This window comes from Paenibacillus sp. FSL L8-0435 (genome assembly GCF_037965655.1).
GTDB lineage: Bacteria > Bacillota > Bacilli > Paenibacillales > Paenibacillaceae > Paenibacillus.
In genome coordinates, this window is sequence record NZ_CP150185.1 from 3229600 (window position 1) to 3287270 (window position 57671).

The window sequence follows — 57671 nt, forward strand, 5'->3', positions numbered from 1 at the left end:
GCCAAACGGTAATGAACACGTATGATTATCAAAAACTGGATCATAATGCACTGGACGCAACAACAAAAGAGAAATGGACAGCCCGTGACGGCTCGAAATATTACGCGTTGGATGAAAAAATAACATCGATCTTTTATCTGCTTCCATCGATGCTGATCAAGAACCTTTCCGTTGATGCCAAAAATGGCTATGCTAATGGCACGCAAATTATGGATGCGAACAACGCAGAGAATATCGCCGAGATTCCTGTAATGAACGGAAGAGACGCGTTTGATCTGCAATTTTACACAAAGAATGGCGCCGAGATTTTGCTCCAGGATGGGCAGGAATACATTGCCGAGGATGCGATTACTCCAATCTTTGGTGGAAAAAAAGGAATTACGACTATTCCGGCAAACGGTCAAGCCCGGTGGTATGCGATCGACGCCCGATCGGGTAACAAATCCATCACGGTGGATTCTCCCAAGACCGGAGGTTATGCAGTGTATAATGATAAAGGGGAAATGATTGACTTCTCTGTAGCAACCAATCAGGAATCGACGAAGCTCCCGAAAAGTGGTTTTATCGTTTTTGGTGGGGATGCCGGTGATGTATTCCAGATTGAATTAAAGTAAAGTAGGGACTGCGTTACAAAATCACATTTGTAACTTGTCACATAAATAATGTCGTATTCAGAAAGTCGCCGTATGGCGGCTTTTTTTGATTTCAGTTTTAGAATAATTTAACAATCTGGTAACTATTTGGCCCCACCACGCGTTATGTTTATGTAGTTATATATCAGGCTAATTTTTCAACTGGAGGAATCACTATCTATGATCAATAGACATAAACGTCAAATGACTATGCAATGGAAAAAAAGAGCAGGAAGACCCATCATTGCAGGCCTTACTGCCGGAATGCTGATGGTTCACGGCGTTATCGGCGTGTTGCCATCGCAGGCACATGCTGAAGCATCGGATGTATCCATCCGTAACTGGTATTCGTATCAACGAATCACTGTACCTGAACTGAAACCTTCTTGGACAGCGAAAGTAGATAACTATCTGAATATGAACGAGACGTATGTTGGAGTTAATGCCATCGCAGAAGAAGGAAAAGTATTCACGTTTGCTGGATCAAAGCTGATTGCATTTGATGCGACAACAGGTAAACGGTTGTGGACTTACGGCAAAGAACTGACTCCTTATATTACCTATCAAAGCGGGATTCTCTACGGACTGACCATTGATCACAAGCCATATGCCTTGAATGCGAAGACAGGCAAAGCAAAATGGCAGTCAGGCACATCCACCTGGATTGATACGTATAACCGTACGGAAGCTCTGATTCCAACGGTAGATACCCTCTACGTGATTAAGGGGAGTACAACGTTTGCACTGGATATCCAGTCAGGCAAACTGCGCTGGGAAGCAGATGAACCATTAGGCGAAGGTCAAGGTACTGAGTATCTGAGAGAATCTAATGGTGTGGTGCTGAGAACCTTTTTTGTCCAAGGGGCACTTACATCCTTACAGCTTAATGCATATGACAAGAAAACGGGTAAGAAGTTATGGGGTCATTTTGGTCAGGGGGAAGCTATTCAGATCAAAGACGGTCTTGTATACTCAGCGGACTACTATTCTTCGATGTTGGAAAATGACGAGTCTTCACCAGAACGCAAATGGAAAGTTAATGCGTACAACTTGAAGACCGGTGTGTTGAAAGGAAGTCAGGAGTATAAGTGGACCATGCCGGGGGATCCACCGTATGTGAATGGGTATGGAGGGATATTTTCCAATAAAGACAAACTATACATTTTACAAGGGGATAAGATAGCGGAGTATTCGTTAACTTCAACCAAGCCGGGTCCCGCGCCACTTCGAACGTTTCAGCGCCCTTACGGAGAAAATATGTTGTGGCTTGGCATTACACTGGAAAGGTTGATCTTCAAAAACGACAACACGGGAGAACTCACAGGCATTAAGCTGGCTAATGGTCAGGAGGTTCAGTGGCATGGTGATGCTCCTGTTTCTCAGATCGATGTTTACGGTAAAGGAATGTATCGAGCGCAACGTAACGGCACCCTGCTTGCCCTCAACATGATGACGGGTCAGTCAGCTTTTCGAGTCGCTACCGGGGGAGATCTGCATAACACGACATTGAAGACAAACGGAATGATCATCATCCAAGCCGAAGGCAAACTTCTCGGCGTTAAGCTGCCAGCGTCGCTGAAATAAGTGATTCAGAATGAAAAATATGGGAGAAGACCGGATTACGTCATGGCTTGCTCATAATCCGGTCTTTTTTATTTTTGCGCATAAAACACTGCAAAGTCCAAGTATATGTACATGCAATCTGCCACGCGAAACCCCGCCTCCTCCAACCACATCAATTGATCCTCCAGCGTGGCATTGATATCCACCTTGCGTCTTTCGATCGAAGCCAAGATGGCTTCCTCAGACAAACCACTTTGTTGAATCGCTTCTAACCAGCGCTGGCGGTAATAGGTGTCCGTATCGGGGGTTCTTCCCTGAACCTGATCTGCGTTGATGAAGCATCCGCCTGGTTCTAACAGCTTATGTACAGAGTCAAACGCCTTTTTTTTGTCAGCGTGGGTCAGATGGTGAATAGACAGGGAGGAGATAATCATATCGTAGGAACTGGTGAAATCGTACTTGGAGTAATCCCCGACCACATACTGCACTTGTGTAGCATCAGCAAACCTTCGACGTGCCCCTTCGAGCATTTGATCACTAATATCGATCAGGGTTAATCGCGCGTTGGGATACTTTTGCAGGACCAATCCGGAGAGCAGTCCCGTTCCTGCACCCAGATCAAGAATACGTGGAGAATCGAGCGGGCTTTCCATTAGATTCAGAGCCATTCCATAAAAATCATCAAAACAAGGGATAAGCTGCTTTCGCTGCACATCATAATCTTGGGCTACCTTATCAAACAGCTGCTTTACTGAGAATTCCATGTGCTCATCACTCCTTGATGTTTTCTCCATATTTTACAAACTGGAAGGGATCAAGGGAAATACTGATTATGGATAAACTCATAGGTTGGACCTATGGGTTCCGAGTCTTTGCCATGGGTAATAACATGTAAGCGCAGAATATAGACAGGGAGGAATGAACCTGATGATTCAACCACGTTCTATTATGATGAGCATCTCGTTAATCGTTATAGTTCTAACACTTGCAGCTTGCTCTGGTAGTAATGAACCTTCGGCTATCCCGGAACCATCAATGCCAGTAGGTGGAACAGAAGAAGCGAATGAAACGAAGCGTCCACAGACCGAAAGTTTTGAAATGTTGACCGCAGATGGCAATCAATCACTAGAGGCGACCTTACAACAAGGAGGAGAATTTTCCTTGTACGTATTCGAGAAATTCACATTTGATGCTGCTCAAGGCCGTCTGTCACTGACTAGTAACGGTGACTATTATGTGGATATTGAACCACTGCCTTCGGATTATAATCTGGCAGAATTGGAGACAGCGGGTAAAGAAGAATTAGAAAAAACCGGTAAGGTATCCGATTATAGTGGAGAACTGGTAGAACACCCGCTTGGTTATGCCGAGCTCTATCTTCAGGCCTCAGGTGAAGAAGGAATTAGTGATTATATGGTCTGGAAATCAGAAGAAGGGAACGCGTTTTTATTCCGTCTTCATAATCCAAAAGGAGAAGAGGCCTCTGATTTCGCCAGCCCGGTCCTTGTTTCGTTATCCACCGTTCAGGGTGATTCGTAACTAGATGACCATAATATTTTCAACGAAAGTCGCCAACTGGCGGCTTTTTTACTTTTGCAGATTGCATGGAGAAGTTGCGAGATGAAATATTCACTTCCATTTGACTTAGAGCACACTCTAAGGTGTAGACTAACATCAGCAACGATCCCAAAGGAGATGAACAGAATGACACAGGAAAATAATACTAGAACTTTACAACATAAAATGGGCTCTGGCTTCAACTATAACAGTACAGCGGAGGATGTATTGAGAGATCTGGACTTGTCAGGACAGCTTGCTATTGTAACGGGTGGATATTCCGGCCTCGGGTTGGAGACGACACGTGCGCTTGTTAACGCGGGAGCCCGTGTAGTGGTGACTGCGCGTCGTCCAGCGGTTGCGAAGGAAGCACTTTCTGGTCTGGAAGGTGTTGAAATAGATGCATTGGACCTCGCTGATTTATCCAGCGTTCGTGCTTTTGCCGAGCGGTTTCTGGCGAGTGATCGGAACATTGACATGCTGATTCTTAATGCGGGCATCATGGCTTGCCCGGAGACGCGGGTTGGTCCTGGCTGGGAAGCTCAATTTGCAACCAATCATCTGGGCCATTTTGCCCTGACTAATCTGTTATGGCCAGCACTTGCAAGTCAGGGGGGAGCACGTGTTGTTTCCTTGGCATCAGCGGGACATCATTTCTCACCGATTCGTTGGGATGACATCCAATATGAACATGGCTATGAGAAATTCCCTGCCTATGGACAGTCCAAAACAGCAACGATTTTATTCAGCGTTGAGCTTGATCGTCGAGGTGCGGAGCACGGAGTACGGGCTTTCTCCGTTCATCCAGGCGGAATTATGACACCACTACAGCGTCATATGCCAAAAGAGGAAATGATTGCTCTGGGCTGGATTGATGAATCTGGACAAGTGGCCAACCCTGCGTTCAAAACACCTGAGCAGGGGGCAGCAACGCAAGTCTGGGCAGCAACTTCACCTCAGCTTGAGGGAAAAGGCGGTGTCTACTGCGAGGATTGTGACATCAGTGAAATGGCTCCAGAGGATGGAGGTTTCTACGGGGTCAAGAAGTATGCTATCGACCCTGAGCAAACTATTCGTTTATGGGAGCTATCGGCCAAGCTGACTCAAACAGACATAGAACTCTCATAATCATGTAGTTGCGGCAACAAAGCAACGGCTTGCTTCCATGCAGGAGCTCACGGAAAAGTTCAAAATCTAAAGAGAATACGATTAATTATAATGAAAACAACATAATTTCAAACAAAATCTCCTATTTAGCATATAATAAAGAAGGAGCATCTCATTTTCGCGATGGTGCAATCATTTCTTTATGAATTCAGGGAGAGAAAATCATGAATATTTTTGAGCATCAGATACCTTTGGAAAAAGTGAAATTCAATGAACCGTTAAAAAATCATACGTTTATTAAAATAGGTGGCAACGCAGATATTCTCATCCATCCAACAACGATAGACGAAATCACTAAAATCGTGGAAATTGCCAACTTACATCAGTTACCTCTGACGGTTATTGGGAAAGGCTCAAACGTCATTATTAAAGACGGGGGCATCCGGGGAGTAACGATTTCTCTTAGCCACTTCGATCAAATTAAAGTGAGTGAGGACAGCATGATTGCGCAGAGCGGCGTTGATATCATTGATGTCTCCAGGCTTGCTTTGGAGCATAGCTTGACCGGTTTGGAGTTTGCTTGCGGTATTCCCGGCAGCACGGGGGGCGCACTTTACATGAATGCCGGTGCTTATGGCGGTCAGATCGCCGATGTTGTTGAACGTGCGACTGTGATCACCAAAGACGGTACAGTGTTGGAGATCCCGCGAGAGGAGATGAAGTTTGGTTATCGAAATAGTCTCTTCAAAATGGATCACTATATCATACTGGAGGCCGAATTCGGGCTCAAAAAAGGAAACAAGGAAGATATTGCGAGCAAAATGAAGGAATTAACGTTCCTGAGAGAATCCAAGCAGCCGCTTGAATTCCCCTCTTGTGGAAGTGTATTTAAACGACCCGAGGGACATTTTGCAGGGAAACTGATTCAGGATTGCAACTTGCAGGGCACTCGCATTGGAGGTGCTGAAATCTCCATGAAGCATGCAGGTTTTATCGTAAATGTGGATCACGCTACTGCCCAGGATTATATGGATCTGATCCAATTTATTCAGAAGAAAGTATATGATACGTTCCAAGTTGAATTGGAAACCGAAGTAATCTTTCTGGGAGAGTAACTTCATTGGAATCATTAGGAGGTCGCCTTTGGCGGCCTTTTTTGCATGTGGGAGTGGTACTGAAACAAGTATCCACATGCTAATTATGGTAATATCAGAGTGATTGTATTTAATATTTCATCGTTATCATAAGGAGTGTACATGGAGATGTTCAAGCGTAACAGGAGAATACTGCTAATCACTGCAATGGTAATTTTACTATCGCCCCTGTCAATCTTGGCATATATGTATATGAATGAACGTGCTTGCGGCCTAGCCGATCAACGGATATCCAAGGTTTGGGGATTAAGTGAACCTATACATATTCCTATAGCGAACAGTCCTGAGAGGGCAGTTCAGGAATTTAGAGGTGAGTTTTATACCCCCCAATTCATTCATCAGGAGGCTGTGGACGGGGGCATGATTTTGTTTACGCACAAAAAGGGTCGGGAAAACAACAGTAATCTGCAGATGGAGTATACCCGCAAGAACATATTCGGATGGAAATGGGTATGGGGTGGAGGATATTCCATTAATGAATCAGTTGAATCCAAGTTTGCACTGCATTATATGAGCATACCGAAACTGGAGCAAGTCTCCACTCCTTTTCCCATGTTATTTGGTAATATTGAGGACTCTTCCATTAAACGTATATCCGTAGAGACACAGGAAAATGGAACAGTAATCGCGACCGAAGCGAAACTGATTGAGGTGAGTCCGGGACATCTAATTTGGTATGTTTTCCTTCCTCCGTCAGCGGCTATTCCATATGTAATTGAGGGATTTAACGAAGAAGGGAAACTCATTACCCATGAACAAATTAAAGATGCCAATGATAGCGGATCGTTCACTCTGGGGAAATGAGATATGGACTATTAAGGACATAATGTGAAAAGTAAACAACACCATAATCGCTTCAGAGGTCGCCTATGGCGGCTTTTTTTGTTGCCAAAGTAGTACCAACTATTCCGCCAGTGAATGAACCGATCCTGCAAACCCGCGTCACGCAAGCGATTGGCTCATGCTATGGCTGATTGAACGATTGTTGCTGACCCCGCTCTCCCTTAACATGTGAACAGAGGAGCCTGCTCGTCATTCACCATCATTCTGTCAAAGGGGGCCCGCGATCGTATGGCTGAGCTGTCGGAAACATCAACGTTGCAACCCAGGGTTACAGTCAACAAACCCGTCAAACCAAGTTATCTGCGTAACATTCGAAAACACTGGATGTTGTATGTCATGATCCTGCCCGGCATTTTGTTCTATATTATTTTCAAGTACATTCCACTTGGCGGAAGCGTGATTGCATTTCAGAACTTTCAGATTATGAAAGGCATATGGAGCAGCCCATGGGTTGGCCTGGATAACTTCAAGTTTATTTTTACGTATCAGGATTTCTATCATGTGCTTCGGAATACAGCTCTGATTGCCTTATACAAACTGGTGATCGGATTTCCTGCTCCCATTCTGCTAGCGCTATTGTTCAACGAAGTGAGAAAAATGCTTGCCAAACGCTTTTTGCAGAGTCTGTTTTATCTGCCTCATTTTCTCTCCTGGGTTGTTGTCGGGGGGATCGTGTTTGAGGTGCTAGCCTCGGGTGGTTTTGTAAATGCTGTCCGTGGATGGTTCGGGTTCGAGCCGATCCTGTATATGCAGCAGGAGCAATATTTCCGACCTATTGTTGTCCTGTCCTCCATCTGGAAAGAGGTAGGTTGGGGAACGATTATATACCTCGCTGCGGTAAGTGGCATTGACCCCACGCAATATGAAGCGGCTGTGATGGATGGAGCAAATCGCTGGAAGCAAACGATCTACATTACATTGCCTGCGTTGTTCCCGACGATCTTAACCCTGTTCCTGCTGAATATCGGCAATTTCCTGGAACTTGGCTTTGATCAGATCTACAACCTGCTGACACCGATGACCTACTCGGTAGGGGATATCATTGAAACGTATGTATACCGCTCTGGTGTCCTGCAAGGGCAATATAGCGTAACAACAGCGATTGGTCTATTTCAGTCGGTGATTGGCTTCATTCTGCTCTGGGTCTTCAATCGGCTTGCGAGAAAATCAGGAGAGGGGTTGTGGTAATGATCAAGCAGACGATTGGAGAAAAGCTGTTCCAAACCGCCAACTACATTTTCCTGACACTTGCGGCCTTTACGATGCTCCTTCCATTGCTACATCTGCTTGCGGTTTCCCTGAGTTCGCCGGTTGCGGCAGACTCCAAAGAAGTATTTCTGTGGCCCGTTGGCTTTACTTTTGCGTCATGGAAACACATTCTACAAAGCTCGGGCTTATGGCAATCGTTTGGTGTAACCGTATTCATTACGGTAGTAGGTACTGCGCTTAGTATGTTATTTTCAGTGTTGACCGCTTTTCCGTTATCGCGCAGAGAATTCATGATCCGCAAACAAGTGATGCTGGGCATCGTAATTACGATGATTTTCAATGCACCGATGATTCCGTTCTTTCTGACGGTGAGGGAGCTGGGCATGATGAATTCCATCTGGTCCCTGATTATTCCTGGTGTAATTGGCACATTTAATATGGTCATTCTGCGTACATTTTTCATGAGCTTGCCCAAAGAACTTGATGACACGGCCCGAATCGACGGTTGCCATGACTTCCGAATTCTGTTTCAGATTTATTTGCCGCTATCCAAGCCGGTTCTGGCTACGGTCAGTCTGTTCTATGCGGTGGGATACTGGAACACGTTCCAGCGGGCGGTACTGTTTCTACGTGATCCAGGGCTCTGGCCTTTGCAGATGAAGCTGCGAGCGTATTTAACCAGCCCGGAGGAACTGGCCCAGGTAAATATGTTTCTTGGGGATTACAACTTCAATACAACCACGTTAAAGGCAGCGACGATACTTTTTGCAAGCGTTCCCATTATTTTGGTGTATCCTTATCTACAGAAGTATTTTGTGAAAGGTTCATTGCTCGGATCACTGAAAGAATAAACCATGTTCAGGGGGATGATTCCATGAGAAAACAACTGAGTCGCAAGATGATGCCGCTAATGCTCAGTCTAGCCATGCTGTTGGTCGCTGGTTGTGGCTCTGCTACTACAAGTTCCGGAAATGACGTTGGTAACGGCGAAGGCAGTGGTGGAGCTGTAAAAGTCAAAGTATTCAAAAGCCATATGGGCGTTGGCAGCTTGCCAACTGCGGATAATCCGCATGTGAAATACATTGCTGAACAGACGGGGGTCCAGTATGAGCTCATTACAACGCCTCCCGGTTCGGAGCCATCCGAATACTTGAACCTGATGATTGCCTCCGATGAACTGCCAGATATCCTGCGTCCGATTGGAGGCATTGAGCAGACACTGATTCAGCAGGGAGGCGCGTTACCACTGGATGAACTCCTGCCTGAATATGCACCCCATGTGTGGGAGAGTATTCCTCAGGAAGCTTGGGATATCGTTCGCTCTGCTTCCCCTGATGGCAAAATCTATTATGTACCCAAGGTATTCCTTGTGCCTGAACGTGCACCGTTAATTCGTCAGGATTGGGTGGATAAGGTGGGCATGGAGATGCCAAAGACCACTGATGATTATGTCGAGCTGCTCACAGCTTTCCGTGACAAGGACCCGAATGGCAACGGCAAACCGGATGAACTGCCAACAAGCGGCAGGGAATTCGGCAGATGGATGGACCATTTGTTTGCGATGTACGGGGTAGCGATGTGGGAAGGTTATCCCGAATGGGATGAATACGATGGAAAGATCCAGTACGCAGGAACTACCGACAATATGCGGGAAGCAATCAAGTTCATTCGCATGTTATATGTGGAAAAACTGCTGGACAATGAAACCTTCCTGAACAAAGGGGAAGTGTGGCAGGCCAAAATCAATAATAACCTCGTAGGCAGCTGGTACCATTTGCCTGCAAATGTGCGAGATCGGTACAATGCGATGCTGACCCAGGCACCAGATGCCTTCATTGCAGCGATGCCGTTACCCAAAGCCGCAGGGTTTGAAGCTTTTGTCACCCAGAAGAGCATGGGTGAACCGGAATGGATGATCCCAGCCACCAAACAGGATAATGCGCCAAATGCGCTGAAGCTGCTGGACTTCTTCTATAATCCTGAAAATGATGAGTTCGGTCGCTTTGGTCTTGAAGGTGAGCAGCATGAAGTCAAGGATGGACGCAAAGTCATTCTCCCACCTGCTGACAACAAACCGCTTGCCTTGGGTATGAAGAATCTCACTACAGCAGAAGACATGAATAAGCGAATTGAAGAGACATATCCGGAAGATCAGCAGCAAATGGTCAAAGACATGTTCGAAGTCAGTACTGCCGATGCACGGCAAATTGCGGGTGACGGTCTGCCAGCCTCTGTGTATGAAGGTTTTCCTGATATCCAGTCTCACAAGTTGTTTCAAGAGGTATTGACCAAGATTGTCATCGGCGAGCTGCCAATCGAGGCTTATGATGAATATGTGAAGAAATGGAATGCTTCCGGGGGCGAAGTGGTCACCCAGCGTGTACAGGAATGGTATGAGAAGGTGAGAAAATGAAAAAGAGATATGCCCTATGTGGGGTCAGCGGCAGAGCATTGGGACAATTTGCAAAACCAATTCATGAGCTGTTCTCTCATAATTCAGAGGTTGTCGCCCTGCTGGATAGAGATCCTGCACGGTTTGAAGTCTATCGTACCCGTTTTCCTGAGCACACAGAAGTATCGGTATATGGCGCTTCGGATTTCGGGGTCATGGTCGATGAGACTCGGCCTGACTGTATCATCGTGGCTGGCAGGGACGATACTCATGCCCACTATATTGTTGCCGCGTTGGAGCGGGATCTCGATGTTATCACCGAAAAGCCGATGACGACTACAGGCGCTGATGCCAGACGCATTCTTGAAGCAGAAGCAAGGAGTAAGGGCAGCGTCATCGTAACGTTCAATTATCGGTACATGCCGATCCACATGCGCATCAAGGAATTGATTCAGGAGGGGAAACTCGGTCGCGTCACTTCCATCGATCTTAACTGGTATATCGATACCCATCACGGCTCCAGTTATTTTAAACGGTGGAACCGTGAACGGGCATTCTCGGGCGGTCTGTCGGTCCATAAAAGTACTCACCATTTTGATCTGGTCCAGTGGTGGATCAATCAAAAGCCAGTTGAAGTTTTTGCCTATGGAGCACTGAACTATTACGGGGCTGAAGGCGAATGGAATCCGGCACAGGAGGACGGAAGACATTGCCGTACATGCCATGTCTCAGAAGATTGCGCCTATTATTCCCGCTGGACGTCCCGGAGTCGTCAGATTCGGGTACCGGATGACCATCTGAACCAACTCGGTACAGCAAGCCAGCAGGAGTTTCCCTACACTTCATACCGTCCCGACCAGTGTATCTTCGATTCCACCATTGAGATTGAAGACACGTATGCCGCAACCGTGAAATATAGCGGCGGCGCGCTGATGAGTTATTCGGTCAATTTCTCACTTCCATACGAAGGGTACCGTTTGGCGGTAAATGGCACGAAGGGCAGGCTAGAAACATTGGAGTATCACATGCCGGCCCGGACGCCTTTTCCCACACCCGTCCAGACGATCGATTACTTTCCGCTCTTTGGTTCAAAAGAAACGATCCATGTTGTTCATCGTGAAGGCGGACATGGAGGAGGAGATCCACTGCTGCTGGAGGATATTTTCCTCGGCGAAGATAAGAGACGCCCTTACCGAATTCTGTCTGGCGCTGAAGACGGCGCTTATTCCGTTGCCGCTGGAGAAGCAGTGTGGCGATCTGTGGAAGAGCATCGGCCTATTTCCATAGACGAAGTGCTTGGTGGTTGGAACAGCAGAGTGCCCACGCACAAAGGGAGGGAGAAGTGACATGAGCAGAGCTGTGTATTTTGAACCGGAGGAGAGCATGGCTTATCACAGTGGTGAAGACGTTATGCACGCCCTGATGAGCATTGCGGGAAGATATATTGGAGCCAATCCTCCGCATCCCCCGGTCTACAGAGTGAGTAGGCCAGGACTTGTGCGCAAGTCCAATGATCACCGCTATGATTTTCCATTGGAGGATCTATTCCCCGACATGCAGAGAGGACAACAGGTCTATGCATGGGCCAAACTGTGGAGTGACAGTGATCAGGAATTTATTTTTCATATCACCTGCTTCGGACCTGTTAGGCTATATCATAATGGTGTGCTGATCTACGGTTCTGCACCTGAAGAGGAATATCCAGCTATACCTGTTCTGAAACTGAAATGTGGAATGGTCAGAGGCTGGAATCATTTCGTTCTTGAATTCAAATTAGGGGAAAAGGGGGTAGGTGGCCAGTTTGGCACTGGCTCCCGGAAGAACAAACCACTCCACTTCATTGTGCCTTCGCTCGAACGAGATGGGGAAGAAGGCTGGCTCTACAGCGAGCCGTTAGATTTTCCGTTGTCGGAAATTCCTTCTGGCCCCATGCGAGAGAAGGCCACTGGCGTTAACTGGTTGCCACGGGAGGAAGCCCCCGAGAAGGCATCGCCTTATGGACAGTTGGCACGGATGTATGGACTGACCCGTGGCATGTCTGCGTATGCATGGACGAAGATAAGTGGTACGAAATGTGGCAAGGAGACTGTGCTAATCTCTGGTGAGGCTTACAGCCCGATTGAATTCTCGGTGGAGGGTAAGGTGGTATTCCACCAAGAGCAGGCCGGACGCTTTTGCTTGGAACTGCCATTGTCTGCTGCCGCGCAAGATCTGACAGCGAACTGTGTATGTGGAGACCGGGATTGGGGATTCCGTATGGATGCAACTACAGATGAGATGTTGACACCCGCACTGGATGTGAAAGGGCACAGAGGCAAGTGGCTGTACCTGGGTTCTTTTCAAGCGGAACAGGAGATTGATCTGGCTTCCTGCCAGAAGATGAAGCGGACTGCTCGTAGCGGAACAGGTGAAGATGTATACTGGCGAACAGAGTTGCCAGACGGAGAGGTACGTCCATTTCTGGAAAATGAATGGTTCGGCCGATGGAACTATCCCCTAGGCGTCACATTATACGGATTGCTTCAGCTCGGCAAAGCAGGTCAGCGATCGGATATTCGAGATTACGTGCTGAATCACATTGAATTTGCCTCTTCACGTTTCAGCTACTCCTTATGGGACAGAGAGCGTTATGGTGCAGCTGGGCTGAATAATCAGCTCTCCCATATCGACAGCCTGGACGACTGTGGATCTTTCGGCGCCACCATGCTGCTTGCCGATCGGGAACGCAAGTTGGACGGCGTTTCAGAGACGGCAGCTCATATCGCTGACTATATTTTGCATCAACAGTCCCGTCTGGAAGATGGCACTTTATACCGCAAGATTGGTGTCTCCAGATCAATGGATAACACGATGTGGTGTGATGATCTGTATATGAGCATCCCGTTCCTGTGTAGATACGCCGAATGGTCGGGTGACGATAAGCTGCTGGATGAAGCGGCAAGACAGGTTCTTTTGTATAAAAAGTATCTGTATATTCCAGAGCGTCAAATCATGTCCCATGTATTCGATGTGGAGCGAGGTGAGCCAACACGGACCCCGTGGGGTCGGGGCAACGGCTGGGTGTTGTTCTCTATATCGGAGCTGCTGACGGCCCTTCCTCAAGAGCATCCATCCTATACAGTTCTCATTCAGTTCTACAGGGAATTGTGTGAAGGGTACTTGGCATTGCAGGGCAGAAACGGACTGTGGCATCAGGTATTAACGGACCCGGAGTCGTATGAGGAAACATCCTGTACCTCCATGTTCATCTATGCGTATGCCCGAGGGGTGCGAAAGGGCTGGCTTTTGGATCCGAAACCCTATGCACAAGCGGCGTATCAAGGGTGGAAGGGGATTTCGGAGCGCACAATTGATAAAAGAGGCAATGTATACAGTGTATGTCGTGGCTCCAGCTACTCCTTCACGAATCACTATTACAAGCATGAACTGGGTTGGAATCTGAATGATACCCATGGGATCGGCATTGTACTTCTTGCTGGGCTTGAAACTATTTCCATGCAAGAATGGCAGATAAACACGCCGGTTTTCGCTATGGAAAGGGTTGGAACACCGGAGAAATTGGAGAAATCATCTCTTTAGAGGGAGAAAATAGGCTGTTGGACCGGGTCGTATTGGGCATATGGGAACGGTATAATATCGGTATATTGCATATGAGGTGGGATAATTGTGACCCTTTCCTTCTTAAAGTGGCTAAAATTCAATGTCACCAATACCCAGACCCGGCTGCTGCTGATTCTGACTGTTGTTGTCTTCATGATTATTATTGCGGTGGGGATGACGACGTATTATTCTTCCAAATCGGTGTTACAGCAGGAATTAAGTGAGCCGCAACACCAGATGCTGCGTATCAGCATGAATGATATTGATGAAGTGATCCGGGAAAGTGATCAGATTGCAGTGAAAATTGCACTGAACAGTAATGTATACCGATTTCTCACCAATGAAGTACAGGGATCATACCGCAATATTACGGAACTGGTACAATTTCTGGAAACCTTAATCAGTAGTACGTCCTTTATTAAGAGCGCTTACATTTTTGATATGAATCGAGAGAGCATTGTTTCCTTCCCACAAGGCTACAGCTCCAGCAAGGTTAATTTCCCGGATTCGGATTGGGTTAGCGTTGCCGATGAACTTGAAGAGCGTCCCATGCTGGTCAAACAACGTGAGATTTCCACATCTTCTGGTGCGTCCATGCCGCAAATTACACTTTACCGAAAAATAATGATCGCTGGCGAGTTGAAAGGGATTATCGCAGTTAATTTCAAGACAGAGAAGATGTTCGAGCACATGCTGCTCTCATCCGTCTCCGACCTTGACAGCCATCGGTTCATCCTCGACACCAACAACCAGCCTTTATATGATCTCGGCAATTATGCCGTCGGAGAGGAAGCGGTCAGTCATGTACTCACCCAATTGGATGGTGAAAAGCTTGGTGAGTTTAAACATGAAGGTAAGCTTTTACTGGCTTCACAGACCATTTCACCGTACACCGGATGGCGTTATCTGTCCGTGATATCACAAGACAGTCTCCTGGCTAATGCACAGAAGATCCGCAATATTGTTTTTATCGTATCTTTGTTGGCTCTTGTAGCAGGAGCGGTTACGATCACAGTTTACAATGCAGCTGCTTTTAGACCGGTAAGACGCATGAGACAACTGCTCAGCGGATACGACCAGGAGAGAATCCATCCGGAGCAGATTGATCTGGAGAAAATAACGGGTCAACTGCTAACGGATCATGCTCAGCAGGCCATCAATCTCAGGCAGACCCTTCCGGAAGCTTCATCCAAATTTCTGACGGATATCTATAACGGACATATGACAGGAAGTCGGGAAATTAGCGAGAAATGGTGCCGTTATTTCAAGGATTGGAGCGATGAGCCACTCTCTATTGCCATGTTGTCGATTGACAATTATAAGGCCTGGTGTGAGCGCTTTAGGAAGTCAGATCACTCCCTGCTGAAATTTGCCATTGGTAATATCATAGCTGAACTGTTGTCTGGACAATGGCGAGTGTTATCAGCCGATCTGGGCAGAGACCGGATGCTCGTGATGCTGCAACCGCTTCATTCTGGCGGTAGCAAGAGCATAACGACAGCAATAAGAGAGACCATTGGCATGATTCCTCGTTTACTCAAGTTTCAGGTGTCGAGCGGCGTAAGCAGGGGGCACGACGGATTCATGCGACTTCAGCGAGCCATGCATGAGGCGGAGAGTGCGCTGGATTACAGATTCTACCAGGGGTATGAACGAGTTATTTCATTTGACGAGATCTCGGGTCTGCAACCGACCGAGAACACATTGGAAGAACATGAATTCATGACTCAACTGACGGAGACCGTCGAAGCAGGCAGGGGTGAAGAAGCCCTGAGAACTTTTGACAAGATAGTCGGTCGAATGACCCACGAGCAGTGGCATCCTTCATCGGCGCTGGCCTTTCTTGAAGCTGTTGCAGCTACACTTGAACGTATTCGCCAGAAGCGTGAGACAGAAGGTTGCGGACTTGAAATGGTGGATATGCGGACCATGCATCTGGAGGCTGTCTGTGAAGTGCTGCGAAGCCAGATCGAAGGTTTGGCTGATTGGTTCGGTAGCCTTATGCTTAGCAAGGATTTCATACTGTGCCAACAGATGATTACGTTTATGAACAAGCACCTGGAAGACCCGGTAAGCATTCAGGAGATTGCCGAGCATGCCGGGATCGGAAGCAGTTTGGCAAGCCAGTTGTTCAAACAGGAAATGGGTGATACCATCCACGGATATTTCACTAAGCTTCGGATGGAACGTGCCTGTGAACTATTGCTGGATACGGATTACAGAATTTCCGAGATCGCAACGATGGTGGGTTATCAGCATGAGAACAGCTTTATTCGTGTGTATCGAAAATACAAAGACATTACACCGGGCAAGTACAGGGAGATAATGCGAAGCCGCAAGGGTGTAGTACGGGAATCTTGATCCATAGTTGAACCCCATAGAATGATAAGGAGGCAGACCCATTGATGGATCGACAATCAGTCGTCACCAGGAATCATCCGGTATTAACGCAGCTTGAGCCCAGATCGCCTTTATCTGTAGGTAATGGAGAATTTGCATTCAGTGCTGATTTTACGGGACTACAGACATATCCAGATCTGTATGAAATACCTCTTGGTACACAATCCAACTGGGGTTGGCATTATACGGGCGGTCATCATGTATTCGGAGATGAGGATATTGTCTATCAGGCATTTGAGACATATGGCCGCAAAGTGCCATACCCCATGAAGCCCGAAGACAAGGAAGAAGCCTATCACTGGCTTAGGCAGAACCCGCATCGACTTCAGCTTGGACGCATTTCATTTCGTTTGCTAGGAGAAGATGGTCAGGAGACGGACGTCACCCATGTCGTCCCGGTACGTCAGGAATTGATTCTATGGACCGGAATTCTGCACAGTGAATTTACCGTGCAGGGGGAAGAAGTGCGAGTAGAGACAGCCTGTGACCCACGGCTCGATTGTATAGCCATTCGTGTACAATCCGAATTAATCCGTAAGCAGCGTCTGCAACTGTTTGTTGTATTTCCATCGCCTGATATGACAGACCGGAGCTGGTCAAAATCAGTATTCCCCGACTGGAAGCAACATGACAGACATTCTACTGTGCTGACATCGGTCACTTCGACTTCCGCATCATTGAAACGTGTGCTGGATGAAGATGAGTATGCATTGGAATGGATCTGGGACGCAGGCCAACTGGAACAGACAGGAAATCATGAATTCACACTATCTCCCAAGGCCGTACCAGACTCGGACATCTGGTCGTGCAGTGTATCTTTTGCTGCACATAAGCCGGAAACCTTGCCAGCAGATACAGTGTTGCGATCAAGCTCGGTCCACTGGAATCAGTTCTGGAATGATGGCGGAGTAATTGATTTTGAAGGCAGTACGGATCCGCGTGCCGCTGAACTGGAGCGCAGAGTGGTCCTATCCCAGTTCCTGAGTGCGGTGCACAGTGGTGGGTCCATGCCACCGCAAGAGACCGGATATATGTATAACAGCTGGTTCGGCAAAATGCATCTGGAGATGCATTGGTGGCATGCAGCGCATTTTCCGCTCTGGAATCGGACCGATCTGTTGTGCAAGAGTATGGACTGGTACCTGACCATCCTGCCAGAAGCCCGAGAACTGGCAAGCTCTCAAGGTTATGTCGGCGCGCGATGGCCCAAAATGGTGGGTTATAACGGGCGTCAGACTCCGTCGCCGGTAGCTCCGGGATTGATCTGGCAGCAACCACATCCCATGGCACTAGCTGAGATGTGTTATCTGTCCCGGCCTGACCCTGCCATGTTAACAAGGTATAAGGATATCGTATTTGAAGCGGCTGAATTTATGGTTTCCTATGCCCATTGGGATGGGAAAAGGCAAGTGTATCTGCTAGGTCCGCCGCTTATCCCTGCGCAGGAGAATCACGCCATGAGCGATAGTTTGAATCCGCCCTATGAACTGGAGTACTGGAAATTCGGTTTGGAGATAGCCATCCTGTGGGCAGAGCGTTTGAATCATCCAGCCAATCCAGACTGGCGAAGAGTGGCTTCACACATGGCTAAACCTCTACATGAGAAAGGAGTTTATCTCGCACACGAGAATTGTCCGGACACTTACACCGTTAAAAACCATGATCATCCCTCGATGGTTGGAGCACTTGGACTATTGCCAGGTTCATTAATAGATCCGGAGATCATGAGAAATACGTTGCTCAAGGTCAAGGAATGCTGGGACTGGGAAACCGCCTGGGGTTGGGATTTTCCGATGTGCGCGATGACCGCAGCCAGATTGAATGAACCAGAGCTTGCAGTGGATTTCCTGATGATGGATGCCACGAAGAACACGTATTTGCCTAATGGACACAACTATCAGAGAGCAGGGTTGTGGGCATATCTTCCCGGGAACGGTGGTCTCCTAACCGCTGTCGCCATGATGGCCGCCGGCTGGACAGGGGCAGGAGAACAAGCAAATCCGGGATTTCCACGGGATGGTAGCTGGACTGTGAAGTGGGAAGGTCTTCATCCTTTGATGTAATCATCAGAACGTTAAACCCCGAATGAACGGTACAGATGGCATAATCCATCAGAAGGAGGATTTCGATATGGTTGGAACTTCGACAAAGGCAGTGACACAGGAACGCAGAATGTCTGTCAAAATAGCAGATACCTTGCTTTCCGAATGCCAGAATGGCAATCATCCCAAGATTGCAGGCAAATGGGGCTACGTTGGCGGGATGACGCTGATGGCACTGGAACGCGCCGCCGAATGGAATCAAGAAACCCGCTACGCGGAACTTGTCCAGCGTCACATGGATGACCTCATCGAGAATGACGGTACCATTCGGACCTACCAGTTGAATGATTACAATCTGGACATGATCAATGAAGGCAAAAATCTGTTCAGCCAGTGGAAGAACTCAGGCAATGACAAATATGTTAAGGCGATTCAGCACCTGGTTGACCAGCTTAAAGGACAGCCACGGACAAGTGAAGGTGGATTCTGGCATAAAAAAATATATCCGTTTCAGATGTGGCTGGATGGTATTTATATGTCTTCACCCTTTCTGGCGGAATATGCGAGCACCTTCGATCATCCCGAGAGCTTCGATGAAGTGGCACGACAGATTTTGTTGATCGAGCGAAAGACCCGTAATCCGCGTAATGGCTTACTCCACCATGCCTGGGATGAGAGCAGGGAACAACGCTGGTGCGCTCAAGATACTGGTCGATCCGTTCATGTTTGGGGCCGGGCCATGGGATGGTATGCAATGGCCGTTGTGGATGCACTGGAGCACTTTCCCGTGGATCACCCACAGCGCGGACAGATTATGGGCATATTTGAACGAATGGCATACGCGATTGCTCATGTTCAGGATCATGATAGTGGACTCTGGTACCAAGTGATGGATCAGAACGGAAGAGCGGGCAATTATCTGGAAGCCTCTGCTTCCTGTATGCTGACCTATGCACTCGCAAAAGGCATCCGGTTACATTATCTAGCTGAACTGGACCGTGAAGTCGTTGATCATGCCTATGCAGGAATATTGAAGCGGTTAGTCACTGAAGATGAAAAAGGGGTGCACTTGCACCACATCTGTCACGGTGCCGGACTCGGTGGGAAGAAGTATCGAGACGGTTCTTATGAATATTACATCAGTGAACAGGTCGTTAGCGATGTGCAAATGGGCGTAGCCCCGTTCTTGCTAGCCAGTATTGAGATGGAGAGACTTGGGGCGGAAGAAGCGTGAACCAACACAAGGACCAGACAGACACTACAGGCATACGGCCGGACAGGAACAAGTTGTTGATGAAATATCCCTCTTCTTGGTGGCAAGGGATGTGGCGAGAAGCGCTACCTTCTGGAAACGGTAAACTTGGTGCTTCAGTGCAAGGCGGAATTCAGGCGGAAACTGTGCTCTTGCAGCACAGTGAATTATGGCATTGGGGGCGCAAAGATGAGCTGCCCGATGTCAGTCATACCTTATCAGAAACCCGTAAGTTAATGGATGAGGAACGATATTTAGAAGCAAGCTGGCATCTGACCCGTACACTGCAAGCAGAAGGTTACGCGTCCAGGCTGTCCTCCCGATATCCACTGGCTACCATGACGGTGGGCATGACGTGTAATAACGCTTTTCGCAAATATCGGCGGGAACTGGATATGGACACAGGGGAAGTTCTGGTACGCTGGCAGGACGGAAGTCACAACTATACAAGAAGTCTGTTCGTCTCGCGTGCAGACGATTGTATTGTCTACGAGATCCAGACTCATAGAGTGAAAGATGTAGCAAGTTCGCAGGGAACAGGTTCGGCTGAGCATTCACTGCTGTCGGGGACGATAGGCCTGCAATTCCCGCAGGGCGACCGGGTAAGAGAAGAGGATGAGTTCAACGTACTGAAGTCGTCTATAACGATAAGAATCGATCGGGATCATAGTGGAGACTACCTGTGCTATGGCGGGCAAAATGACGATGGACAGGACTACGGAGCGGTGCTGCGACTGATCCAATTGAACGAAATCCCTGGTGCGAGTCATGATCAACAAAAGGAAAGCGAAACTAACGAAGACATGCTTAGCAGGCAACTTCATTTCCATACCTCTGGAAAAGTGCTTGTGCTTGTTAAAATGTTTGCTACGGGCAGACGAGCGCAGGAATGGACACGGTTGAAGCAGGAACTCGCATCGCTTGAGAGCGACTACAATACGTTGCTGGATCGGCATATCTCACTGCATCAACCGTTGATTCGGTCCGCTGAGCTAGATCTGGATGATAAAACGGATGACGGGCGCTGTAATGAAGACTTGCTTCTGGAATCCTATGAAGGTGAAGCACCTAAAGGGTTCGTGCGCAAAATGTGGGCCTATGGTCGATATCTATTTATCAGTGGAACCTCTGAACATAGCGGATTGCCATTTGGATTATACGGCTTGTGGGGTGGAGATTATCGCTTGATCTGGGGCCACAATATGGCGAATGAGAATGTACAAATGATGTATTGGCACACTGACGTAGGTGGTTTATCCAATCTGAATCGTTCGTTGTTCCGCTATTACAACGGATTAATAGATGACTTTCGGGACAATGCTCGTAAGTTATACGGCTGCCGAGGGATTTACATTCCCGCTGGAACAACACCGGGTATCGGCGTGCCTAACCAGATTGTTCCAGTAATCATGAATTGGACGGGAGCAGCAGGATGGATCGCCAGACATTATTATGCACATTATCAGTTCACTGGGAATAAGCAGTTTCTGCTGGAGGAAGCCTTGCCCTTCATGAAGGAGGCTCTTCAGTTCTATGAAGATTTTCTGGTGCTGGGTGAAGACGGAAAATACAAGATATACCCGTCTGTTTCGCCAGAGAATACACCTGAGAATTTTATGCCTAAGCATGGACAGCCACTGGCGCATCCTATGCCTACAGCCATTAATGCCACCATGGACATTGCTATTATTAAAGAACTGCTACAGCATGTCATTGCAGCCAGTCGACTAACTGGAGTGCATACGACTAAGATTCCGTGCTGGGAAGCCATGCTGGAGCATATGCCCGACTATCTAATTGATACGGAGGGAGCTGTGAAAGAATGGCTGCATCCTGCGTTTGAAGATCGACGTGATCATCGTCATCTTTCACACCTGTATCCTGTTTTTCCAGGACAGGAGCTCACCCATGAAGAACAGCCAGAACTGTTCCAAGCGTTCGAGACAGCAGTTGATCAGCGAAGGCTTGGTGCTCAGAGTGGTTGGTCCCTTGCACATATGTCATCCATATATGCTCGACTTGGCAATGGTGAGCGGGCGCTGGAAAGTCTCGATATTCTTGCGCGCTCCTGTGTTCTGAGTAATGGGTATACCTTGCATAATGACTGGCGCAATATGGGAATATGTATGTCCATGCCCGCAGCTCCGATTCAGCTGGATGCCAATATGGGCTGGGTTAATGCAGTACAGGAAATGCTGCTCTATGTGTCAGAACATCGCATCAAGCTGCTGCCGGCATTGCCAGAACGGTGGGTACGAGGTTCCATTCATGACTGGTGCATACCAGGAGGTAGAATGTCCTGTACATGGAATCGGAGCACGGGCTTCTTCCGGGCAGAACTTGTCGCGGACCGGCGGATCCATACGAAACTTCATATTCCTGAATGGGTGAAAGGAAGCGAGATGCTCAGCAGAAGTGCCTGTCTATGTGAACTGGATGAGAATGGCATCTATGAGCTTGAAATTGAAGCTGGAGGGAAACTGGTGCTGAAGCAGACAACAGTATTTGATGCTTAAGACGTATACAGAATTACCATTTAGGTGAGAAATGCATTAATACAGCAAAAAAACAGCGGCATTCGAAGACTTTAGGTACGAGTCTAAGATTGCTGCTGTTTTACGGTTAGAGAATGAATAATTAACTGGACTTTGAATCACCTGCGGTTCGATTGGCCTTTACATATTTGAGCTGCGCAACGATGATAACGCTGATGATGACCAGCAGGAACCACGAACTGATCTTACTAAAACTAACCAGTTGCCAGGCATCATGCTGATCAGGGTATTTCCAGGCATTGAAGAATGTAGCGATATTCTCAGCAGTCCAAATGAAGAAACCAACAATGATAAAAGCAAGCGATAAGGGCATTCGATAGGTCGTTGCTCGTACCCGGTAAATAATCCAGGTTTTCCAGAAGACAATGAATACAAGCGCCGTCAGCCACCAGCGAAAATCGGGCATAAAATGATGAGTGAAAAAGTTAATATAGATGGCTGCTCCGAGCAGCATCGAAGGTGCAAAACCAGGCCATCCGGTCATGTCCATTCGCAGTCTTCGCCACACCTGACACATAAAACTGGCTACACTTGCATACATGAATCCACTATAAAGAGGGACACCCAGGATTTTGGTGTATGCTGGCTCAGGGTAAGACCAAGATCCCATCCATACTTTATAAATCTCCAGCACCAGGCCAATAATGTGAAATACACAGATGACCTTGATTTCATCCCGGGTTTCCAAGCCGCTTCGATACATCAGGTACTGCACAGCAAGTAATACGAGCAGAATGGCATCATACCGATGAAGGAAAGGAATAGGAATTACACTGGACAGGGCCAGTGTTCCAAAGATCGCTACGGGAAATATGCAGCTCATGGCCTGATGATAGCCAAAATGAAGTAGTTGTATTAGAGATTTCAAGTCGAGTTAAACTCCTTTCCAAACATGTTGGAGCAAGATTCATTTAGAATTCAAGGTTCTTCATCACGGTCGTTTTTACCTACACTTCATAATATAGATATGATCCATGAATAAAAAGAGAAAAAACCACGCAAATCTGTTCTTGTTTTCAAACTGGAATCATCATGAGAGGGCTCTATGAGAGGTCGACAGGGTCACTCCATGTATATTCTCTTGTGGTTATGTTAAAATGAAATTCGTACAATTACATTAGACAAGGAGGCCGCTATGCAACCGATTAAACCTCAAGACATTCAGCTCCGGATCAATAATCTTGCTGATCAGGACTTATACGTACATCTAGAACTTACGTCAGGTGCTTACGCACAACACATGGACAGTACAAAACATCCAGCATCGGCATTCATTACCAATGCGGCCATACGATATACGCAGGGGTCCATTTCAGGTACAGGTCCATACCGTGTTGGTCTGAAAACAACGCAGGGATGGCTTTACGCCGAAGGACTTACACATATTGATGAGCAGGAACAAGAAAGACTGATTCTCGCCGGTCACGACAGCCAAGGTAAACTAGTTGTGGCGTTACAATTAAGCCGAGAGATGTTCTGATGAAAGCGGAGGATTGAATAACCATGAATACTACACACAACGAGCATGAGCGCATCTTGGTGGTATATCCACATCCAGATGATGAAGCTTTCTCTGTATCGGGAACGTTAGCCAAATACATAGATGGCGGTGCCCATGTAACCTATGCTTGTCTAACACTTGGCGAGATGGGGCGCAATATGGGGATTCCTCCATTTGCCAACCGAGTGACGTTGCCTGCCATCCGTAAAAAGGAACTCATCGAAGCTTCTGAAGCGATTGGTATTCAGGACCTGAGAATGCTGGGTTTCCACGATAAAATGCTGGAGTTCGAAGACCCACAGTTATTGGAAGATACCATTACGTCGCTACTTAAAGAGTTGAACCCCACGCTGGTCATTACGTTCTATCCAGGGTACAGTGTTCATCCCGATCATGATGCAACGGGAGCCGCTGTTATACGTACAATCGCTAAACTTCCTGTGGATGAACGTCCGATGGTTCACTGCGTTGCGTTCGCTAATAATCAGGAACAGTACATTGGCAAACCGGATGTATTCGTTGACGTATCCGAATTTTTGGATCGGAAAATGGCGTCGATTCGTGCCCACCGCTCACAATTCCAAGCAGCAGAGCTTGTAGGAAATCGTGAGCTGAATAACGAAGAAATCAAGAAACGTTTTGGCAGAGAAACATTTTGGACCTATCCATTTGAATAAATGATTCAACGGAAGTCGCACACGTTCAAACGGGACGAAGCAGAGGTTTATCCATGCTTCGTCCCGTTTACGTTAATCCATCATTGCTGCCCTTTGCGGGAGTAGATCAAACTATACCCGGATTATATAGGCAAATCTTTTCTATCAAAAATAATAATTCCTGCAGCATACAGAAGTGCTGCAAGTCCTGCGAACACAGCCATTCCCACATACGCGTAGCTGTCACCTGCGAACAATCGCACCGGATCGAACAAGGAATATAATGACATATTGCTAATCCAGCTTAACGTTTCTCCTGAATCGCCCAGCATTTGCAGTAGTACAAACGCTACAGGAACACCGGCCCCGAATCCAAGGCTATACTTGCTTTCATTTGCCAAACAAGATGCGAAAAAACAGATGCCATTGATGGCGTAATACATCAGAAGGGCGTAAAGATTAAGCCAAATGAAATTGTTAATATCCATAAGCCCCGGAAACATGATAGATGATACAACAAGAGTTAGTACCGTAATCCAGCAAAAGATCGCTGTTATTGAAATCAGACTGTAAACCGCTTGGGTAACAGCAATACGTTTTCTTGAGTTGGACGTTGAAAGCAGATAGGACATACTTCCTTTATCAACATGAGCGGCCATTATTCGGTGGTTCGTAATGATGGAAACAATCATGGGGAACAAATAGAGAAGAAGACTGTAAAGTGTTCCGGAAAGAAAGGTGAGCAAAGTGGTTCCAACGTTCATTCCCATAGCATTGATGAGCTCAGGAGGAAGCATGTTCAACATTTCTTTTAGTGCATCGACACTATCAGGATCGAACATACCTATCAGCATAATGGAGTAAAAAGAATAAATGGCTACAATAAGAAACCAAATGAACCGATTGGCCCGCATGTTTGCTTTAAATAATGCCTAAGACATATTAAATTTGCTCCTTCCCATAAAAGTCCATGAAAATTTGCTCAAGCGTTTGGGGAGGACACTCCATATCAATAACCTTACATTGGGAGAGTACCCTGAGCACTTGGTCATATCCATCCGTAATCTTAATCTCCACACGTAAGGGACCCAATTCAGTATAAAGGAGGCCGTTATTTTGAAGGACCTTCATATCCTCCGCATGCGCCAGAGCGACTACAACGCTCTTCGGCAGTGTCGTTTTTAGCGAGTTTATGTTCTCCACGGTTACGATTGACCCTTCTCGTATGATGCCCACACGTTCACAAGTGTGATCGACTTCATCAAAGAGATGGGAAGACATGAGTATCGTTTTGCCCCGGTTTTTTTCTTCAATAATCAATTCGACAAATCTTCTCTGCATCAGCGGATCCAACCCGCTTGTAGGTTCATCAAGGATAAGCACCGCAGGGTCGTGCATAAAAGCGGCGATCAACCCTACTTTTTGTTTCATCCCCTTGGACATTTTGCGGATCTTCTGACCTGAATCCAACTCGAATCGGTTGATTAATTGATCGCGGAGCAATATGTCCTTACGACCTCTTAAATCATCAATAAATTCCAGAAAATGCATGCCTGTCATGTTATCGTAAAATGCGATCTCACCAAGCACATAACCCAAATTCTTCTGTATTTGTGCTGCTTCCTTTCTGCAGTCTAAGCCGTTGATGCTAGACATCCCGCTGGAGGGATTCACAAATCCCATCAGATGACGTAGAGTAGTTGTTTTTCCGGCTCCATTGGGCCCAAGAAATCCAAAGACCTCTCCTTCTTCAACGTCAAAACTCACATCCCTAATTCCCTTACCGTTTGAATAGATCTTGGTTAAAGAGTGGACCTTGATCATTGACCTCAACCTCCACGGATAATTATGTAACAATATTCTTTCTAGTTACATAATATTGCTAGCTTGAATGGATGTCAATAAAAATATAACATAGAGATATCTTGTTACATAATTCGCGGAGGATAGGACGGTAGATTCCATGAATGGCTTCGAAAAACGCAGAGAACAGAAAAAAAAGCAAATCCTGCAATCACTAATCGATATGATCATGACTCGAAATTTTAAAGAAATCGGTGTAAGGGAGATCGCGCAACATGCTGGTGTTTCTCCTGCATCCATATATAACTTTTTTGGAAGCAAAGAAGAATTGGCCAAGGAGATTTTTTACCATCAAATTGAGGAATCGGGAAAGGAATTCAGTCTTGTAATGAACTCCGATATTCCTTTTGAAGATAAGATGAGTAAAATGTATGAGGTATCCGTAAACAATCAAGAGACGTTGAATAGTGAGGGCATTAAGAATTTTATGTTCGAAGATCCAGCATTCAAAGAGCATGTTGAGGATTATGCCAGAAACGTTGTCATCCCTGAGCTTATGAAGCTGATCGAACAAGGCAAAGCCGAGGGAAAAATAAAAGGAGGCGTATCGGCAGAAGCCATCATGATTTTTATGAATGGGATCATGACCATGTTGAGCGAACCATCTTTTGCAGAAAAACTTAATGTAAATGTGCGAAAAGACTTGGGCAAGCTGTTTCTTTACGGAATTCTGGGTAAGAGGGAAGAAGAAGACTATTGATCACAATACACCTTCGTTTAGGAAGTCGCCTATATGGCGGCTTTTTTTTAATTTACATCACAATATCGACACAAAAATGTAGTGTCTATAGCCTAATTGAGCTATATGGAATAAATAACATTTTAAGTACACTGTGATCAGGATTGTGATAACGCTTCATTTATTACGTTGCTTCAATGAATGAGAGACATGAAATGTTGGATTTTAAGTGGAATGGAGGGATGGTGTGTACAACCAACGTATACATGGGATTAACGCAAGACTGGTTGAATGCATTGCCACAGCAATAAGTAACTGTAACAAGAAGCCAGAATTGCGCGTGAAGATTCATGGGTAATCCTCGGGCAGGATTGGGTGCATTCGACAGTTGTAAGAAGAGTCGGGTTACGGGTGTAATTTTTCTAATCGGAATGATGATGCTCCTACTATCTCTTCCGCAAGGTGCAATCATGGCCTCCTCCGGACATCGTGAGCTCATTCCCCTTCAGCCTATGATTGACCGTTCTACACCTGGAGAAGTCATTAAACTTGCATCAGGTCGTTATTCTGGACCGGTGACGATTGACAAAAACATCACCATTCAGGGTGATCCTACGGTCGTAGTTGTTAATGCGGAAGCCACCTCTACGATAATGATTCGCTCGGATGGGGTGAAATTGAGCGGTTTTACAATTGAACATGATACGAATGAACAGACTGCAGCGATTCAGGTTGAAGGGAAAAACAGTGAAATTACGGATATGCATATTCAGACCCAAGGGTATGGGATGATCATCCGGAATTCGAGTCATGCAACGATTCAACGGAACAACATTACTTGGTTGGGGGCTGATTCTGCTTCCAGTCGCCAGAAGGGCAATGGCATTGATCTGTACAACTCCCATGATAGCTACATTGAGGCCAATGAGATCACTGGCATGAGGGATGGAATCTATCTGGAGAACAGTCGAAAGTCTACCGTGCAAAATAACAGGCTGTTACATACAAGGTATGGCATCCACTGTATGTACATTGCCGGCTCTTCTGTCATGGACAATACCGGAGAGGAGAACATGACAGGTGCCATGATTATGGGTGTCAAGAATACGGTCATATCGGGGAATTCCTTTCGCAAACAAAGTACCAATGTTCACTCCCAAGGGATTCTGTTGTATGACGTACATCAATCTTCTGTTCACAACAATGTAGTGGAGGGTAATCGTGTCGGCATGAATATTGCAGAATCCTCAGGCAATGAGATCCGTGGCAATGCGGTGCTTCGGAATTTTGTTGGAATCCAGCTGGTCCTGGCAGAAGGTAATGAGTTTACACGTAATCGATTGGTATCCAATGTCATTGAGGCTTCCGCGCTGGATAGCCCGAATAATGTCCTGATGGAGAACTACTGGGACTCTTTTCAGGGGCTCGATCTGAATCAGGATGGAATCAGTGAAATTCCCTATGCCATCAATCCTTTTTATGAGCAACTGGTCAGTCGAAATTCTGCGTATCAGCTCTTTTTCCAATCACCGGGTATGGTCTTTCTGAGTGACTTGTTTACAGAAGGCAGAGAACAATGGACTACCGACAAATCGCCACGAATGAGCATGGATACGAAATCTGATCTGAACATGTCAGTGGAAAGTGCTACAGGTTCCAAGATGGTGTGGATGTTCGGGTTAGTTCTGTTGGGTATGGCAACTTTTATAATCATCTATATGGGGGTATTACGAAAATGAACAAAGGCTTGAATAGAAGATGGACATTGGTCATGGTACTTATGTTTGGCATGGTATTGTTAACCGCTTGCGGAACAAAATACGCGGCATTGCCGATCAATGAGGACGTGGATATCTGTGCGATCTGTAAAATGCAGGTGAAGGACGACGCATATGCAACACAGCTCACTACGAAAGACGGCCAAAATTACAAGTTCGATGATATCGGTTGCATGAACCAGTGGAAAACAGAAAATGGCACCGATAACATCGGCATGGACTATGTACGTGATTATAATGATAAGGAATGGATTGAATACAGCAAAGCCACGTATGTATACGACGCTTCATTACGCACGCCTATGGCCTATGGCATTCTTAACTTTAAGGACAAGCCCTCGGCTGAAGCTTTCATTGCAGAGCAAGGTGTGGGAACCATTATGACCGCTGAGGATCTTGCTTCTCATGACTGGAAGCAGAACACGGAGAATATAGACATGATGGGTGAACATGGGCATGGTAAGCACGGACATGATGATGAAGGAGACAGTAATGAGATGCACCAGGAAGGTGAGAAGAAAGAAGAGTCAGGCCACTAGGAATGACAATAGAAAATGGTGATCAATGATGTCAGATATGATACAGATTGCAAGACGAGAAGTTAAAATGGGATTTCGCAATCCTTGGGCGTATTCGTTTCTGATCCTTTTTTGTACCTTTAGTTTAAGCTTGTTACTTCTGAATTCACAGAATCTGGTTGAAGGATATTCGGGAACCACAGGTTCCATGTTGAATCTCATTCTCTACCTTTTGCCATTAATGACGCTATTCCTCGGTTCCTTCTCACTAACATCCGAAAAGGAAGACGGTAGCTGGCAACTGCTATCCACGTATCCCATCGGCACGATGTCTTTTATTGTGGGCAAGTATCTCGGGCTCTCGATTGTTTTAATCACCATTGTTGCGTTTGGATACGGCCTGATGGGGGTCATTAGCGGAGTAATCGGGAATCCAATGGATGTCATGACATATCTTCTCTTTCTGGCATTTTCCTGTGGACTGGTGTTGTTATTCCTGACACTGGCTCTCTTTATCGGTTCGTTGTCGCGTAATCGGTGGCAGTCGTTGACGATCTCCGTGACCGTATGGTTTTTCGCAGTCATTGGGTGGCCGACCTTATTGCTCTCTGTGCTGGGACTGATGCCTTATCTGTGGGTGAAACCGCTGCTGGTTATGCTAACGCTCATCAATCCGGCCGAGCTGGTGCGCTTGTATGTCGTGATCAAACTTGGGGGCGGCTCTATTCTGGGACCAGAATATTATCGATGGGTGGAGTGGGTGCAGCAACCCAGTGGCAGTTGGATCTTCATCGGGATATGCCTGTTCTGGATTGCCTTCTCTGTCGTAGCGGTATATGCAATCTGGGAGAGGGGGCGTTCTCATGGATAAAGTGGGACTCGAAGTGATGGAATTGTGTAAATCCATTAAAAAGCAACAAATTGTTCAGGATATCTCCTTTCGCATAACTTCAGGCCAAGTTCTTGCCCTCTGTGGAGGGAATGGCGCAGGGAAGAGCACAGTGCTGCGTATGATCGCCGGAATTCTTCGGCCTACCTCCGGTGAGGTTGTGGTGAACAATGTGCGATGGTTGAAGGAGCGCAACCGTTATTCACAGCAGATCGGATATATGCCGGACGATTATCAATTTAATCAGGGACTGACCGCAGAGGAAGTACTTCTGTTCTGGGCTTCTCTAAGGAAAGTTCCCAAGGAGAGAGTGCAGGAAGTACTGACCATGGTAGGGTTGGCGGATCAAAAGAACAAACGGGTTACGACCTTCTCCAAAGGCATGCGCCAGCGTGTGTTATTCGCTCAAGCTGTGCTGTCCAAACCTCCACTGCTCATCATGGATGAGCCAACAAATGGATTGGACCCATTCTGGATGCAGGAATTAACTCAGCTGCTCAAGGGAATCAAACAGGATGGTCACATGGTCGTGTTCTCGACCCATCAGTTGGAGATTGCAGACGACATTGCGGATCAGGTGATATTCATGAACCATGGACGTAATGTTGGAGAGGGCTCGACTCACGACTTTTGTGATCAATTCGGTTCGCTCCATGCAGCATTTCATCAAAGTCTTGGTTTAAAGTGAAGGTGAGTTTATTGCAGAAAAAGAGTTTTAAAAGCAGACGTACACTTACAATTTTGATTGGTGTAGTTGCATTGCTCGCAGGTACATGGGCCATTTTCGAAAATGTATCGACACCCGAATCTCAGCGAGGCAACGCTATTGAAGCAGGTGCAAAAGCCCCTGAGTTCACAGCGGTTAATTCAGCAGGGGAACAAGTCAGCCTGTCCGATTATCAGGGCAAAGCCGTCATGATTAACTTCTGGGCTTCATGGTGCACACCTTGCGTAAGGGAGATGCCGCTCGTTCACCAGATTGCTCAGGACTATCAGAACGATGTGGAAACCCTGTTTGTTAACGTGGGGGAATCGAAGGGCACGATCCGTGAGTTTATGGATAAGCAGGCGTTTGATTTTCCAGTGATTATTGATGTGACGGGCAACATATCAGGTATGTATCGTATTACAGGTTTGCCCGCAACGATGGTTATTGATGGGGATGGGGAGTTCCGTCACATACTGCTCGGTGAACTGACCGAAGATATGCCGTTGCAGCAATGGCTGGAAGAGAGTATCTAGTCGTAAGCTTTGGATGGTGGTGAGAAAAGGGCAGGAACGCCAGAGATCGCCATGTTACAAGTGAAATGAATGTACGTTAAAAGTAACTACAAAAAGTAACCATATAAAAAGCCGGACACCCATTTAACGAAGGGGTGTCCGGCTTTACTTTTGAAGCTATGCTGCTTCGCAGCTGATTACAATACAGCAGCTGAAGCGTGATTGGTGCGAGCGATTCTGGTTGCGTCAACCATGTTACGCAGGGAAGCTACCGTTTCTTCCTGTCCACGGGTTTTTAATCCGCAGTCCGGGTTAATCCAGAACAACTTCGGATCAAGAACACGCAGGGCACGTTCAATCATGCTGCTCATTTCATCTACGCTCGGAACACGTGGACTATGGATGTCATATACGCCAAGACCGATACCGAGCTCATACGTATTTTCTTCAAAACTATGAATCAGTTCACCGTGACTACGGGATGTCTCAATGGAGATAACATCTGCATCCATAGCTTCAATGGAATCAATCATGTCATGGAATTCGCAATAGCACATATGCGTATGAATTTGAGTCGTTTCATGCACTGTGCACGTAGAGATACGGAACGCTTTGACAGCCCAAGCCAGGTAATCGGCTTGTTCATTTTCTTTCAGCGGAAGTCCTTCACGAACAGCCGGCTCGTCAACCTGGATCATACCAATGCCTGCCTGTTCAAGTGCTTCGACTTCCTGTCTCAACGCATACGCTAATTGATAGGCAATCTGCTCACGAGCAATGTCTTCGCGTACGAATGACCAGTTCATGATGGTAATCGGGCCAGTCAGCATGCCTTTGACAGGACGCTCAGTCTGCGATTGGGCATATTTCGTTTCTTCCACCGTCATTTCACCCGTAAATGCAACATCGCCGAAGATAATAGGTGGCTTCACGCAACGTGAACCATATGATTGTACCCAGCCGAACTGTGTAAAGGCAAAACCGGCCAGTTTCTCGCCAAAGAATTCAACCATGTCGGTACGCTCAAACTCACCATGCACCAGTACGTCAATTCCGATCTCTTCCTGAATCTTAATCCAGATATCAATCTGCTCCCGGATGAAGGCAGCATACTGTTCGTTGTTCAACTCACCCTTGCGCCACAACTGACGTGCTTTTCTGACTTCAGCAGATTGTGGGAAACTACCAATCGTTGTTGTCGGGAAGAGTGGCAATTGCCATTTGGCCTGTTGGGCTTCATGACGTTCTGCAAAAGGACGCGAGCGTTCTGGCTGTTGAACACTGATGGAAGCAACGGCTTTCTGTACAGCGGTACGGTTCCGATCTTCGGATTGCTGAAGCGCCAGAAGAGGAAGCTCTGCTTCGTTAATTTTAGCGGTAATCTCTGCACTTGGTGAAGATAAGGCTGTAGTCAAAAGAACAATCTCATCCAGCTTTTCATCTGCAAATGCGAGTGCATTCTTCAGTTCAGATGTAAGTTTTGCCTCGCGGTCTGTGGTTACTGGCACATGCAGCAGGCTGCAAGATGATTGCACGATGATACGTTCAGGTGTCACGAACTCAGTCAATTCATTCAGCAAATTCAGTTTTGCTTGAAGGGAAGCTTTCCAGATCCCACGTCCATCAATAATACCTGCTCCGAGCACTTTGTCTGCCGGGAAACCGGATGTCCGAATAGATTGTGTGTTACCAGAGAGCCCGTGTACAAAATCAAGTCCTACACCTTGAACTGGCAGTGCAACAATCTCGTTGTAGTTTTCTACAGATTCAAAGTACGTTTGCAGCATGATATTCAGGCCTGGAACGGCTGCGGCAAATGTTTTATATATTTTATTCAGACGCTGTACGTCTTCATCGCTTAATTTGGTTACCAGGATAGGTTCGTCGATCTGCACCCACTGAACGCCTTCGCTTGCAAGTTCTTGAAGCAATTGAGTGTAAAGTGGCAGCAAGCGGTCCAACCAAGCGTCTGTCTCGGATTTATCATAACCTTTGGAGAGCTTCAGGAAGGTTAACGGTCCAACAATAACCGGTTTGCCTTCAATGCCGAGTTTTTCTTTTGCTTCACGATAAGCGAGAAGTGGTTTGTTTTCCGTCAGAGTTGGGGAAGCCCCGTCCAGCTCAGGTACTATGTAGTGATAGTTAGTGTTAAACCATTTTGTCATTTCACTTGCTGCGGCATCTTTTGTTCCCCGAGCGATGCCATAATATACGGACAACGGAACAGAGCCACCATCATAAGCAAAACGTTTAGGAATAATGCCAAACATCACGGCCGTATCCAGGATATGATCATAATAGCTAAAGTCATTAACTGGAATAATGTCGATGCCTTTCGCTTGTTGTTTGCGCAAATGTTCGATACGGATCTCCTGCAAACGTGCGTGAAACTCTGTTTCCTCCAGCTTACCTGCCCAGAACGCTTCCAACGCTTTCTTCCATTCCCGATCAGCACCAATACGCGGATATCCCAATACACTACTTTTTGTCATTGTTTAAAACCCCTCTGCTTTTATGTTACACAAAATTTATCACAGATCCGGAGTTATAATGTAATTCCATTAAATTATACCTAGTTATAGCCTAGGGCTATACCAAAAAGAATATTTAGTATGAAGTATAGAACTTGAAGAGATCATTACGTTTGAAATAGACACCACTAATGTTACAATGGTTAACTATGTTCATACGAATGAGTGAAAGGAAGGCGGTACGCATGAATCTGTATCACATCCAGTCCACCGTGCACGGAGTCAACAGAGTAACATCATTTTTGGAAGACAATTATATTGGTATTGCTTGGTCAGGTACAGGGGATCTGGAGCAAACGCCCCCGGAGCTATGGAAGGAACAGTTGGTTCAATACTATAGCTTGGATGAAGCAGAATTGGCGAGCACACTCGCGACACTACATATGTTTGTTAACCTCATGCAGGATGGAGATTATGTAATAATTAGCGATGATGAATGGACGTATGTTGGGGATATCGGGGATTATTATTACGACGATTCCGCTGGCACAGAAAACGACTTGATCTGTCACCGTCGGGGAGTTACATGGTTGGGTCGTATTCCTCTCGCTGAGCTGAATGGCAAAGTGCAGGCACTGCAAAATGATTCAGCCATCCTTGCGAAGTTTGAGTATCCCATATCACAAGCACATCTGGATCGAGGTCTTGCAGTCAGTATAACAGCCGAAGCAACCAACTCTCTCTCAACAGGGGTAGATGAAGCCACAATTCAAACAGCTCTCCAGGTGCTGAGAGAAGCGTTACACAGTGAAGAAGAAGAGCTGCGAATTCGTGCGGCTACAGCCATTTTGCAATATGCCAAGCAATAGGAAGACTATGCTAAGACTAAGAATGGTTATTGGGTTTAGACGGTAACCATTCGCGGATCAGCAATTTTAATAACTATAACCCCTGAGTAAGTTCTGAGATCTGTTCATTTACATTCCCATGACTTCGTCCACCGTGATAACAAATCACAGATGTAATGTCGAGTTCGATATACTTTTTCAAAGAGAATCGAGCTGTCTCTGTATCCAGCGTAGTTGGTTCATGAATGCCTCCAAGCCTGCCGTCTACACTGAACATTGAATCCCCGGCGATGAGCGTCTTGCTGTCCATCAAGTATAGACTGATATGACCTGGCGTATGACCAGGTGTATGAATAACGCGAATTCCACCGCAAAACGGCAGTTCCTGACCATCAGACACCGTTTCATCTACTTTGCCCTTTGGAGAATGCTCAAGGTGACCATCTTTGAGAAGAGGGAGCTGTCCCTCAATATATGGCTTATCCAGCTCATGTGCATATATCTTGACTTGTGAGCCACACTCTTTCAAAATCTCGGGAAGACACCCGATATGGTCCACATCCTGATGTGTGAAAATCACTGCTTTAAGTTGGCTGATCGGCACACCTACCTTTTCGAGTTCGATACATAAATCGTCATATTGTCCAGGGAAACCGGTATCTATTAACACAGCCATTTCTTCATCCCATATCAGAACAGGGTGAATTATATTCCCCTCAAAATCAAGCTGAAGCATTGCTATTCCCTTTGAAATTTCCATAATATCAGACCTCCGAGAGTTGGAATTCATATACATCGTTACTCGTTATATTTCTTATGTAAACGAATAAAGACGGCAAAAAGATACGTTCAGATGCTTATAGAAATATTCAATGAATGAGAGAATTGACGCTTGCTGTTGGGAATGATAATTTAGATATATCATTTAAACCAATAAGTCCAATAAGATAAAGGGGGTATGTGGGATGACACATATCGTGCATGCAGCAGCTGAAGATATTCGAAGCGAAGATTCGCTGTTACTGATCAAGGAACTGAGTGAAGAACTCGGGTTGTTATATGGCGGTGATGGAACTGCAAGATTTCAACTGTCAGACGTTGAGGTGCCACGTGCGGCTTTTATCGTTGCCAGGATCGACGGGTATCCGGTTGGTTGCGGAGCACTTAGACCCCTTGATGAAACATCTGTAGAAGTTAAACGCATGTATACACGCAGTGGTTACCGCCGTAAGGGGATTGCCCAAGCTATATTGGCCGAGGCAGAGCGTCTTGCGAACGAACTTGGTTATACCAATCTGAAACTGCAAACAGGTCCCTTGCAACCAGAAGCTGCAGCGCTGTATGAGCGTGTAGGGTATTATCGAATTCCTGTTTTCAGCGGAAATTGGGACAGAGTGTTGGCATATCAGAAAGATCTGGTACACGAAAAAGTATAATTCTACGAATCACAGCTTTTATTGTGCTGAACGGACAGAGGAACACAAGATAAAAGTAAAAAAGTCGCCGATTGGCGACTTTTTGCGTTTTAACATACTCCATTTAGTCAAATTATCTCATCTGAGTATATAGACAAAAGCGTTCAATCCGTTGCGCTATTATTGATCGAAGGTTCTTGATGTTGGACACCCCATTCACATAGGCCTTCCAAAACGGGCAATAACGTTTCAGCTTTGGCCGTCAGACGATACTCGACTTTAGGAGGGACTTGGGGATACTCTTTTCGTTCGACCATACCATCTGCTTCCAATTCTTTGAGCTGTGAACTCAGCGTTTTATACGTGATGGCGCCAATCTGTCTTTTCAGTTCATTAAAGCGGACGGGCTGGTTTTCTGCCAGGAGATACATAATCACCATTTTCCATTTGCCACCAATGACTGACAACGTGTATCCAAAAGGGGTATCTTGAATGTTTTTCACTTTACCGTGATATTCAGCCATACTCATCATTTACACTATCCTTTCGGGTAGTACCTATCATATTAGACCGTACTATTTATTTGTTTGGGCTCAGTTTATACTAACCTTACTTTGAAGTAAAGGAGATTTACGATGACTCAAAAAACAATACGTCTGCTTATGCCACAATGGCAAGGTGGAGATAATCCGAACTACTCTTTTGGAGCGGAACTGCTTGCTTGGCTCGCACCTGACAGTAATCAAACTCTCATTCATGTCCCTGTCGAAGCATATGATGGAACACCTCTGGTAAGCGAGAACGGAATTAAAGGCAGAACACAGCTGCTTCAGCAATTGCTGGCTGCCCAGCATATTATTCAAGCTCACCAGCCTGATCGCATTGTCATGTTTGGTGGTGACTGTTTGGTTGAACAAGCCCCGTTTGCTTATTTAAATGAACGATATGGCGGAGAACTGGGTTTGATATGGATTGATGCTCACGGTGATTTGGTTAGATACGAGAGCTATGACAACGGTCATACTTTACCGCTCGGGAACCTTCTTGGGGAAGGAGACCCGGAGTTTGCCAAACATGTGAGAGTCCCTTTGAAGCCTGAACATGTCTTCATGGCCGGGTTGACAACCCCCACGGAACAGGAAACCGAAGTGATTCAAAGATTGGGTATCCGAACGGCTGGAACTGAAGAATTAACCCATGACATGGATTCGATTAAGAAGTGGATTAAAGAGACTGGGTTCAAACATCTGGCAATTCACCTTGATCTGGATGTGCTTGATCCCAACATGTTCCGTTCATTGTTATTCGCCAAACCAGGGGAACCTTATGTGTTTTCACCAGCGGGAACCATGCAAATCCCTCACTTGCTTCATCTGATCAAAGAACTGTCTGAAGAAACAGATGTAGTTGGATTAGGAATAACTGAGCATATGCCGTGGGATGCCATTAACTTGAAGCATTTGCTTGGAGAAATTCCTATTTTGAACCAGTGATATAGGTTATAAGTCGCCAGAATATATCAGGATACTGATATATTAAGTCAATATTAAGGAAGATCATCAATACAAATATCAATATTATTATATGGGTGGTTCAATGCAAATCAGAATTCAAACAAACTGAGGAGACTACACCCAGATGGTCACGTTATTGTTAATCATTATTTATCTCGCATTTATAGGGCTGGGATTACCTGATGCTTTACTTGGCAGTGCCTGGTCCGTTATGAAACACGATATACATGCGACAACAGAAATGGCTGGTTATATATCTCTAATCATTTCATTTAGTACAGTAGTGTCAAGTCTGTCTGCCAGCCGATTGTTACACCGGTTCGGAACGGGTAAAGTCACATTGTTCAGTATACTCTCAACAACGATCGCGCTGTTGGGATTCTCATTCTCTGAGAATTTTGTGTTTTTACTGATTCTGGCGATCCCTCTCGGTCTGGGTGCAGGTTCGGTGGATGCGGCACTAAGTAATTATGTAGCATTGCATTTCAAGGCCAAGCATATGAACTGGTTGCATTGTTTCTGGGGAATTGGCGCAGTGACAGGCCCACTCGTTATGGCATATTGGCTGAATCAAGCAAACAACTGGCGTGCAGGATACGTAACTGTGGGGTTGATTTTGCTTGGGATCGTGGTGGTCTTATTATCAACTTTGTCTCTATGGAGGATTTTTGAGAAGGGAAGAGTAGAGGGTTCAGGTGATGAGAAGAAACGCGTGAGCAACCGTGAGGCCATACGTATCCCCGGCGTGAAAATGTCGATGCTTGCGATGCTCTGTTACAATGGTTCCGAAACTGCTGCCGGTCTGTGGATGGCTACTTTCTTCATTGTTAGCAAAGGAGTTTCTCCAGGTACTGCCGCAGCACTATCCTCCCTATTTTTCATTGGCATTATCTTGGGACGTGTAATCTCAGGCTTTCTTTCGACTCATGTATCCAGCAAAAATCTCATCAGATATGGTGGAATCGTTGGATGCTTCGGATTGGTTATCCTGGTTATGCCGATTCCTTACTGGATTGCTGCAGGGGCTTTATTTATCGTGGGATTGGGCGGAGCACCGATCTATCCGAGTATTGTTCATGCGACACCGGAACGCTTCGGTGAGAAGGCATCCCCAAGTGTAATTGGACTTGAAATGGCCAGTGCCTATACAGGTTCAACACTCATCCCGTTAGGTATGGGACTTATAGCCAGCCAATGGGGAATGTCAATGGTACCCCTGATCCTGCTGATTCTGTTCAGTGTTATGTTCGCGGCTACAGAGCTGGTTAACAGAAGCAACAAGGCTACGCGCCTGACCGTTTAGCTCCTGCTATAGGTCATTATGGCTCTGCCACTATACAACAAAGGAACAACCATCGCTGGTTGTTCCTTTTGGTGTGTGGACTTTTTTTATAAGAAAATCAGCAACAAAGTACCTGCGGCAAAACAGTAATACGAAAAGTATTTCAGGTTGCCTTTGGCCATAATGCCCATAAACCATCTCATGGAGAAATACGTGACGAAAAGCGTCGTGATGAATGCGATCAGATAAGGGATAGCCAGCTGTGATCGATTCGGATCATTGGCGATGTCGGATACCCCCATAATGAGTCCGCCAATACTTATGGGAATGTACAACATGAAGGAGAACTTCAAAGCTGTTTCCTGTTTCATGCCAACAGCGATGGACGCAATTACAGTTGCACCTGAGCGGCTAATGCCCGGAATAAGAGCGACCGCCTGAGCCAGACCTACCAACAATGCATCTTTTGTAGACAGATCACCGTCTTGCTTGCGACCACGGAGATTACGAATCAGCCATAAGGCAACCCCGGTGATCAATAGCGCGATGGAAACGGTATATACGGACGAGAAAATTTCTTCAATCCGGTCCTTGAACAGGACTGCAACGACAGCAGCAGGGATCGTACCAATAATTATGTATAAGCAAAACATGAAGTCTGCTCGATATTCTTCTTTACGAGTACGCAGGTAACCTAGTGCACCAATGATCAACTTTTTGATATCTTCCCGGTATATAAAAATAATAGCGATAAGTGATGCCGTGTTCGTTAAAATCTCAAATGACAATCCATTCTGCTTCATGCCCATAAGTCTCTGAGCGATGATCAGGTGACCGCTTGAGGAGACGGGGATTGGTTCTGTCGCACCTTGAACAATACCTAAAAACAAATACTTTAACCACAATATAATCTCTTCCATGTTTTCCTCCTTGAATACGTTTCATTGGCTTTCCAATGTGTTCCTTTATTTGTATTATTATTTACTCTATTGATGATAGCTGTTTAACGTGGTGACTTGCAAGTTAGAATTCATAGAGTGAGTGAAATAAACTTGTCTTGTAAAAACATTCAGAGCATGTTATCGTTGATAACGATTATCAATATCAATGAAGAGGTGGGTTTATTTTGCTGAAACAGAGAACACCAATATGGTTCATGATGTCACTCATCTTGCTACTAATACTGAGTGCATGTGGACAATCTGCCAAGACCAATAGTACAACCGCGGGCAGCACCAATGCAGCTGCGGATACAGAAACCAAGACGGACTCGAATGCAGCTTCTTCCGCTGAAACCAGTGCCACTACTGAAGAGGAGCTGGTTACATATCAATCGGATGCAGGCGAAGTACAGGTACCGAAGAATCCTAAGCGCATTATTGATTTGACCTCATTTTCGACAGGCTACTTTGTAGCCCTTGATGCACCGGTAGTCGGCGCTTTATCAGGAGCGATGAACAACAAATATATCAAGGATCAACTTGCAGCAGCGGGTACCAGTGATCTGGGTGAAGAGCCTACACCAGAGAAACTAATCAGTTTAAAACCTGACTTATTTATTGTGTACACTGGAACAGAAGGCATCGACAAGCTGGAGCAGATTGCACCTGTCGTACAGATTACATTTGGAAAGCGTGATTTCAAGGATCTAATGCTTGAAATGGGTAAGCTCACCAATAGAGAAGACGCCGCAATAGCCTGGAATGCTAACTGGGAAGCGAAGATCAACGAATTGAAGCCCAAGGTTCAGGAAACTGTAGGCGATCGCACCGTGTCCATACTGAATCCGTACGCCAAAGGATTATTTGTATTTGGTCATAACTATGGTCGAGGCGGTGAAATTATTTACGGGGAGTTTGGTCTCAAGGCACCAGCCAAGGCTCAAGCTGAAGCAATTGATAGCGGGACCGGATGGGCTTCAATTTCCATGGAACTATTGCCGGAGTATGCAGGTGATATCATCTTCACCAGCCCGTGGTCGGGAGATACGACTGATCCCAAGATCGTATATGATAATACATTATGGAAGAACTTGCCTGCGGTGAAGGCAAATCATGTGTTCCAGCTTGACCCGACTTCAGACTCGTACAACGATCCGTTAACGTTGGAAGGTCAGCTGCAATTTATTTCCGATAGCCTGCTTACCGCGAAGTAAGATTAGACTGCATAAACGGTAATACTGGAGCATTTCCAAACGTCGTTACAAGACGGGGAAATGCTCTTCTTATGAGCTTAGAATGTTATATACGTTGATCTTGGATGGTTTTTGACCAATGTAATTAAGCTTGATACAATAGGATAACAGCTGGTGGACATTAAATATCAAGCGGGGTGATCTAGATTGCAGCAAAAGAGTGAACGTTTGGATGTTTGGTTGGCTTTCTCTAACATTCATACCCATCTGAACGAGAAGCTGGAACAAGCTCTGCTTCAACAATATGACTTATCTTTGAAGGAATTTTATGTGTTAAATTTCATATATAATGCGGAGGGTAAGGAATTACGCCTACAACAGCTTCAAGAACTGGTGGGGTTGAGCCAAAGTGCTACTTCCAGGCTCGTCGTTAGGATGGAAGCCAAAGACTGTGGGGCGCTGGAAAGACATGCATGTGAAGATGACCGGCGTGGCATTTACACTCGTATTACGGAGCTTGGAGAGAATAAATACAAGAAAGCACTTCAAACGTTTAATCAGGTCTTGCAAACTGAATTGGAACAGGATGGATTTGAGACTCGATTAGAGAATCTCACTAAAGAATTGTTCTAAGGCCAGGGTGAATATAGGGTAATGTAGTCATTTACCCTATAAGAAGACTTGACACTCCTTAATATATCCTTTAAATTAAATGCATGCGCATGAATTAAATATGGATGCGGTGATTCATTTATTAAGGAGGTATTGAACATGAAGGTATTCGTCGTAGGATCAAATGGACAGATTGGTCAACAGCTTATTCATCTTTTGAAGAATAGTGAAGAGCACACTGTTCTTGCTATGGTACGAAAACAAGAGCAGGCAGATTCATTTGCAGCACAGGGTGTGGAAACGGTGCTTGCCGACTTGGAAGGTACGGTTGACTCACTTGTAGCTGCTGCAACGGGTTGTGATGCGATCGTATTTGCAGCTGGTTCTGGCGGTACAACGGGATATGATAAAACACTCCTGATTGATCTGGATGGTGCCGGGAAAACCATTGAAGCGGCTCAAAAAGCGGGTATTGATCGATTTATCATGGTGAGTGCGATCCAAGCCAATAATCGTGAGAACTGGCATGATAACATCCTTCCATATTATGTAGCGAAACACTATGCTGATAAATTGTTAGAGAGCAGTGGGTTAACTTATACCATTATACGTCCAGGGATTCTAATGAATGAGCCGGGAACAGGTAAAGTTTCTGCTGCTGAGAATATTACATCCGGTAACATCACTCGTGAAGATGTAGCTCATGTGATTTTGGCCAGTTTGAGTGAGAAGAATACCTACAGGTGTTCATTTGATCTAATCGCTGGTGAGGATACAATATCTGAGGCATTGAGTGGGCTCTGATCCAAAACAAAATTTTCGACGATATCAGATGAGTTAAGAGAGGGCTATACAATGATTATGTTGATGCTTTTGACCTTCATTTTAGGTATCTTCATTGTTGTACGTCAATTTTGGCCACTGCGCAATCTTGAATATATAGATTATCAAGTATTTCTCAGACAAGAGCGTGATTTTCGGCAATATAAAGTGATCGATATTCGAGATGCGACGGATTATATGGCTAATCCTACTCCGGATACGATTAATATCTCATTGGGGCGCCTTGCTTTCACCTGGGAAAAATACCTTCTTCGAGAAGATAACGTAATTATAATGTCACCTGGTATGCTTCAATCCAAAAAGGCTATACGTATTTTGCGAAAGCATGGGTTTGAATGTCTTTATGTGATGAAGTAAATGAACTAAAAGATACATGCGAGTTCTTAATCATAAGGAATTATTTAGCGAAGGCACTTTTTTGATGCTTGCGCATGCATTTTTATTATACATGATTCATGAAAAGGGGAGTTTTATTTTGATGACAGATTTGTTTAGTCCATATTCTTTTAAAAGCCTGGAGCTTAAAAACCGTGTCGTAATGGCACCAATGTGTCAATATTCAGTTGAGCAAAAAGATGGTATTGCAACAGATTGGCATTATATGCACTACGTTAGTCGTGCCGTGGGAGGAACAGGTCTCATTATCATTGAAATGACAGATGTGGAGCCGGATGGCCGGATCTCAGATTATGATCTTGGGTTATGGTCAGATGAACAGATCCCGGCTCTGAAACGAATCGTAGATGCGTGTCACAGTTATGGTGCCAAGGTCGCTATCCAGATCGCTCATGCGGGCCGCAAAGCAGAAGATGCCGAGGTTCCAGTAGCTCCATCGGCGATCGCCTTTGATGAGAATTCCAAGCAGCCAAGAGCGCTCACAACGGATGAAGTAAAAGGAATGGTTGAGAAATTCCGTAGTGCAGTAGCCCGTGCTGTGAAAGCTGGTTTTGATGCGATTGAGCTTCATGGCGCGCATGGATATTTGATTCATCAGTTCCATTCTCCACTATCAAACAAGCGAGAAGATGAATATGGTCAAGATTTAACGTTATTTGGACGGGAGATCATTCAGGCTGCAAAGGCAGAGATACCAAAAGACATGCCCCTGATGATGCGTATTTCAGCCAAAGAATATGTCGAAGGTGGCTATGGCATTAACGAAAGTTCCGAGTTTGCCAAAGCTTATAAAGAGGCAGGCGTTGACGTATTTGACATCTCATCTGGTGGCGAGGGACCTATTGGTGCATCGGGCAGACCAGGAACTCACGCAGCTTATCAAGTACCTCTCGCTAAAGCAATCAAAGAAGCTCTTGATGTACCCGTGATTGCTGTTGGAAGACTGGACGACCCGAAATTGGCGAATGCAGTTATCGGCAATGAAGAAGCTGATCTCGTTGCAGTTGGCAGAGGGCTGTTAAGAAATCCTTACTGGGCTTTGGAAGCAGCTTCTGCTTTGCGCAAGACAACGGACGTTCCAAAACAATATACGAATGGTTTTTAATGTATTAAAGACTTCATGTTAACGATTTAATGATCTTCATTAATCCTTGCATATAGGGAAGGACTCCGACTGACAAAACAGAAGGAGTCCTTTTTGGGATTAAACTAGAGGTAAGGGAACGATACTAGCCAGTAACCAGTCAAGTAGTCGTCTCATCGGTTTTACCTCGCAGGCGTTTAATGTCTTCTCTGGGTGGGAATCCGAACATGCGAGAGTATTCACGACTGAATTGGGAAGGGCTCTCATAACCTACCCGAAATGCTACATCTGCTGCATCGGTGGACTTGGATAATAACAAGCGGCGAGCTTCTTGCAGCCTAAGTTGTTTTTGAAACTGAATCGGGCTCATGGCAGTCACTTCTTTAAAATGTCTGTGCAGTGAGGCAGTGCTCATATTTGCCAAATCCGCCAATTCCTCAACCCGAAAATTCTGATCAGAATGATTCATAATATATTCAATAACGTCTCTGATGCGATAGGTATGGCTGCCCTCCATGGTAGCTTGTTCCAGAGCAATCCCATGAGGACCTTTCAGCACTTTATAGAGAATTTCCTTTTTGAACAAAGGAGCGAGTAGTGGGATATCTTCCGAATGATCTTCTAACAAACGGGCTAACCTGACAACCGCATCCAGCAGAGAAGGCTCAGCTTGGCTGACAAACATCGCACGCCTCGTTGTTTTCCGCGGTCTTGCTGGAAAATCGGAATGGTTCAATACCTCGAGAATCTCACTGGATGTGAATTCAAGTTTCAGGGCCAGATAGGGAGCCTCAGACGAGGCTTGAATCACTTGTCCACTAACCGGCAAGTCAACGGTTGCCACGATATAACTTCCTGGACCATACCGGAAACGATCCTGTCCCAGCAGGACCTCTTTCTCACCCTGAACGATAATGCAGAAGGATGGTTCATTCACCCTAAATATAGGTTCAGTAACGACCGATTCACGGATTAGAAATAATGAAGGGATCGCCGTCAGGTGCACCCCATCCTTGTCAGAATGACGGTCAATGAGTGTGGCTAATTCGTTCTGTTGTTCGTGTATTTGATCAGACATGCAAAGTTCTCCTTTTTCCCTCACAACATAATAATCACATTCTATCGTATATTGACCGAAGGCGGTAAGAAACGGATAGGAATAGGCAAACATTTGATGTGAATGGATAAGACATTCTGATTGCTGGTTGCATATTCACAAGTACACAGGTCATGATATACAACAAGTACAGAAGATATACACTTATGGTTCAGCTAATACATGATCAGAAGAGAATGAAAAGGGTATCTGCATCTTTTATTTACTGATCGTTCCCGATGTGTTAGATTGATTTTGGGAGGGAAGTTGAATGGCTAGAAGTAAAGAGTTTGAAGTGAACGAAGTATTGGATAAAGCAATGAAGATCTTCTGGGAACAAGGTTACGAGAAGACGTCGATGAGTGATCTGGTTGAGCATATGGGAATTCATCGCAGAAGTATATATGATACATTTGACGATAAACATTCGCTGTTTTTGCAGGCAATGGATCGTTACAGAGGAAAGGTCAGTACCACATTACTTGCAGAAATCAAGGCATCCAAGACGGCAGTGGAAGCACTGCATAAAATTTTCGATGTTATGATCAGTGAAGCAGAGGAGACACCATCGGGTTGCTTGATTGTGAACTCGGCTGTGGAGCTGGGCGCACGTGATCAGGAAGTGGACAACCGATCTCTTGAATCGTTTAATGAAGCTGAGCGTATGTTCGAGCAGATTATTCAATGGGGGCAGCGGGAGGGAGAATTCTCTTCTGATCATGATGCGAAGGAAATGGCAGAGTACCTACACAATATTTCTGTCGGCATCAGAGCCATGGCAAGAACCTCGACGGATAAGGAAAAATTAAACCGGATTATCCATGTAACGATGAAACTTTTGGAAAAATGATGAGTAGAGACATACCCAAAAAAGTAGCTTGAAATCCGTTAGAGGACTTCAAGCTACTTTTTTTGTGCGCTAATTTTAGAAAATAGAAAGCATGAACCATCAATTGATGATGGCATTTTCCATCGGTTTAATTTTGTGAATCTCTTCGGTTCCAGCCTCCAAAGCTGTTTCGTAGTAGGAGCGTTTGTGCTCAATGACTTCCATGGTTCTTCTTAGTTCCTCCATTTGTGCTTCCACTATAGCTTTTCGCTCCGTAAACATGTCATATCTTTGCTTCAGCGAGGAGTCCCCTTCAGAGCACCATTCAATAAAGTCCTTAATGTCTTTAATAGGCATGCCGGTCAGCTTCAGACATTGGATGATCTTTAGAAAGTCAATGTCGGAGTCTTTGAACAAGCGTGTTCCGCTTGTGGTTCGTTCTACAAAAGGCATGAGTCCTTCCTTGTCGTAATAACGCAATGTATATACCGTAAGGTCTAATTTTCTGGCAACTTCACCGATTGAATAGGTCATTTAGAATGAATTCCTTTCTATTAGGGGTAGACTTCGAGTTAACTCTAGGATTGATCCGAGTGAATTCTAACATGTTGGATTACTGGATGTCAAAGTAAGTTCGAGATAAAAAAATAAGATAAACATTTGACCTAGAGTTAACTAGAGGGGGTAAGATTATTTTGAACTTTAAATTACTAGGAGGTTATCCCATTGATTATAGCTAAAGCCAGAGCCGTTGACGGACCAGATCAACAATTCAGAAGTGCTGAAATTAAACGACGTGATCTGGATACCAATGATGTATTAATCGAGATTAAATATGCAGGTATCTGCCATTCTGACATCCATACTGCCCACGGTGAATGGGGCCCTGTGAATTATCCACTCGTTCCTGGACACGAAATTGCCGGAATTGTGACCGATGTAGGAACCGGAGTCTCCAAATACAAGGTCGGTGACCGAGTAGGGGTTGGATGTATGGTTGACTCTTGTGGTGAATGTGATAACTGCCGCAAAGGTGAAGAGCAATACTGTCTTAAAGGAAATATTCCCACGTACGCTGGGGTAGACAAATACGGTGAGCCTACGCAGGGTGGATATTCCACTCACATTGTTGTCGTAGAGGATTTCATTGTTCGCATCCCTGATAACATTGGACTTGATGCTGCTGCACCTTTGCTCTGTGCCGGTATTACGACATATTCACCACTGCATCACTGGGGAGCTGGCCCAGGTAAGAAAGTTGCCGTTGTAGGTATGGGTGGTCTTGGTCATATGGCTGTCAAAATTGCACATGCGATGGGTGCCGAAGTAACGGTTCTCTCCCAATCCTTGAGCAAAAAAGAAGATGGACTGCAATTTGGTGCAGATCACTACTTTGCCACAAGCGAACCGGAAACATTCGAGAAACTTGCAGGCACATTTGATCTGATGATTAACACGGTAAGTGCGAATATTGACATTAACGCTTATTTCTCACTGCTCACACTGGATGGTACACTCGTGAACGTGGGTGCTCCTGCTGAGCCACTAGCCGTAAACGTATTCTCTCTTATCGGTCATCGCCGTTCATTCGCAGGTTCCATGATTGGTGGTATCCGTGAGACGCAGGAAATGCTTGATTTCTGTGCAGAACATGATATTGCACCTAACATTGAGGTCATCTCCGCCGATCAGATTGACGAAGCATATAAACGTGTACTGGCTTCCGACGTGAAATATCGCTTTGTTATTGATATCAGCACTATGTAAGTGTGAACTTTGCAATAGTGATAGTTAAAGATAGAAGAAAGCAGCTGCCGCCAAGGTCAGCTGCTTTTTGCTTTTCAGTTTGTTAATTGCTGATCGTTCTATAACCCGCCATCTCATCGCAACGAACAGAAGGTAACGGCGTCTAATAACTAGTAACTAGTTAGAAAAATATGAAAGGAGTGTAAGGAGAAAGATGACGGTATCATTTTCACATCAGCCTGAAGGGTATGAATGTCCATTTTGTCGTATTTGGGGTATCGAGCGACCTGATCAGGGAACAAAACAAAGGGATATCATCTATCAGAATGAAAAGGTAACCGCATTTATAGCGGGCAAATGGTGGCCAAACAATAAAGGACATGTTCTTATTGTTCCGAATGAACATTTCGAGAATATTTTTGAACTCCCTGCGGATTACGCTGTTGAAATTCACCGCGCGGCTCAGCTTATAGCATTTGCAATGAAAAGTACATATGGATGTGATGGGATTTCGACACGACAACATAATGAACCTGCTGGCAATCAAGACGTATGGCATTATCATCTCCATGTTTACCCTAGATACGTGAATGATCAACTGTATCTGTCAAATGGTTCTCCGTCCGATCCAGATGAACGCGCTCTCTATGCTGATCAGTTGCGTTCTTGGATAAAGGAAAACATCTAAAGTCTTTGCGGGTAAGGACTACTCTATGATCATAGATATCGGCCTATTAAAGAGAACTTTGTTGTTACAAATTTTTTTGCATTAAAACAACCGATAAGGGGTATTGAATTTGATATTCATGATAGAATGAGTATGTATGGGGCAAATTAAATAGTATATTTCATGATATTAGGGGGAACCAATGGAGACCTTTGCAGAATTTATAGCACGCATCGATAACCCGGAACACCAGGCACGAACGGAAGAAGTTTTGAACTGGGTCACTGAAAAATTCCCGAATTTAAAACAAAAAATAGCCTGGAATCAACCGATGTTTACCGACCATGAGACCTTCATCATTGGCTTTAGTGTATCCAAGCAACATTTGGCTGTTGCTCCCGAGAAGGCAGGAATTAATCGTTTTTCGGAAGAGATCACTCAGGCGGGGTATGATCACACCAAAGAGTTGGTGCGAATGAAGTGGAAACAGGAGATTGATTTTTCGTTACTTGAAAGAATGATTGAGTTTAATATAGCGGATAAGGCAGAATGTTCAACATTCTGGCGCAAATAAATCGCGATATAAAAAGAAGACCCCCAACTTCCAGATACGGAAAGAGGAGGTCTTCTATATTTTAAGCAAAAGGGATTATTGAGCACCTACTACAGGGTGAGGTACATAGGGCTCTTCAAGGAATGAGACGTCTTCTGAGGTCAACTTAACAGAAAGAGCACCTACCGCATCTTCCAGATGCGATATTTTGGTGGCACCGATAATTGGAGCCGCTACAGTGTCTTTTTGCAGCAACCACGAAAGTGCAATGTGTGTGCGAGGGACACCGTATTTTTCTGCAATGGATGCAACTCGTTCAACAACAAGCCGATCCGCATCACTTGTCGCATTGTACTTGGATTTCTGAATTTTGTCTGTCTCGGATCGGAGTGTCGATACGGACCAGTCACGAGTTAATCTGCCTGAAGCAAGAGGACTGTAGGGAGTTACACCAATCTTCTCTTCCTTGCATAAAGGCAACATTTCTCGTTCCTCTTCACGGTAGATGAGGTTCAAGTGGTTTTGCATGGAGACAAACTTGGTCCAACCATGTTTCTCTGCTACATGTAATGCTTTTTGGAACTGCCAAGCGAACATGGCTGAGGCCCCAATATATCTCACTTTACCGGACTTCACCACATCATGTAAGGCTTCCATGGTTTCTTCAATAGGCGTATTGTAGTCCCAACGATGAATGATATAAAGATCTACATAATCCGTTTCCAATCGTTTCAGGCTTTTATCGATCTCACTCAGGATGGCTTTTCTGGAAAGGCCAGAACCGTTGGGTCCTTGATGCATTTGTCCGTGTACTTTGGTAGCAATGACAACTTCATCCCGATTTGCGTAATCCTTTAACGCCCGACCAAGATATTCCTCACTTGTACCCAAAGAGTATATATTCGCTGTATCGAAGAAATTAATGCCTAGATCCAACGCTTTTTTGATCACCGGGCGAGAATTTTCTTCATTCAGTACCCATTCATGAACCCATTTACTGGCGTCCCCAAATCCCATACATCCGAGGCAAAATCGAGATACGTCCAAGCCTGTGTTACCAAGTTTCGTATATTCCATGTTATGTTCAAATCCTTTCTAATGTTTATTATTGCCACCTGTAAGGTGACCTATTTACACATTATTATGTCATAACAAATGGAACAACCTGTACCACATTACTATCAAAGTTTTGCCTAATCCTATCAGAATATCTGAATTCGTTTCTCTCGTTGGAGATTCAAAGGGCTTGTTCATGAATAGCAGCGAGAGGGGATTTCCAAGGAAAACTATTGTTTAATGATTGTTTGATGAATCCAATCACTAATTTTGGTTAATTTAAGATTTGCTTTGATGTTATCCTCCAACTCTTCATATCGTGGAAGAAGATCTGTATGCCCATCAATCCATTGGTACAATCCTTTAAGACCTGCTGCTGTCTCACTTCCCAACAAAGGCTGAATCGCTGCTTCAAAATGATCAAAAGGTAGAGACATGAAGCTGATCTTTTCACCTAATACAGCACTGAATTGTTCCGCTAATTGTGCACCTGTCAGGGCTTCTAATCCGGGTGCTGGGATAATACTTCCTGCCAATTCCGAATGAGTCAAGGCATAATAGTGGAATTGAGCTGCATCGTTTAAGCTAATCCAGGAGATCGGCTTGTCTGCTGGTACCGGGTAGGCCAAAACACCATTGTTCAGTATTCCAGGAATCAGGAAGTTTTCCAAATATACAATGGGTTCCACAATGATATATGGAAGACCACTTTGCTGCAATTCATGGATAACTTCACGTTTCAATTCAATTCCTTTGGAATGCGTGATAGGGTCAGGAACATAGGTGCCCGTGTTAACTACAATCAATTTAACGTTTGCCTGTATAGCAGCATCAATTGCATTTTTGGTATATTGTCTGATCTTATCCGGATTGAACTCCACCGGGAGGTTCAGGAATACTTTACTTATACCTTGATGCGCCGCATGGAGCTGTTCCACATCTGATAGATCCCCGATGAAAGCTTCAATGTTTTGTTCCTTTAGTGTTTTGGCTGTTGCCTCATTTCGAGTAATCGTGCGAACCTCACAACCGTGTTGAACGAGTATTTGAGCGACAGCGCCGCCTTGAGAGCCCGATGCTCCATATACTAAAAATCGATCATTCTGTGTCATAGTGGTCAATAACTTCCTTTCAATATGTCATTGGAATGGATGAGTTAACACTCAGCATTGACCTCAGCATAACGGATTTAGAATAGGAGCGTAAGTACGCACATTAATGATATAAAGTATCCCTTGGGATACTATGAGAAGGCGTTTTACATATGTTTCGATCCCCAATCACCTAGCTGGAACAAGATCGAAGTCAGGCTTTGTCCTTTTTCTGTAAGAGAATATTCGACTTTAGGCGGAACTACAGGGTGGGTAACACGGTTTATCAAACCAGCTTCTTCAAGTTCTCGTAATTGCCTGGTTAACGTGCGATGCGTAATGGGGTCAAGCATTTTCTGCAATTCATTGAATCGAATTGTTGAATGGCGGATGAGCCGATTTATAATTAATAGCTTCCATTTCCCACCAATCATATTGACTGCAAACTCAACAGGACAACGGTCCTCCACAGGTTCTATATTCATGTTTATGTATCCCTCCCAAATGCATCAACTTATGCTTCATGTTTCGTTCATTTTATCGAATTTATAAAGGGGTGTATAGCTTACCGCATTCAGGGTATGAACCATGCCCAGGACACAAAAAAGATGCCCCCAGTGTAGCTCAAGAGACATCTAGTTAATATGAATTATTTTTCAATTCAGACAGAACAGAAAAAAAGCATTGAACGTGAAAAAAAGCCATGATATAATCTATAGCGCAATTGACATTTCTATTGAATATAAAGGGTGAATCATTATTTCTCCTAATTTAATTTTACATCCGACATTCCGATTTGTCAATGCTCTTTTTTTGGTCCTAATAAATGGAAAATGGAGTGAACTCATTCATGGATAAAACAAACGAATGGAAGTTGGAAGAGGAAAGATTAGTACAGGTGAGGAACAAACTTCAGGCACGACTCGACGAGTTAGAACCGAAGGTTGCCGGACTGCATGAACAGGCTGCCGAAATTCGTAAACGGTTCTGGGAAGAAGTGACAATTAATACGGGTTCGTACACGGATTTTGAAGATGCATTTTATACCATTAATCAGCAGTCCAGAGTGTTGGCCGAGAGGGAGCGTGGACACAAGCTGTTAACACAACAATGGAAAAATACAAAGAGACTGCTTCCAACGCCGTATTTTGGCCGTTTCGACTATAAGGAAAAAGGCATGACATGGACTGAACAGATCTACATCGGTGTATCATCCTTCATGGATGAAGATGGATTGAACTTTCTAATCTATGACTGGCGTACGCCAATTGCGAGTCTGTACTATGATCACTCTCCCGGGCCAGCAAGTTATGACACACCTTCAGGACGAATCGACGGAAAGATGGAGCTCAAGCGTCAGTTCCAGATTCAACATGGGCAGCTTCATAGCATGTTTGATTCAACTGAGACGATTGGTGACGAATTGTTGCAGCAAGTGCTCGCCAAGGGTGCAGACTCACAAATGAAGAGCATTGTAGCAACAATCCAGAAGGAACAAAACGCCATTATCCGTGATGACCGAAGCCGAATGCTTATCGTTCAAGGGGCAGCTGGGAGTGGCAAGACGTCCGCTGCGTTACAGCGAGTGGCCTACTTACTATATAAACACCGCCAGACCGTCAAAGCAGATCAAATTGTACTTTTCTCGCCGAATCCGATGTTTACCAGTTATATTTCCACCGTGCTTCCGGAACTTGGCGAAGAGAACATGCAGCAGACAACTTTCCAGGAATATCTGAATTATTGGCTGGATTCCTCCTTACGACCAGAGGATGCCTTTGATCAGATTGAATATGTGCTGACAGCCCAAGAAGATCCGGGTTATGAAGCTCGTCTGGAGGCGATTAAGTACAAAGCTTCCGAGACATTCCTGCAAGTGCTCCAAAACTACGGTAAGTGGCTGGGGCGGGAGGGCATGCGGTTTAACGGTATTCAATTTCGGGGACGTGAATTCATCACTGCGGACCAAATTAAGACTCAATTTTACAGTTTGGATCAAAATCTTACCTTGTCTAACCGTATTCTTCTTTTGCAGGAATGGTTGCTGAGAGAACTCGTTTCGTTGGAACGTCTGGAACGGGAAGCAGACTGGGTTCAGGAGGAATTGAATTATCTGGACACGGATGAGTATGTGGAAGCTTTCCGCATGTTGCACAAAGAAAAGCCTGTGTTCGATGTGGCGGAAAAATACGCAGCTCGAGATAACGGTAATAACAGCGCAGAGCAAGATGAGGGTGCCTTTAACTTTGGAGTGCGGGAAGAGGAGTTGCTTCGTCAGAAACTGGTGAAAGACATGTTTAAACCGTTAAGAAAGAGTGTGCGGAAATTCCAGTTCGTGGATGTGAAAGGGATATACGAACAACTATTTGTAGATGAAGCCGCTTATCGGGAACAAACGAATGGGGCAATCCCCCCACAGCACTGGCCTGAGATTTGTAAACAGACCAAGGCCATGATCCTTCAGAACAAGCTTTTCCATGAAGATGCTACTCCGTATTTATATGTAAAAGAGATGATCGAAGGCGTCCGGACGAACACAGAGATTCGTTATGTCTTTGTCGATGAAGGCCAGGATTATTCAGCGTTTCAATACGAATATCTCAAGAAACTGTTTCCTCGTGCCCGCATGACGGTGCTGGGGGATTTCGAGCAGGCGATTTTTATGCAGGCTACGGATTTGGCAGCATCCAACTCGCCACTGGTTCACCTTTACGGAGAAGGCGAAACTACATTGATCCGGCTGGTACGCAGTTATCGTTCAACCAGAGAGATTGTTGAATTCACGAAATGCATGCTACCAGGGGGGGAAGAGATCAGACCGTTTGAAAGGGGAGATGAGAAGCCTCTTTTAACAAGAGTGAAGGACGAAAAGATGCGTGGTGCGCAGATTCTCGCAGACATCGCCTCGCTTAAGGCTGAGTGGTTTGATTCCATCGCTGTGATTACGAAGACCGCGGCTGAAAGCCGTGACGCCTATGAAAGGTTGCAAAGTCAAGGCGGCGAAGGGTTACAGCTCATAACAAAAGACACACAGATTTTCGAAAAAGGAATCATGGTTATTCCTGTGTATCTCGCGAAAGGCGTTGAGTTCGATGCTGTCCTGGTCTATGATGCTTCACCCGTCGCTTACAGCCAGGAATATGATCGCAAGCTTCTGTATACGGCATGCACACGGGCCATGCACAGACTTCATCTATACACAACGAGTGAGTGGTCACCGTTTGTGCAGGCATTACCTGCGAATCTGTATGACATAAAATCATAATCCATATGTAAATCCGTTCTCAATGAAGGACTAAAGAAAGATGCTCGGAGCCTTTTTTTAAAGGTTATCGGGCATCTTCTTTGTATAAAGACATGGATCATAAAAGTTATTCTTTACTGATCGTTCCCGATGTGATAGATTGTTAGTGGGAGTTATGAGAATGATCATTCTCATAACAGCTCAAAAATGAATACATTCTCAATGAGAGGGAGTAATAATAAATGAATATTTCCAAACAAGTTGCTATTGTAAGTGGGGCTAATCGAGGCTTGGGCAAGGAACTTGCTCTTGAACTGCTGGCGAGAGGAGCCAAAGTGTATGCTGGCGCGCGAAACCCTGAATCCATTGATCTGCCGGGGGCTATTCCACTGCAACTCGATATTACGGATCCTCAATCTGTCATGGCTGCAGCTGAGGTAGCTAGTGATGTAACCCTTCTAATTAATAATGCCGGTTCCGCTACGGGTGCTTCTCTGCTCACAGGTGAGCTGAACGATATTCACTTGGAATTCAATACACATGTATTCGGTACGCTTTCAATGATTCGTGCGTTTGCACCGGTAATAGAGAAGAATGGGGGAGGTTCGATACTGAATATCCTGTCTGCTCTATCTTGGCTCAGCCTTGGTAACTCAGGTGCATATTCAGCTGCAAAATCCGCTCAGTGGGGAATTACGAATGCATTACGTCTCGAATTAGCCCCTAAGAATGTTAGCGTTGCCGGATTACACGTCGCGTTCATGGATACGGATATGACAGCAGGTATTGACGCACCAAAAACGAGCCCAACGGATATTGCCAAAATTGCAATAGATTCCATCGAAGCGGATCTCTACGAAATTATTGCTGATGATACCAGTCGGAATGTACAACAGGGTCTTGCTGGTGGTGTTGCTGCCCTTTACCCGCAATTGTTTCAAAAATAAAGAGGCGTAGATGCATTTTCTCGCTAAAAATAAAACAACCCCCGCCAGATCTGGTGGGGGTTAAGTCTGTCATGAATTCTCTAATTCCATTCCTTCAAGAACGGTGAGAATATGAGGTTTAACCTTTAACTGCACCGGCAGTAAGGCCGCTGACAATATATTTTTGCCCGAATAGATACAGGATGAATACAGGCAGGGAAGTAAGCACGAGATTAGCGAAGATCAGGTTCCAGTCCCGGCTATATTTGCCGTAGAAATTGTAGATCGACAGTGGCATCGTCCATGTGGAACTGTCTGTCAGGAAGTACACAGGAATCGTGATGTCATTCCAGACGGACATGAACACCATGATGGCTACCGTTGCGTTAACGGGCAGAATGAGCGGTGTGACGATGCGGAAGAACACCCCGAACACACTTGCCCCTTCCAGAAATGCCACTTCGTCCAGTGCTCGTGGAATGGTTTTGATGAATCCACTATACAAGAATACACTGAACGCTGTATTTAACGCAGCGTAGATCAGGATAACACTTGTGATGCTGCCGTAGAATCCCAATCCCTGTACAACCCGTATGGTTGTAATAATCGACATTGGCGCAATCAGTCCCATGAAGAAATACATGTAGATCGTGCCGGATAGTTTGGTTTCCCGACGTGCCAGAATGAATGCCGCTGCCGAAGAAGCGACGATATTAATGATGGAAGATACGCCAGTAATCAAAATGCTGTTGAGGAACGCTCGCGACAGTCCGCCTTCTTGGAAGACACGAACATAGTTCGAGAACTGCCATGTTTCCGGAAAACTCAGGGAGAAGCTAAGCACCTCGGCGCTGGTTTTGAATGAACCAAAGATCAGAATGACAAGTGGCAACAGAACGATAAGAGAGGCCAGAATCAGGAAACCTTCCACGATATAGTTGCGGATGGCGAGTTTGCGTGTATAGCCCATGTTATTCCGTAACCTCCTTACGCCGCATGAAGATCAGTAGCGGTATAGCGATAATGGTAACGACCACGAAGAGAAGGGTGTTGACCGCCGTACCAAGTCCCCAGTTGCCTTCGCCGAAAGATCGCAGAATGATCGTACCTACGACCTGGGAAGCGTTACCCGGGCCACCACCGGTCATGACATATACTTCGGAGAATACTTTGAGTCCACCGATCAATGTCAGCATCAGGTTAATGTTAATCGCGGGCAGCAAGAGTGGTAGTGTGATTTTGAAAAAACTTCTCCACGAACTTGCGCCATCAATCTTGGCTGCCTCGTAATACTCTTGAGAAATGGACTGCAGGCCCGCCAGATAGATGGCCATCTGGAACCCGGCACTCTGCCAGATCGAGACGATGGCAATCGTCCAGATCACAATCGATGGGTTGGTAAGCCAAGCTTGGCTTAACGAATGTAATCCTACAGATTCCAACAAATTGTTGATTGTACCTTCGGTACGCAACATGGGAGTGAACAGAATGCTGATCACAAGAATGCTGAGTATGGAAGGGGAGTAGAAGATGGCGCGCAGCAGGTTCTTCGTTCTTAAACGCATGTTAAGTCCTACGGCCAGCAATAGGCCGATGACATTTTTGCCAACGACGGTGACGATTGCAAATATTGCCGTGTTTTTCAGCGCCAGAATAAGCGTTTTGTCTGAGAAAATTTTCTTGAAATTATCCCACCCGATGAACTTCAGCTCCAGCCGATCCAGCCGCCAATCCGTGAATGAATAATAGAAAGCGGCGAGAGCAGGCACAACAAAAAAGATGGAGTAGATAATCAGTGCGGGAAATATCATGTAATACGAGTACAGATTTTTAGTCCTTTTCATGTCTCACACTCCATTATAACCAGGCAGCATAACGATCGATCCTGTTATGCTGCCTTATATTTCACTCTTTAGAAACCTTCTACACCTTTATCCTGCATTAGCTGACTGAACTTCTCATCCCAGAATTTCAGTACTTCTTCCGGTGACAATCCACCTGCAAATTGATCCTGTAACAACCGATACAGTTCGCTGCGATCAACCAGCATATATGCATCCGTTGTCAGCACGGTTTTCTTCGGCGTAATATAATTGTCTACAATATCCTGTTTGTAAGCTGGCAGTTCCGGTGTAGTAACGTCACTGAAATTGGATACGTATCCTTTGGAGTCCACGATCTGTTGTGCGACATCCTTGGAAGCGATGTAATCAAGGAACTGTTTGGCTTCATCCAGATGTTTGGATTTCTTCGGAATGAACAATTGCCCACCCAGTGGACTTGCACCCAGACTGGCATTGTCTGACGATGGAATCGGGAACACGCCCAGTTCCATATTTGGATCTTGCTCAGCAACGCCTTCAATTAACCAATCGCCCATAAACATCATGGCTACTTCCTTGTTCAGGAATTTACCTACGGCCATGTCATAGCTGTCGCTAAGCACATCCGTG

54 protein-coding genes (2 of these 54 only partly in view) are annotated in these 57671 nt (G+C 45.5%); 38 read left to right on the forward strand and 16 right to left on the reverse strand.

Going from position 1 to position 57671, the window contains the following annotated elements:
- Together NST33_RS14100 and NST33_RS14105 are read left to right on the forward strand one after the other, a co-directional pair.
- Window positions 1-614 carry the final stretch of a serine hydrolase domain-containing protein gene (locus NST33_RS14100; protein WP_339308378.1) on the forward strand. Its footprint begins 1438 nt before the window's first position, so only the last 614 of its 2052 coding nucleotides appear in the window; its start codon lies beyond the left edge, outside the window; the stop codon is at window positions 612-614.
- 198 nt (window positions 615-812) lie between these two features.
- The gene (locus tag NST33_RS14105; RefSeq protein ID WP_339308380.1) at window positions 813-2216 is read left to right on the forward strand and encodes a PQQ-binding-like beta-propeller repeat protein; all 1404 of its coding nucleotides are present in this window, start codon (window positions 813-815) and stop codon (window positions 2214-2216) included.
- A 68-nt stretch (window positions 2217-2284) separates the two neighbouring features.
- Here the strand turns inward: NST33_RS14105 and NST33_RS14110 are convergent, their stop codons facing one another.
- Window positions 2285-2959, reverse strand: a complete 675-nt coding sequence (locus NST33_RS14110; protein ID WP_339308382.1) for a class I SAM-dependent methyltransferase — start codon at window positions 2957-2959, stop codon at window positions 2285-2287.
- Window positions 2960-3122: 163 nt separating this feature from the next.
- Between NST33_RS14110 and NST33_RS14115 the strand changes: the two genes are divergently transcribed.
- The 13 genes from NST33_RS14115 to NST33_RS14175 all read left to right on the forward strand — a co-directional run bounded on the left by NST33_RS14115 (window position 3123) and on the right by NST33_RS14175 (window position 22267).
- Window positions 3123-3734, forward strand: coding sequence for a hypothetical protein (locus tag NST33_RS14115; protein WP_339308384.1), 612 nt, complete (start codon window positions 3123-3125; stop codon window positions 3732-3734).
- Window positions 3735-3899: 165 nt separating this feature from the next.
- Window positions 3900-4880, forward strand: a complete 981-nt coding sequence (locus tag NST33_RS14120) for an SDR family NAD(P)-dependent oxidoreductase (RefSeq protein ID WP_339308386.1) — start codon at window positions 3900-3902, stop codon at window positions 4878-4880.
- 203 nt (window positions 4881-5083) lie between these two features.
- Window positions 5084-5974 (forward strand): UDP-N-acetylmuramate dehydrogenase, encoded by an 891-nt coding sequence (murB, locus tag NST33_RS14125; RefSeq protein WP_101313699.1) that lies wholly within the window; start codon window positions 5084-5086, stop codon window positions 5972-5974.
- 225 nt (window positions 5975-6199) lie between these two features.
- Window positions 6200-6817, forward strand: a complete 618-nt coding sequence (locus tag NST33_RS14130) for a hypothetical protein (protein ID WP_339308388.1) — start codon at window positions 6200-6202, stop codon at window positions 6815-6817.
- Window positions 6818-7180: 363 nt separating this feature from the next.
- Entirely contained in the window at window positions 7181-8044 is an 864-nt protein-coding gene (locus NST33_RS14135; RefSeq protein WP_260632645.1) for an ABC transporter permease subunit, read from the forward strand.
- Window positions 8045-8046: 2 nt separating this feature from the next.
- Complete coding sequence (locus tag NST33_RS14140) at window positions 8047-8916, forward strand: carbohydrate ABC transporter permease (RefSeq protein WP_083679484.1); 870 nt, start codon at window positions 8047-8049, stop codon at window positions 8914-8916.
- A 23-nt stretch (window positions 8917-8939) separates the two neighbouring features.
- Window positions 8940-10478 (forward strand): extracellular solute-binding protein, encoded by a 1539-nt coding sequence (locus NST33_RS14145; RefSeq protein ID WP_339308390.1) that lies wholly within the window; start codon window positions 8940-8942, stop codon window positions 10476-10478.
- A complete protein-coding gene (locus tag NST33_RS14150) occupies window positions 10475-11803 on the forward strand; it encodes a Gfo/Idh/MocA family oxidoreductase (protein ID WP_339308392.1) in 1329 nt (442 codons plus the stop codon). The genes NST33_RS14145 and NST33_RS14150 overlap by 4 nt, the downstream gene beginning before the upstream one ends.
- 1 nt (window position 11804) lies before the next feature.
- Complete coding sequence (locus NST33_RS14155; RefSeq protein WP_339308394.1) at window positions 11805-14036, forward strand: glycoside hydrolase family 88 protein; 2232 nt, start codon at window positions 11805-11807, stop codon at window positions 14034-14036.
- 87 nt (window positions 14037-14123) lie between these two features.
- Entirely contained in the window at window positions 14124-16418 is a 2295-nt protein-coding gene (locus tag NST33_RS14160; RefSeq protein ID WP_339308396.1) for an AraC family transcriptional regulator, read from the forward strand.
- Window positions 16419-16462: 44 nt separating this feature from the next.
- The gene (locus NST33_RS14165) at window positions 16463-18520 is read left to right on the forward strand and encodes a glycoside hydrolase family 65 (protein WP_339308398.1); all 2058 of its coding nucleotides are present in this window, start codon (window positions 16463-16465) and stop codon (window positions 18518-18520) included.
- Between the two features lie 67 nt (window positions 18521-18587).
- A complete protein-coding gene (locus NST33_RS14170) occupies window positions 18588-19733 on the forward strand; it encodes a glycoside hydrolase family 88 protein (RefSeq protein WP_339308400.1) in 1146 nt (381 codons plus the stop codon).
- On the forward strand, window positions 19730-22267 hold the full coding sequence (locus NST33_RS14175) for a glycoside hydrolase N-terminal domain-containing protein (RefSeq protein WP_339308402.1): 2538 nt from the start codon (window positions 19730-19732) through the stop codon (window positions 22265-22267). The genes NST33_RS14170 and NST33_RS14175 overlap by 4 nt, the downstream gene beginning before the upstream one ends.
- A 121-nt stretch (window positions 22268-22388) precedes the next feature.
- Here the strand turns inward: NST33_RS14175 and NST33_RS14180 are convergent, their stop codons facing one another.
- Entirely contained in the window at window positions 22389-23174 is a 786-nt protein-coding gene (locus NST33_RS14180) for a DUF817 domain-containing protein (protein WP_221819403.1), read from the reverse strand.
- A 267-nt stretch (window positions 23175-23441) separates the two neighbouring features.
- Here NST33_RS14180 and NST33_RS14185 point away from each other — a divergent pair, with 267 nt between their 5' ends.
- Entirely contained in the window at window positions 23442-23786 is a 345-nt protein-coding gene (locus NST33_RS14185) for a YojF family protein (RefSeq protein WP_017688572.1), read from the forward strand.
- A 23-nt stretch (window positions 23787-23809) separates the two neighbouring features.
- Window positions 23810-24484: a bacillithiol biosynthesis deacetylase BshB2 gene (gene bshB2, locus NST33_RS14190; protein ID WP_339308403.1), complete on the forward strand. Its 675-nt coding sequence runs from the start codon at window positions 23810-23812 to the stop codon at window positions 24482-24484.
- 122 nt (window positions 24485-24606) lie between these two features.
- On the opposite strand, the gene NST33_RS14195 is transcribed toward bshB2, so the two are convergent.
- Window positions 24607-25305 (reverse strand): hypothetical protein, encoded by a 699-nt coding sequence (locus tag NST33_RS14195; RefSeq protein ID WP_339308404.1) that lies wholly within the window; start codon window positions 25303-25305, stop codon window positions 24607-24609.
- A 100-nt stretch (window positions 25306-25405) separates the two neighbouring features.
- Window positions 25406-26287, reverse strand: coding sequence for an ABC transporter ATP-binding protein (locus NST33_RS14200; protein WP_339308406.1), 882 nt, complete (start codon window positions 26285-26287; stop codon window positions 25406-25408).
- 139 nt (window positions 26288-26426) lie between these two features.
- On the opposite strand from NST33_RS14200, the gene NST33_RS14205 reads away from it, so the two are divergent.
- The 6 genes from NST33_RS14205 to NST33_RS14230 all read left to right on the forward strand — a co-directional run bounded on the left by NST33_RS14205 (window position 26427) and on the right by NST33_RS14230 (window position 31432).
- Window positions 26427-27026, forward strand: a complete 600-nt coding sequence (locus NST33_RS14205; RefSeq protein ID WP_221819399.1) for a TetR/AcrR family transcriptional regulator — start codon at window positions 26427-26429, stop codon at window positions 27024-27026.
- A gap of 410 nt (window positions 27027-27436) precedes the next feature.
- Entirely contained in the window at window positions 27437-28744 is a 1308-nt protein-coding gene (locus tag NST33_RS14210; RefSeq protein WP_339308408.1) for a NosD domain-containing protein, read from the forward strand.
- Window positions 28741-29322 (forward strand): nitrous oxide reductase accessory protein NosL, encoded by a 582-nt coding sequence (locus NST33_RS14215; protein WP_339308410.1) that lies wholly within the window; start codon window positions 28741-28743, stop codon window positions 29320-29322. Before NST33_RS14210 ends, NST33_RS14215 begins: the two co-directional genes overlap by 4 nt.
- 28 nt (window positions 29323-29350) lie before the next feature.
- The gene (locus NST33_RS14220; protein ID WP_339185400.1) at window positions 29351-30172 is read left to right on the forward strand and encodes an ABC transporter permease; all 822 of its coding nucleotides are present in this window, start codon (window positions 29351-29353) and stop codon (window positions 30170-30172) included.
- Window positions 30165-30878 (forward strand): heme ABC exporter ATP-binding protein CcmA, encoded by a 714-nt coding sequence (gene ccmA, locus NST33_RS14225; RefSeq protein WP_339184981.1) that lies wholly within the window; start codon window positions 30165-30167, stop codon window positions 30876-30878. Before NST33_RS14220 ends, ccmA begins: the two co-directional genes overlap by 8 nt.
- Window positions 30879-30880: 2 nt before the next feature.
- Entirely contained in the window at window positions 30881-31432 is a 552-nt protein-coding gene (locus tag NST33_RS14230) for a redoxin domain-containing protein (protein WP_339184983.1), read from the forward strand.
- Between the two features lie 176 nt (window positions 31433-31608).
- On the opposite strand, the gene metE is transcribed toward NST33_RS14230, so the two are convergent.
- Complete coding sequence (gene metE / locus NST33_RS14235) at window positions 31609-33903, reverse strand: 5-methyltetrahydropteroyltriglutamate--homocysteine S-methyltransferase (protein WP_339308412.1); 2295 nt, start codon at window positions 33901-33903, stop codon at window positions 31609-31611.
- Window positions 33904-34103: 200 nt separating this feature from the next.
- On the opposite strand from metE, the gene NST33_RS14240 reads away from it, so the two are divergent.
- Window positions 34104-34751: a hypothetical protein gene (locus NST33_RS14240; protein WP_339308414.1), complete on the forward strand. Its 648-nt coding sequence runs from the start codon at window positions 34104-34106 to the stop codon at window positions 34749-34751.
- A gap of 73 nt (window positions 34752-34824) precedes the next feature.
- Here the strand turns inward: NST33_RS14240 and NST33_RS14245 are convergent, their stop codons facing one another.
- Complete coding sequence (locus NST33_RS14245; protein ID WP_339184992.1) at window positions 34825-35490, reverse strand: MBL fold metallo-hydrolase; 666 nt, start codon at window positions 35488-35490, stop codon at window positions 34825-34827.
- A gap of 205 nt (window positions 35491-35695) precedes the next feature.
- Between NST33_RS14245 and NST33_RS14250 the strand changes: the two genes are divergently transcribed.
- Window positions 35696-36166: a GNAT family N-acetyltransferase gene (locus NST33_RS14250; RefSeq protein ID WP_339184994.1), complete on the forward strand. Its 471-nt coding sequence runs from the start codon at window positions 35696-35698 to the stop codon at window positions 36164-36166.
- A gap of 143 nt (window positions 36167-36309) precedes the next feature.
- Here NST33_RS14250 and NST33_RS14255 read toward each other — a convergent pair whose 3' ends face one another.
- Entirely contained in the window at window positions 36310-36675 is a 366-nt protein-coding gene (locus tag NST33_RS14255; protein ID WP_339184997.1) for a helix-turn-helix domain-containing protein, read from the reverse strand.
- Between the two features lie 105 nt (window positions 36676-36780).
- On the opposite strand from NST33_RS14255, the gene NST33_RS14260 reads away from it, so the two are divergent.
- Window positions 36781-37638, forward strand: coding sequence for an arginase family protein (locus NST33_RS14260; RefSeq protein ID WP_339308417.1), 858 nt, complete (start codon window positions 36781-36783; stop codon window positions 37636-37638).
- Between the two features lie 145 nt (window positions 37639-37783).
- Window positions 37784-38962 (forward strand): MFS transporter, encoded by a 1179-nt coding sequence (locus tag NST33_RS14265; protein WP_339185001.1) that lies wholly within the window; start codon window positions 37784-37786, stop codon window positions 38960-38962.
- A gap of 86 nt (window positions 38963-39048) precedes the next feature.
- On the opposite strand, the gene NST33_RS14270 is transcribed toward NST33_RS14265, so the two are convergent.
- Window positions 39049-39861 (reverse strand): undecaprenyl-diphosphate phosphatase, encoded by an 813-nt coding sequence (locus NST33_RS14270; RefSeq protein ID WP_221819389.1) that lies wholly within the window; start codon window positions 39859-39861, stop codon window positions 39049-39051.
- A gap of 206 nt (window positions 39862-40067) precedes the next feature.
- Between NST33_RS14270 and NST33_RS14275 the strand changes: the two genes are divergently transcribed.
- From NST33_RS14275 to NST33_RS14295, 5 genes are all read left to right on the forward strand, one after another.
- Window positions 40068-41096 (forward strand): ABC transporter substrate-binding protein, encoded by a 1029-nt coding sequence (locus tag NST33_RS14275; RefSeq protein WP_339185004.1) that lies wholly within the window; start codon window positions 40068-40070, stop codon window positions 41094-41096.
- Between the two features lie 186 nt (window positions 41097-41282).
- Window positions 41283-41708 (forward strand): MarR family transcriptional regulator, encoded by a 426-nt coding sequence (locus tag NST33_RS14280; RefSeq protein ID WP_237175444.1) that lies wholly within the window; start codon window positions 41283-41285, stop codon window positions 41706-41708.
- A gap of 138 nt (window positions 41709-41846) precedes the next feature.
- Window positions 41847-42491: an SDR family oxidoreductase gene (locus NST33_RS14285; RefSeq protein ID WP_221819388.1), complete on the forward strand. Its 645-nt coding sequence runs from the start codon at window positions 41847-41849 to the stop codon at window positions 42489-42491.
- Window positions 42492-42542: 51 nt separating this feature from the next.
- Window positions 42543-42887 (forward strand): rhodanese-like domain-containing protein, encoded by a 345-nt coding sequence (locus NST33_RS14290; RefSeq protein WP_145317423.1) that lies wholly within the window; start codon window positions 42543-42545, stop codon window positions 42885-42887.
- 121 nt (window positions 42888-43008) lie between these two features.
- Entirely contained in the window at window positions 43009-44031 is a 1023-nt protein-coding gene (locus NST33_RS14295; protein WP_339185009.1) for an NADH:flavin oxidoreductase/NADH oxidase, read from the forward strand.
- Between the two features lie 139 nt (window positions 44032-44170).
- Here NST33_RS14295 and NST33_RS14300 read toward each other — a convergent pair whose 3' ends face one another.
- The gene (locus tag NST33_RS14300; RefSeq protein ID WP_221819386.1) at window positions 44171-45088 is read right to left on the reverse strand and encodes an AraC family transcriptional regulator; all 918 of its coding nucleotides are present in this window, start codon (window positions 45086-45088) and stop codon (window positions 44171-44173) included.
- 289 nt (window positions 45089-45377) lie between these two features.
- Between NST33_RS14300 and NST33_RS14305 the strand changes: the two genes are divergently transcribed.
- Window positions 45378-45956, forward strand: coding sequence for a TetR/AcrR family transcriptional regulator (locus NST33_RS14305; RefSeq protein WP_339185011.1), 579 nt, complete (start codon window positions 45378-45380; stop codon window positions 45954-45956).
- A 99-nt stretch (window positions 45957-46055) separates the two neighbouring features.
- Here the strand turns inward: NST33_RS14305 and NST33_RS14310 are convergent, their stop codons facing one another.
- Window positions 46056-46469, reverse strand: coding sequence for a MerR family transcriptional regulator (locus tag NST33_RS14310; protein ID WP_339185013.1), 414 nt, complete (start codon window positions 46467-46469; stop codon window positions 46056-46058).
- 192 nt (window positions 46470-46661) lie between these two features.
- Between NST33_RS14310 and NST33_RS14315 the strand changes: the two genes are divergently transcribed.
- The 3 genes from NST33_RS14315 (at window position 46662) to NST33_RS14325 (ending at window position 48922) form a co-directional block, all read left to right on the forward strand.
- The gene (locus NST33_RS14315) at window positions 46662-47702 is read left to right on the forward strand and encodes an NAD(P)-dependent alcohol dehydrogenase (protein ID WP_339185015.1); all 1041 of its coding nucleotides are present in this window, start codon (window positions 46662-46664) and stop codon (window positions 47700-47702) included.
- Between the two features lie 193 nt (window positions 47703-47895).
- Window positions 47896-48369, forward strand: coding sequence for an HIT family protein (locus tag NST33_RS14320; RefSeq protein ID WP_339185017.1), 474 nt, complete (start codon window positions 47896-47898; stop codon window positions 48367-48369).
- A 181-nt stretch (window positions 48370-48550) separates the two neighbouring features.
- A complete protein-coding gene (locus NST33_RS14325; RefSeq protein WP_047842909.1) occupies window positions 48551-48922 on the forward strand; it encodes an iron chaperone in 372 nt (123 codons plus the stop codon).
- Window positions 48923-48997: 75 nt separating this feature from the next.
- Here NST33_RS14325 and NST33_RS14330 read toward each other — a convergent pair whose 3' ends face one another.
- From NST33_RS14330 to NST33_RS14340, 3 genes are all read right to left on the reverse strand, one after another.
- Entirely contained in the window at window positions 48998-49978 is a 981-nt protein-coding gene (locus NST33_RS14330; protein WP_221819379.1) for an aldo/keto reductase, read from the reverse strand.
- 209 nt (window positions 49979-50187) lie between these two features.
- Complete coding sequence (locus NST33_RS14335; RefSeq protein ID WP_339185021.1) at window positions 50188-51069, reverse strand: NmrA family NAD(P)-binding protein; 882 nt, start codon at window positions 51067-51069, stop codon at window positions 50188-50190.
- A gap of 146 nt (window positions 51070-51215) precedes the next feature.
- The gene (locus NST33_RS14340) at window positions 51216-51533 is read right to left on the reverse strand and encodes a helix-turn-helix domain-containing protein (RefSeq protein WP_017688544.1); all 318 of its coding nucleotides are present in this window, start codon (window positions 51531-51533) and stop codon (window positions 51216-51218) included.
- 365 nt (window positions 51534-51898) lie between these two features.
- Between NST33_RS14340 and helD the strand changes: the two genes are divergently transcribed.
- Complete coding sequence (helD, locus tag NST33_RS14345) at window positions 51899-54313, forward strand: RNA polymerase recycling motor HelD (protein WP_339308422.1); 2415 nt, start codon at window positions 51899-51901, stop codon at window positions 54311-54313.
- Between the two features lie 221 nt (window positions 54314-54534).
- On the forward strand, window positions 54535-55239 hold the full coding sequence (locus NST33_RS14350; RefSeq protein WP_221819376.1) for an SDR family oxidoreductase: 705 nt from the start codon (window positions 54535-54537) through the stop codon (window positions 55237-55239).
- Between the two features lie 118 nt (window positions 55240-55357).
- Here the strand turns inward: NST33_RS14350 and NST33_RS14355 are convergent, their stop codons facing one another.
- The 3 genes from NST33_RS14355 to NST33_RS14365 all read right to left on the reverse strand — a co-directional run.
- Window positions 55358-56188, reverse strand: coding sequence for a carbohydrate ABC transporter permease (locus NST33_RS14355; protein ID WP_221819375.1), 831 nt, complete (start codon window positions 56186-56188; stop codon window positions 55358-55360).
- Window position 56189: 1 nt separating this feature from the next.
- A complete protein-coding gene (locus NST33_RS14360; RefSeq protein WP_036616033.1) occupies window positions 56190-57062 on the reverse strand; it encodes a sugar ABC transporter permease in 873 nt (290 codons plus the stop codon).
- Between the two features lie 68 nt (window positions 57063-57130).
- On the reverse strand, window positions 57131-57671 hold the 3' end of the coding sequence (locus NST33_RS14365) for an ABC transporter substrate-binding protein (RefSeq protein ID WP_221819374.1). 773 nt of this gene lie beyond the right edge of the window; 541 of the gene's 1314 nt are visible here — the last part of the coding sequence; its start codon lies beyond the right edge, outside the window; it ends in the stop codon at window positions 57131-57133.

Bases quoted from the DNA above. Each gene is read 5' to 3' on its own strand.
- NST33_RS14195 (WP_339308404.1), bottom strand. From the start codon at position 25,305: ATGTTCGATCCTGATAGTGTCGATGCACTAAAAGAAATGTTGAACATG.
- NST33_RS14215 (WP_339308410.1), top strand. From the start codon at position 28,741: ATGAACAAAGGCTTGAATAGAAGATGGACATTGGTCATGGTACTTATG.
- NST33_RS14205 (WP_221819399.1), top strand. From the start codon at position 26,427: ATGAATGGCTTCGAAAAACGCAGAGAACAGAAAAAAAAGCAAATCCTG.
- NST33_RS14335 (WP_339185021.1), bottom strand. From the start codon at position 51,069: ATGACACAGAATGATCGATTTTTAGTATATGGAGCATCGGGCTCTCAA.
- bshB2 (WP_339308403.1), top strand. From the start codon at position 23,810: ATGAATACTACACACAACGAGCATGAGCGCATCTTGGTGGTATATCCA.
- NST33_RS14300 (WP_221819386.1), bottom strand. From the start codon at position 45,088: ATGTCTGATCAAATACACGAACAACAGAACGAATTAGCCACACTCATT.
- NST33_RS14355 (WP_221819375.1), bottom strand. From the start codon at position 56,188: ATGGGCTATACACGCAAACTCGCCATCCGCAACTATATCGTGGAAGGT.
- NST33_RS14320 (WP_339185017.1), top strand. From the start codon at position 47,896: ATGACGGTATCATTTTCACATCAGCCTGAAGGGTATGAATGTCCATTT.
- helD (WP_339308422.1), top strand. From the start codon at position 51,899: ATGGATAAAACAAACGAATGGAAGTTGGAAGAGGAAAGATTAGTACAG.
- NST33_RS14155 (WP_339308394.1), top strand. From the start codon at position 11,805: ATGAGCAGAGCTGTGTATTTTGAACCGGAGGAGAGCATGGCTTATCAC.
- NST33_RS14265 (WP_339185001.1), top strand. From the start codon at position 37,784: ATGGTCACGTTATTGTTAATCATTATTTATCTCGCATTTATAGGGCTG.
- NST33_RS14120 (WP_339308386.1), top strand. From the start codon at position 3,900: ATGACACAGGAAAATAATACTAGAACTTTACAACATAAAATGGGCTCT.
- NST33_RS14115 (WP_339308384.1), top strand. From the start codon at position 3,123: ATGATTCAACCACGTTCTATTATGATGAGCATCTCGTTAATCGTTATA.
- NST33_RS14135 (WP_260632645.1), top strand. From the start codon at position 7,181: ATGTTGTATGTCATGATCCTGCCCGGCATTTTGTTCTATATTATTTTC.
- NST33_RS14105 (WP_339308380.1), top strand. From the start codon at position 813: ATGATCAATAGACATAAACGTCAAATGACTATGCAATGGAAAAAAAGA.
- NST33_RS14185 (WP_017688572.1), top strand. From the start codon at position 23,442: ATGCAACCGATTAAACCTCAAGACATTCAGCTCCGGATCAATAATCTT.
- NST33_RS14330 (WP_221819379.1), bottom strand. From the start codon at position 49,978: ATGGAATATACGAAACTTGGTAACACAGGCTTGGACGTATCTCGATTT.
- NST33_RS14250 (WP_339184994.1), top strand. From the start codon at position 35,696: ATGACACATATCGTGCATGCAGCAGCTGAAGATATTCGAAGCGAAGAT.
- NST33_RS14220 (WP_339185400.1), top strand. From the start codon at position 29,351: ATGTCAGATATGATACAGATTGCAAGACGAGAAGTTAAAATGGGATTT.
- NST33_RS14245 (WP_339184992.1), bottom strand. From the start codon at position 35,490: ATGGAAATTTCAAAGGGAATAGCAATGCTTCAGCTTGATTTTGAGGGG.
- NST33_RS14145 (WP_339308390.1), top strand. From the start codon at position 8,940: ATGAGAAAACAACTGAGTCGCAAGATGATGCCGCTAATGCTCAGTCTA.
- NST33_RS14260 (WP_339308417.1), top strand. From the start codon at position 36,781: ATGACTCAAAAAACAATACGTCTGCTTATGCCACAATGGCAAGGTGGA.
- NST33_RS14305 (WP_339185011.1), top strand. From the start codon at position 45,378: ATGGCTAGAAGTAAAGAGTTTGAAGTGAACGAAGTATTGGATAAAGCA.
- NST33_RS14350 (WP_221819376.1), top strand. From the start codon at position 54,535: ATGAATATTTCCAAACAAGTTGCTATTGTAAGTGGGGCTAATCGAGGC.
- NST33_RS14290 (WP_145317423.1), top strand. From the start codon at position 42,543: ATGATTATGTTGATGCTTTTGACCTTCATTTTAGGTATCTTCATTGTT.
- NST33_RS14285 (WP_221819388.1), top strand. From the start codon at position 41,847: ATGAAGGTATTCGTCGTAGGATCAAATGGACAGATTGGTCAACAGCTT.
- NST33_RS14340 (WP_017688544.1), bottom strand. From the start codon at position 51,533: ATGAATATAGAACCTGTGGAGGACCGTTGTCCTGTTGAGTTTGCAGTC.
- NST33_RS14255 (WP_339184997.1), bottom strand. From the start codon at position 36,675: ATGAGTATGGCTGAATATCACGGTAAAGTGAAAAACATTCAAGATACC.
- murB (WP_101313699.1), top strand. From the start codon at position 5,084: ATGAATATTTTTGAGCATCAGATACCTTTGGAAAAAGTGAAATTCAAT.
- NST33_RS14360 (WP_036616033.1), bottom strand. From the start codon at position 57,062: ATGAAAAGGACTAAAAATCTGTACTCGTATTACATGATATTTCCCGCA.
- NST33_RS14200 (WP_339308406.1), bottom strand. From the start codon at position 26,287: ATGATCAAGGTCCACTCTTTAACCAAGATCTATTCAAACGGTAAGGGA.
- NST33_RS14210 (WP_339308408.1), top strand. From the start codon at position 27,437: ATGATGATGCTCCTACTATCTCTTCCGCAAGGTGCAATCATGGCCTCC.
- ccmA (WP_339184981.1), top strand. From the start codon at position 30,165: ATGGATAAAGTGGGACTCGAAGTGATGGAATTGTGTAAATCCATTAAA.
- NST33_RS14130 (WP_339308388.1), top strand. From the start codon at position 6,200: ATGTATATGAATGAACGTGCTTGCGGCCTAGCCGATCAACGGATATCC.
- NST33_RS14110 (WP_339308382.1), bottom strand. From the start codon at position 2,959: ATGGAATTCTCAGTAAAGCAGCTGTTTGATAAGGTAGCCCAAGATTAT.
- metE (WP_339308412.1), bottom strand. From the start codon at position 33,903: ATGACAAAAAGTAGTGTATTGGGATATCCGCGTATTGGTGCTGATCGG.
- NST33_RS14170 (WP_339308400.1), top strand. From the start codon at position 18,588: ATGGTTGGAACTTCGACAAAGGCAGTGACACAGGAACGCAGAATGTCT.
- NST33_RS14325 (WP_047842909.1), top strand. From the start codon at position 48,551: ATGGAGACCTTTGCAGAATTTATAGCACGCATCGATAACCCGGAACAC.
- NST33_RS14165 (WP_339308398.1), top strand. From the start codon at position 16,463: ATGGATCGACAATCAGTCGTCACCAGGAATCATCCGGTATTAACGCAG.
- NST33_RS14295 (WP_339185009.1), top strand. From the start codon at position 43,009: ATGACAGATTTGTTTAGTCCATATTCTTTTAAAAGCCTGGAGCTTAAA.
- NST33_RS14310 (WP_339185013.1), bottom strand. From the start codon at position 46,469: ATGACCTATTCAATCGGTGAAGTTGCCAGAAAATTAGACCTTACGGTA.
- NST33_RS14270 (WP_221819389.1), bottom strand. From the start codon at position 39,861: ATGGAAGAGATTATATTGTGGTTAAAGTATTTGTTTTTAGGTATTGTT.
- NST33_RS14240 (WP_339308414.1), top strand. From the start codon at position 34,104: ATGAGTGAAAGGAAGGCGGTACGCATGAATCTGTATCACATCCAGTCC.
- NST33_RS14150 (WP_339308392.1), top strand. From the start codon at position 10,475: ATGAAAAAGAGATATGCCCTATGTGGGGTCAGCGGCAGAGCATTGGGA.